The sequence below is a fragment of the Rathayibacter sp. AY1A3 genome (assembly GCF_002930975.1).
GTDB lineage: Bacteria > Actinomycetota > Actinomycetes > Actinomycetales > Microbacteriaceae > Rathayibacter.
The window spans coordinates 1-49,338 of the sequence record NZ_PSTO01000027.1 but is presented as its reverse complement, the minus strand read 5'-3'; the positions used below and the strand labels follow the sequence as shown (position 1 = coordinate 49,338).

Below are 49,338 nucleotides of genomic sequence, written 5' to 3'. Positions count from 1 at the left end.
ACCATGATCTTCACCGCAGTGCAGTGGCGCACCAACCGCTCGAGGGACCTCGTCGAATGATCCGCACGTCGCGCACCTCGCGCCTGCTCCGCCTCGCCCCCGCCCGCGAGACGGCGGCCGCCTACGCGTTCCTCGCGCCGAACCTGCTGATGCTCGGGCTGTTCGTGTTCGTCCCCCTGGGCGGCGCGTTCCTGATCGGCTTCCAGCGCACGAACGGCTTCGGCGACGGCGTCTTCGTCGGGCTCGACAACTACGCGCGGCTGCTCGGCGACGGCCTCTTCTGGCGCTCGACGCTGAACACGGCGCTGTTCACCCTGATCGTGACCCCGCTCTCGATGGCGCTGGGCCTCGGCGCGGCGGTGCTGATGAACTCGGTGCTGCCCGCGCGGCCGGTGTTCCGCAGCATCCTCATCCTGCCGATGGCGGTCTCCGGCGTGGCGACGGCGCTGATGGGCGTGCTGATCTTCGACGAGAACAGCGGCGTGCTCGACGGCATGCTCCAGACGATCGGCCTCCCCCGCATCGCCTGGCAGTCCGGCGGAGCGGCGGCCTTCGCCTCCGTGGTGCTCGTCACCCTGTGGTGGCGCACCGGCTTCAACATGCTGATCTACCTGGCGGGGCTGCAGGGGGTGAACCCGGCGCTCTACGAGGCGGCCCGGCTCGACGGAGCGAACGCGTGGCAGCAGTTCCGCCACGTGACGCTGCCGCTGGTCGGCCCGTCGTCGTTCTTCCTGCTCATCCTCAACGTCATCTACTCGTTCCAGGTGTTCGACATCGTCTTCGTGCTCACCGGCGGCGGACCGCAGAACGCGACCTCGGTGCTCGTGACCTACGCCTACGACACCGGTTTCGTCACCCGCGACCAGGGCTACGCCGCGGCCATCGGCATCGTGCTGCTGATCCTGACCATGATCTTCACCGCAGTGCAGTGGCGCACCAACCGCTCGAGGGACCTCGTCGAATGATCCGCACGTCGCGCACCTCGCGCCTGCTCCGCCTCGCCCTCGCCCTCGCCGTCTCGGTGGTCATCGTCTTCCCGCTGTACTGGATGGTCGTCGTCGCGTTCTCCTCGCGGTCCGAGCTGCTCGGCGGCACCCTCCGCCTCTGGCCGCGCGAGCTGACGCTGGTGAACTTCGAGCGCGTGTTCTCGTCGTTCCCCGTAGCGACCTGGTTCGGCAACTCCCTCGCGATCAGCCTGGTCACCGCGCTGATCACCGTGACGATCAACCTGCTCGGCGGGTACGCCTTCGCGCAGCTGCGGTTCCGCGGATCCGGAGTGCTCTTCCTCCTGGCCCTGTCGACGCTCACCCTGCCCGTGCAGGTGATCATGGTGGCGCTGTTCCGGCTCGTCACCGACCTCGGCCTCTACGGGAGCTACTGGGCGGTGATCCTGCCGACGGCGGCCTCGGCGTTCGGGCTGTTCCTGGCGCGGCAGTTCATCCTCGCGATCCCGCGGGACCTGATCGAGGCGGCCCGGATCGACGGCGCCGGGCACTTCCGCGTGTTCACGGCCATCGTCCTCCCCCTCTCGAAGCCGCTCATCGCCGTGCTCTTCTTCATGTCGCTGCTCGGCTCCTGGAACGACTTCGCCTGGCCGCTCATCGCCCTGAAGGAGAACGCGCTGTTCACGCTCCCGATCGGGCTGCTCTTCCTCCAGGGGCAGTTCGGCAGCGACTACGGAGCGACCATGGCGTTCGCCCTGGTGAACGTCGTGCCGATGGTGGTGCTGTTCCTGGTGTTCCAGCGCTACTTCGTGCAGGGCTTCGCGCGCAGCGGCCTCCGCTGACCTCGCGGCGGGGGGGTGCGGATCGGTGCGCTGAGCGGCCATTCGTCCCCCCGTCCGGGGCCGGGAGTGTCAATCCCCCCGTTCCGCCGACCCGGCCGGCGCCGCCCCGCGGTACCGTCGTCGCAGGCGCCCACCTCGTGCGCTCCGGAGCGCACCGTTCGAGCGGAAGGCGGGATCGCCATGAGTACCGTCGCCGCGAACGCCGCCCAGCAGAAGGTGGCCGGCCGCTACTACCTGATCGAGCGCATCGGCTCCGGCGGGATGGGCTCGGTCTACCGGGCCCGCGACGAGACCGTGCAGCGCGAGGTCGCCGTGAAGGTGTTCCGCGCGGAGGCCTCGAACCCCGAGGACGTGGCCCGCCAGGAGCGCGAGGTGCGGATGCTGAGCTCCTTCGCCCACCCCGGCATCGTCAATCTCTTCGACGCGGGGCTGCACAACTTCGGCGGCGAGGTCCGCCGCTACGTCGTGATGGAGCTCGTCGCCGACCCCACGATGGAGGCGCGGCTCGAGTCCGGCCCCCTCCCGGCGGCGGAGGTCGCGGCGATCGGCACGCAGCTCGCCGAGGCCCTGGCCTACCTGCACGAGCGCGGCGTCGTGCACCGCGACGTCAAGCCCGCGAACATCCTGGTCAGCGAGGTCGCCTCCAGCGGCTACGCCCGCACCGCCAAGCTCACCGACTTCGGCGTGGCCCACTTCATGGACGGCTCCCGCCTCACCAGCGACGGCGTCGTGATCGGCACCGCGAGCTTCGTCAGCCCGGAGCAGGTCGCGGGCGAGCCGATCAGCGGAGCGAGCGACGTCTTCTCCCTCGGCCTGGTCCTCCTCGAGGCGATCACCGGTCACCGCGAGTACTCGGGCACGGTCCTCGAGGCGGCGATCGCCCGCCTCCACCGCAGCCCCTCCGTGCCCGACACGCTGCCGGCGGAGTGGCGGGCGCTGCTGACCTCGATGACGCAGCGGGACCCGGAGAAGCGGCCGACCGCCGACGAGGTCGCGCACCGGCTCCGCGGCGGGATGACGACGGGCTCGGCTTCGGGCGCGCCGACCGCCTCGGACTCGCGCGCGGCACGGATCCGGCGCTCCGTGATCATCGGCTCGAGCGTGGTCGGCGTCGGCGCGATCGCGGCGCTGTCGTGGATGCTCGGAGCGCTCGCCGGTCGCTGACCGTTCGGGCGCGGGGCCCTAGGCCTCGCCGGGGAACGCGGGACGGAGCACGATCCTCGTCCAGGCGCCCACGTAGATCCGGTCGCCCTCCTCGACCTCGCGGCGCTGACCGGCGGCGATCGGCGACTGCGGGAGCGCAGCCCCGGCCGGGGCGAGGTACGTGCCGTTCGCCGACTGCAGATCCTCGACCCACCAGCGGTAGCCGTCGGTGCTCAGCTGGCAGTGGCGCCGCGAGACACCGGAGTCGGAGCCGCAGTCCACCTGCGGCGAGATGCCGCGGGAGACGGACGGGCGGCCGACGAGCAGGGTGCGCTCGCGGAGGACGACGGTCGCGGGCGGGCCGGGCGAGGGCATGGGGTCGTCGGCGCGCTGCTCGGCGTACCACTCCGGGTCGACCCAGAGCTCGGCGATCCACGGGCGGTCCGGGTCCGCGGAGGCGGCGGCGGGGTGGGCGGAGCCGGTGGCCGGCGCGGACGCGGACTCCTCCTCTGATGCTGAGGCCCCGGGTGCCGCGTCGGGGGCTGCGGCCTCGGGTGCAGGGGCCTCCGGGATCACCTCGGTCGGCGGAGCGGCGGGCGGCGCGGTCGCGACGGGGGCGTCGAAGCCGGCCTCCTGCTCCGGAACCAGCTCGGTGGGAGCCGCGGGATCGGCCTGCGGCGCGGGCGCCTCGCCCAGGTGCTGGGCCGGGTCCCCCGACGGCGTCGCGGAGCCGCCGACCTCGCCCGGAGCGCGGACGGCGCCGGAGGAGGTGAACGGATCGGCCTCGGGGAGGGAGCCGGTCGTGAAGTCGTAGCCGCAGTTCTCGCAGAACAGGGCGCCGGGCTCGTTCGGGAACGAGCAGTGCGGGCAGACCGAGGGGCCGGTCGGGATCGCGGTGGTCGGCGCGGCGGGGGCGGGCGACGGGGCCGCAGCGGCACCGATGGGCGCTCCGCAGACGTCGCAGTAGTCGCCGGACTGCGAGGTGTGCTCCTCGGGGCAGCGGAAGCTCACTTGCGCACCCGCGTGGTCTTGGTCGACGCGGTGTCCAGCGCCATCTCGTCGAGGCGGTCCACGCCGCGCTTGAGCCGCACGGTGCCCTCGTTCGGGTTGTCGATCTCGACGACCTTCCGCAGCTTCGCGGTCGCCTCGTCGTTCCCGGTGACGGAGGCGAGCTGCACCGCGCGCCCGAGCTTGACCGTGGCGGTCGCCTCGTCGCCCCGCGCCTTGGCTGCGAGCCCGTCCTGGATCGCCGAGGCGAGCTCGGTCTGGCCGGTGTAGTGGGCGACGGCGGGGTCGATGCGGGCGGTCAGGGCGGAGTCGTCCGTCCAGCGCGCCTTCACCAGGGCGGAGGCGACCACCTCGTCGCGCACGCTGAGCTGCACCCGCGCGGCGAGCTGCTCCGAGCCGACCGGCTTCGACGCGACCCGCACCGCCACGTGGTACTCCCGCGACTCGTCGCCCCAGGCGCCGGTCGGGTAGGCGCCGGTGAGCGGGTTCACGGCGTTCCGCCGGGAGCTGAGGTCCTCGAGGTTCGGCGCGACCTGGCGGACGAAGAGCAGCTGCGCGCCCTGCGGAGTCCAGACGCGGAGCTCGCCGTTGGCGACTCCCCGGCCCATCGACGCCCGCATCAGCGACTCGAAGTCGGCGGCCATGTCGGCCGGGTTCGCGATCAGGCCCACGGTGCCCAGCAGGGCGCTCGCGATGGTGCGCGCCTCCTCGACGATCCAGCGGGAGCCGACGCCGCGCACGTCGCACTGGAAGTCGCCCGACGCCGCGCGGATCGCCGCGTCCAGCTGCATCCGCGACTCGTGCTCGTTCTTGCCGTCGGTGAGGAGGATCGCGTGCCTCTGCGTCGCCTCCGGCACGGTCGCGAACAGCTGGCGGGCGAGGGTCAGCCAGGTGCCCATCGCGGTGCCGCCGTCGGCCTGGAGGTAGCCGATCGCCTCCTTCGCCGCGGCTCGCGCCCCCGGCTCCATCCGCACCATCGAGACGGTGGCGTTGGGGTACGGGAAGGCGCGGTCGGCGCGCTCGGACCCGGCCACGACGGCGAAGAAGGTGCCGTCCAGGATCTGGTCGACGGCCACGGCGGCGGCGCGCTTGGCGGCCGTCATGTTCTCGCCGGTCATCGATCCGGAGCAGTCCACGATGATGATCTCGGCCGCGGCCCCGTCGGACCCGGCGACCCCCGTGCGGGACGCGGTCACCGTGACGATGGCGTGCACGTCGGTGGCGCCGTCCGAGAGGAACTCGTTCTGGAAAACACTCGCGCTGAACTCCGCCATTCCGGCAGTTTACGGGGACGCCCGGCCCGAGCGGCCCTCCATCGCCGAGGATCGGCCGGGCATCGCGGCCCGACGCCTGCACGACAGCTGTCGGGGCGGGCGGAGGCGGGTCGAGCGCCGCCGGAGCGCCCCCGTCAAGCCCGCCGCGACCGGACGCCGCCGGTGCCAGGGTGGAGCCGTGCCTCCCTGGACCCTCGCCCTCGCCAGCGGCGCCATCGGCGGCGCCACCCTCCTGATCGGCGCCGCGCTCGCCTGGTTCGTGCGCGTGCCCCCGAAGCTCACCGCCGCGATCTCGGCGTTCGGAGCAGGGGTGCTGATCTCGGCGCTCGCCTACGAGCTCGTGCAGGAAGCGGCGGACGACGGAGGACTGCTCCCGACGATCCTCGGCACGCTCGCGGGAGCCGTCGTCTTCGTCGGCGCGGACGCGCTGCTCACCCGCGCCGGCGCGGGGAACCGCAAGAGCGCGAAGGGCTCGGGCGGAGGAGGAGGCGCGGCCATCGCGGCCGGCGCCCTGATCGACGGGGTCCCCGAATCGATCGTGCTCGGCCTCTCGGTCGCCCAGGGCGGAGCGGGAGCGGCGATCAGCGTGCCCATCGTCGCCGCGGTCGCGATCTCGAACCTCCCCGAGGGCCTGTCCTCGACGGTCGGCATGAAAGCCGACGGCCGCTCCGCCCGCTACGTCTTCACCGTCTGGGGCGGGATCGCCGCGATCTCGGCCGCCGCAGCGCTGGTCGGCTTCCTGGTCTTCGCCACCGCACCGGGCGCGGTCGTGGCCTTCGTGACGACCGTCGCCGCCGGCGCGATCCTCGCCATGATCTCGAACACGATGATCCCCGAGGCGTTCGACCGCGACGACGTGCTCACCGGGCTGTACGCGGTCCTCGGGTTCGTGACGGCGTTCGCCTTGCACAGTGCTGGTTAGGACGCCGCTCCCCGCGCGGCGTCCCGCAGTCGGCTCGAGCGCGGGGCCGGGTCCCGAGGAGCGGGTCGCGTACGGCGACGCGGATCCGCTGGAACGCGGATCCCCGGATACGCCTCGCGAGGACGCCGCTGGTTAGGACGCCGCTCCCCGCGCGGCGTCCCGCAGTCGGCTCCAGCGCGGGGCCAGGTCCCGAGGAGCGGGATGCGCACGGCGACGCGGATCCGCTGGAACGCGGATCCCCCGATACGCCTCGCGACGGCGCCGCTGCCTTCGCGGCGTCCCGCAGTCGGCTCCAGCGCGGGGCCGGGTCCCGAGGAGCGGGACGCGCACGGCGACGCGGATCCGCTGGAACGCGGATCCCCGGATACGCCTCGCGACGGCGCCGCTGCCTTCGCGGCGTCCCGCAGTCGGCTCCAGCGCGCGGCCGGGTCCCGAGGAGCGGGACGCGCACGGCGACGCGGATCCGCTGGAACGCGGATCCCCGGACACGCCTCGCGAGGACGCCGCCGCCTGCGGAACGGAGTGCGGTCAGCCGCTGAAGGCGGTGAGGGCGTCGTCGAGGATGCCGAGGCCGCGGGCGACCTCGGCGGGGGTGATGACGGCCGGCGGGACCACGTGGATCCGGTTGTCGGCGGTGAAGGGCAGGAGACCGCGGGACAGCAGGTCGGCCTTGAGGCGGGCGACGGAGGCCGCCGGCAGCGGGGTGCGCGCGGCCCGGTCGGTGACCAGCTCCAGGGCCCAGAACACTCCGGAGCCCCGGACCTCGCCGATCAGGTCGTGCTTCGCCTCGAGAGCCGCCAGGCCGGGGGCCAGGTGCTCCGAGCCGATGGTGCGCGCGTTGTCGACGATCCCCTCCTCCTCCATCGCCTCGAGCGTCGCGACGACGCTGGCCGCGGCGAGCGGGTGGCCCGAGTAGGTGAGACCGCCGGGGAAGACGCGCTCGTCGAAGTGGTGAGCGATCGGATCCGAGATGACGACGCCGCCGATCGGGACGTAGCCCGAGTTGACGCCCTTCGCGAAGGTGATCAGATCGGGGCGCACGTCGAAGGCGTCGAAGGCGAACCACTCCCCCGTGCGGCCGAAGCCCGCCATGACCTCGTCGAGGATCAGCTGGATGCCGTACCGGTCGGCGATCTCGCGGACACCCGCGAGGTAGCCGGGCGGCGGGGTGAGCACGCCGGCGGTGCCGGGGATGGTCTCGAGGAGGAACGCGGCGATCGACTCCGGCCCCTCCGCCTGCACGACGCGCTCGAGGTGGTGGAGCGCGCGCTCGCACTCCTGCTCGAGGCTCTCGGCCCAGAACTCGCTGCGGTACAGGTAGGGCCCGAAGGCGTGCACGTGCCCGCGGGAGTACTCGTTCGGGATGCGGCGCCAGTCGCCGGTCGAGACGATCGCCGCTCCCGTGTTGCCGTGGTACGAGCGGTACAGCGAGACGACCTTGTCGCGGCCGGTGAACAGCCGCGCCATGCGGATCGCGTTCTCGTTCGCATCCGCGCCGCCGTTGGTGAAGAAGACCTTCTCCATGCCCTCGGGCGCCCGCTCGGTGATCAGGCGGGCCGCCTCGGCGCGGGTCTCGTTCGCGTAGGCGGGGCCGACGGTGGTGAGGACGCCCGCCTGCTCCTGGATGGCGGCGACGACCTTCGGGTGCTGGTAGCCGATGGTGACGTTCACGAGCTGGCTCGAGAAGTCGAGGTAGCGGGTGCCGTCGACGTCCCAGACCTCGGCGCCGAGACCGCCCGCGATCGGCAGCGGGTTCAGCGCGCCCTGCGCCGACCAGGAGTGGAACACGCGGGACCGGTCGGCGGCGGTGACCGAGGCGTTGTCGCGGACGGTGGGGGCGGTCGAGGACGTCATGCTCCCCATCGTGCCGCGCGCGCCTCGGAAGCGGGCGTGCGGATCCGTCGATCCGCGGACCCTACGATGGACGGAACGTCGAAGGGAGCCGCGCATGCCCGCGACCGTCCGCGATCTGCTGGCCGAACCGGCCTTCCGCCTCCGCGTGCTCGCCGGCGTCCACGACGAGGCCGACCTCGACGCCCCTCTGGTGTGGGCGCACTCCTCGGACCTCGTCGATCCGACGCCCTGGCTCGAGTCGGGCCAGCTGCTGCTGACCGACGGCGTCCACTTCACCGGGTACGACAGCGCCGAGTTCTCGGAGGAGTACGTCGCCCGGCTGCGCGGCCGCGGCATCCGCGCGCTCGGCTTCGCCACCCGCATCGTGCACGACGAGGTGCCCGCCGCTCTCGTCACGGCGTGCGAGCGCCAGGGCCTGCCGCTGCTGGAGGTGGCGGACCTGACTCCGTTCATGGGGATCATCCGCTTCGTCGCCGACGTGATCTCGCGGGAGCAGCGTGAGCGGCTGGAGTGGTCGCTCGAGGCGCAGCGGCGGGTCGCCCGCGCGGCGCTGCGGCCGGACGGGCTCGCGGCGATCCTCACCGAGCTGGAGCGGCAGCTGGACTGCTGGGTCGCCCTCTACGACGCCGCCGGGCAGAGGGTGCACCTGCCCACCCGGCTCGACGTGCCGGCGGAGGAGGCGGTCGCCGCGGCCGCGAGGCACGCCCTGACCCGCGGCAGCCGAGCGGGACTCCGACTCGACGACGGCGGCGGAGTGACGCTGCAGACGATCGGGCGCCGCGACCACCTGCGCGGGGTGCTCGCCGTGGGCACCGGCACGCCCCTGGACCCGGCGGGCAGCGACCTCGTCGCGAGCGTCATAGCCCTGGCGAGCATCGCGCTGGAGCAGCGGCGCGCGCTGGACTCCTCCCGCCGGCAGCTGCGCTCCGGACTGCTCGAGCTGCTGGCCGCGGGAGCCTTCGACGTCGCCGAGAGCACCGCACGGCGCCTGGGGAGCCCGCTGCCCGCCGAGCCCGTGCGGGTGGTCGTGCTGAGCGCGCCCGTGCACGGCGACTCGCTCCTCGACGAGCTGGAGGTCGTGGCGGAGGAGGACGGCGCGCGCCTGTTCTTCGCCGAGAGGGACGGCTCGCTCGTCGCCGTGGCCGCCGCTGACGGACTCGAGCCGTTGACCGCCGTGCTGGAGCGGCACGGCGCGAGCGCCGGCGCCTCCGCCCCGATCGGCTGGTCCGACCTGGACCGGGGCCTCGAGGAGGCGCGGCGCGCCGCCGAGCGGACGGGAGACGGGACGGTGGTCCGCTTCGAGGACGTCGCAGCAGAGGGGATGATCGGGCTCCTCGCCGCCGCCGGAGCCGCACCGCTCGCCCGCCGGATGCTCGCACCGCTGCTGACCCCGGAGGGAGCCGTGCTGCTCGAGAGCGCCCGCGTCTGGCTCCGCCGCAACGGCGCCTGGGAGCCCGCCGCCCGCGACCTCGGCGTGCACCGCCACACCCTCCGCAACCGCATCACCGCCGTCGAGCGCGCCCTCGGCCTCGACCTCGACGACGTCTCCGCCCGCACCGAGCTCTGGACGGCGCTGCGGCTGCACTCATAGCCGATCTCCTCCTTCGTCGTCGATCGGCCGCGGTCGGCCGGGGAGGGTGGTCGCGCTGGGAAGAGCGGGTCGCGTACCGCGCACGACGATCCGCTCACACGCGGATCGACGGTTGCGCGGTGCTCAAGAGCCTCTCTCCTCCTGCGTCGTCGATCGGCCGCGGTCGGACGGGGAGGGTGGTCGCGCTGGGAAAAGCGGGTCGCGTACCGCGCACGACGATCCGCTCACACGCGGATCGCCGGTTGCGCTCGGCGGTGCTCAGGAGCCTCTCCGGTCGACCGAGCACTTCCCGCCGGCGCGGAGCGCAACCGGCGATCCGCGTTCCAGCGGATCGACGTGCGCGGAACGTTCGACGCCCTCGAGAACGGAACCACCCTCCCCAGCCGACCGCAGGCGATCGACGACGAAGGAGGAGAGAGGCTCACCAGCGCCGCGACTGCGGGCGATCGACGACGCCAGGAGGAGAGAGCCTCACGAGCACCGCGGAGCGCAACCGGTGATCCGCGTCCCAGCGGATCGACGTGCGCGGAACGCACGACGCTCTGCAATACCCGACCACCCTCCCGAGCCGACTGCGGGCGATCGACGACGAAGGAGGAGAGAGCCTATGAATGCTGCGGGAACCCGAGGTTGATGCCGCCGTGGGAGGGGTCGAGCCAGCGGCTGGTGATGGCCTTCTGCTGGGTGAAGAAGCGGACGCCTTCTGCTCCGTGGGCCTTGGTGTCGCCGAAGAGGGACGCCTTCCATCCGCCGAAGGAGAACGTGGCGACGGGGACGGGGATGGGGACGTTGATGCCGATCATGCCGACCTCGACCTCGTTCTGGAAGCGGCGTGCCGCTCCTCCGTCGTTGGTGAAGATCGCGGTGCCGTTGCCGAAGGCGCCGTTGTTGATGAGTGCGACGCCCTCCTCGTAGGAGGCGACGCGGACGATGGAGAGCACCGGTCCGAAGATCTCCTCCGTGTACGCGCGGGAGGTCGTGGGGACCTTGTCGAGCAGGGTCGGGCCGAGCCAGAACCCGTTCGCGTCGCCGTCCACCTCGATGCCGCGGCCGTCGATGACGACCTCCGCGCCGTCCTCCTCCGCGATCGCGATGTAGGAGGCGACCTTGTCGCGGTGCGCCTCGGTGATCAGCGGGCCCATGTCGCAGCCGCGGCGGCCGTCGCCGATGCGCAGCTTCCACGCCCTGTCCTGGATCCTGGTGATGAGCTCGTCGGCGACGGGCTCGACCGCGACGACGACCGAGATCGCCATGCACCGCTCGCCCGCCGAGCCGAAGCCGGCGTTGATGGCGGAATCGGCGACGAGGTCGAGGTCCGCGTCGGGGAGCACCAGCATGTGGTTCTTCGCCCCACCGAGGGCCTGGACGCGCTTGCCGTGGCGGGTGCCCGTCTCGTAGACGTACTGCGCGATCGGGGTGGAGCCGACGAACGAGATCGAGCGCACGTCGGGGTGCTCGAGCAGCCCGTCGACCGCCTGCTTGTCGCCGTTGAGCACCGTGTAGACGCCGTCGGGGAGGCCGGCCTCCTTCCAGAGGGCGCCGAGCCAGATCGCCGGGGACGGGTCCTTCTCGGAGGGCTTCACCACGACGGTGTTGCCGGCTGCGATGGCGATGGGGAAGAACCACATCGGCACCATCGCAGGGAAGTTGAAGGGGGAGATGATCCCGACCACGCCGAGCGGCTGCTTGGTCGAGTAGACGTCGACGCCGGTGGAGACCTGCTCCGAGTACTCGCCCTTGAGGTGGTGCGCGAGACCGGTCGCGAACTCCACGACCTCCTGGCCTCGGGTGATCTCGCCGAGCGCGTCCGAGACGACCTTGCCGTGCTCCGACGTGATCAGCTCGGCGAGCTCCTGCTTCTTCGCCTCGAGGAGCTCGCGGAAGCGGAAGACGATCTGCTGCCGCTTCGCGAGCGACGTGTCGCGCCAGGCGGGGAAGGCGGCCTTCGCGGAGGCGACGGCGGCGTTCACCTCGGCGGAGTCGGCGAGCGCGACCTCCTTGGTCGCGACTCCCAGCGCCGGGTCGTAGACGGGAGCGGTGCGGCCGGACGAGGAGTCGGAGGGAGCCCCGTCGATCCAGTGGCCGACGACGGACAGGGCGGTGGCGGGCTCGGCGATGCTCATGGCGACGACTGTAGGGGCGTGACCACGGCCGCGGGGGTGCCGATCCGTCCAGCGGTGGCGGGGTGGTCTGGACGGATCGGCGCGCTCAGTCGGTGGGACGGGAGGCGTCGGGCGAGGGCCTCGCCGATTCGGGGCTCGAGGCGGCGGGGTCGGCCGCGCTCGGGTCCGCAGCATCGGGTTCGGCCGCGCTCGGGCCCGCAGCGCCGAGGTCGGCGGCGCCGGCGCCGGCAGCGTCCGGCTCCGCGGCGTCCGGCTCCGCACCATCGGGATCGGCACCGGAGTCGGCGGCATCCTGCTCGGCTGTACCGGTCTCCTCACCGTTCACCTCGGCAGCGGACGCTTCAGCCGCAGTCTCCGCCGCACCCGCCGGGTCGAACCGCGCCAGCGCGGCCGTGATGTTGTCGTGCCCGCCGCGCTCGTTCGCCCAGGCGACCAGCGCCTCCGCGAGCGTGACCGGATCCGCGCCCACCCTCTCCTGCGCCTCGCGCAGCACGCGCGCGAGGTCCTCGGCGGCGGACGCGTAGTTCCAGAGCCCGTCGGAGCAGACCAGCACCCAGCCCGGCTCGGTCAGCTCCTCGGAGGCGACCCGCGGCTCCTCGTCGTGCGCGTCGGCGCCGAGCCAGCGGGTGATGGCGTGAGCGTCGGGCGCCGTCTCGGCCTGCTCCCGCGGCACTCCCGAGGCGATCTGCTCCTGCGCCCATGAATCGTCGACCGTGAGCTGCCGCGGCTCGCCCGCGTCCGGCATCCAGTAGCTGCGGCTGTCGCCCACGTTGCCCGTGACGAGCAGCGCGCCGTCCAGCACCGCCGCGGTGAAGGTGCACGAGGGCGGATTCGACCGCTTCTCGGGCACGGCCGCGTCGATCGCTCCGGAGGCGCGCGCGGTGGCCATCTGAAGCAGCGCGCGCCAGCGGTCCGCTCCCGCGCTCTCCCCGCCGACCTCGGCCTGCAGCGCGCTGAGTGCCGCACGGGCCGCGGCGAGCGACGCCTTGTCGGAGTCGGGGGTCGAGGAGACCCCGTCGCAGACCACGAGCAGCGCCGTCCTCAGAGAGCCGTCGGCGCCGGTGGTCGCCCCGAGCGCCATCGCGTCCTCGTTGGCCGGGTGCCGGAGCCCGCGGTCGCAGACGCCGCCGACCAGCGGGTGCGGCGCTTCGGCCCAGTGCTCGCGCTCGGTCGGAGCGGGGCGTCCGCACTGCTCGCAGTAGCCGTCCTCGGCGACCGCTCCCCCGCAGTAGACGCAGGCGGCGGATCCTCCGACGGCGACGGGCGGAGCGGAGGGGGTGGCCGCGACGATCAGCGGCGTCCCGCAGGCCTCGCAGAACGCGTCGCCCGTCGTGACCGGCTCGCCGCAGTTCGGGCAGGGAGTCGACAGCGCGCCGCTCATGTCAGCGTCCAGCGTCGGACCTCGTTGGCCCGGTCGACGAGGCGCAGGCGCTCGTCGCGCTCGCGAGTGGAGGCGGCGAGCGCGCGGTAGGAGGCCTCGAGGCCGTCGCGGATGGCGGCCTCGTTCGCCTCGACTCCGCCGAGGGTCGCTCCCTCGGCCGGGCCGTCGCGCCGCACCAGCTCGAGGGCGGAGGCGAGGACCTGGGTCGTGAGCTCGAGGCGGGTCCGCTGGTCGATCGACACGGAGTCGACGCTCGTGAGGGCGGCCGAGAGCGCGGGCAGCCCGCGGCCCGACTCCGCCAGCAGCTCCGCCCGGCGGCGGCGCGCGTCGGAGTAGGAGGAGCGCGTGGGCGCGACGATGTCGAGCGCGTCGAGCGCCCCGTCGAGGTCGGAGCGCAGCTGCCGCACCCGGGCGAGACCGAAGGCGGCGGGTGCCGTGTAGTTCGCGTCGGCGCGGGCGCAGATCACGTAGAGGGACTCGGCGACCTCGGGCTCACCGCTCGCCTCGCACGCCGCGGCGAGCGCGAGCTTCGGGGCGAGCTCGCCGGGGACCTGACCGTAGACGGTGTTGAAGGAGGCGCGGGCCCCGATGTCGTCGCCGCGCGCGAGCTGGGCGAGGCCGCTCATCCAGACCGCCCGCCACTCCCACGGGTCCTCCGTGAGTATCTCGCCCGTCGCGCGGGCCGCCTCCTCCCAGCGCTGCGCCTCGATCGCCGCCCGGGCGCGGGCGAGCCGCACCTCGACCGTCACGGTGGGCGCGAGCGCGAGAGCGCGCAGGCGCACGATCGGGTCGGCGACGTTCACGCCCGCGAGCCACGACCGGGCGGGATCGGACTCGTCGCGGCGGAGCGCCGGCAGCGCGTCCCACGGCGGGACGCGGTCGACCACGTCGGCAACGGGCGCCTCGAACAGGGCCGACTCCGTCGAGTGCAGCGCGGGGTGTCCGGGACCGCGGTCGGTCGCGACGACCTCGCGCAGCACTCCGAGCAGCTGGCCGCGCATCTCGTCCACCGTGGCGAAGCGGTCCTGCGGGTCGGGAGCGCATGCCTTCGCGATCAGGCGGTAGAAGGAGTCGTAGCGCTGGAACAGCGGCGTCTCCGACACCGGCGGCAGCGAGGCGACGAAGGTCGTCTGGTTGCCGCGGAAGTCGAGCACCAGCGAGGCCAGCGTGCGGCCGATCGTGTAGACGTCGGAGGCGACCGAGGGACCGAGGTCGGCGACCTCCGGAGCCTGGTAGCCGACGGTGCCGTAGATGGCGGAGTCCTCGTCGTCGATCCGGCGCACTCCGCCGAGGTCGATCAGCTTGACCTGGTCGCCCACCTGGATCATGTTGTCCGGCTTGAAGTCGCAGTAGAGCAGGCCGTGGTCGTGCAGGTAGGCGAAGGCGGGCATGACCTCGAGCACGAAGGCGAGCGCCTGGTCCACCGGCAGCGGATCCGCGGCGCCGCCGTTGGCGTCCAGCCGCTCCTTCAGGATCTGCTTGAGGCTCGGCCCGCCGACGTACTCCATCACGATGTAGCCGGCGCCGTCGTGCAGGACGAAGTTGTAGATCTCGACGATCAGCGGGTGCTCGACCTCGGCCAGGAATCGGCGCTCGGTGACGGCCGCCGCGTACGCATCGGGGTCGCCGGAGTTGAGCAGGCCCTTGAGCACCACCCAGCGCCCCGAGACGTTCCGGTCGCGCGCGAGGTAGATCCAGCCGAGGCCGCCGTAGGCCAGGCAGCCGACGACCTCGTACTGGCCGCCGACCACGTCGCCCTTCACCAGCTGCGGGGTGAACGAGAACGGCGTGCGGCAGTTGGGGCAGAACCCCTCGGTGCGGCCGGGCCGACCGTCGCGCCCGCGGCCGACGGCGGTGCCGCAGTGCGAGCAGAAGCGCTTGCGCTCGGGGAGGACCGCCTCGGTCATCAGAGCGGCCATCGGGTCGGCGGCCGGGCGGGACGGGACGGTGGTGAGCCCGGCGCCGAGCCTCGGGCCGCGCAGTCGGGTCGAGGTGGTGCCGACGCGGCGGGTGACCTTCGAGCCGGTCTGCGCCGTGCGGGCGGAGCCGAGGGCGGCGGTGGCGAGGCGGGCGGAGGATGTGCGCGTGCTGCGCGCGGTGGCCGACTCCTCCGCGGGGCCGGGTGCCGTGGCGCCGGGGGTGCCCTCGACGAAACCGGTGCCGAAGGCGGCGGAGGCGGTGGCCGGCGGGGAGGCCGGAGCGGCGCGGCGCGCGGTCGGCGCGGAGGCGGCGGCGCCCTCCTCGGGCGGCAGGCCGCAGACGTTACAGTAGCCGTCCTCGATCGTCCCGGTGCAGCCGGGAGTCGCGGTGCAGGGGGCGCCGTTCATGGGGTGGCCTTCCGGTGGTGCGCGGGGTCGGGGTGCGGGAGGTCGCGGGTGACGACGTCGTACTGCTCGACCAGGTGGCGGGCGAGCGGGACGGAGCAGGGCACCGCGTCGAGGGCGGCGCGCACCTCCTCCTCGGCCGCGACGCCGACGGCGGTGGCAGCGCGGCCGTTGCCCTCGGCCCGCTCCCGCAGCGCGCGGAGGCGGAAGCCGAGGGCGGCCCGTTCGCGCAGCGGCGAGGTGTAGGCGGCCTCGACCGCGTCGAACGCGCGGCCGACGGCGGTGAGGCGGGCGAGGTGCGCGTCGAGCGCCTCGCGGTCGGACGGAGGATCGCCCAGCCGGGAGACGTCGGGCACGGCCAGCCGCGGCGGGTCGGCGATCTCGCGGCGGCAGCGGGCCACGAGCTCGCGCAGCGGCGCCTCGCGTCGCTCGGCCGCCTCCGCCAGCTCGCGCGCCCGACGGCGGTCGCGCTCGAGTCCGCGCCGCTCGGACGCGGCGATGATCAGGTCGCGCTCGAGCCGGGCGGAGTCGCTCTCGAGCTGGCCGAGCGGCCCCGACACGTCGGCTCCCCGGCCCGCCCGCTCGGCGAGCGCGTCGAGGCGGGACCGCAGCACGGCGACCCGCTCCGCCCGCTCGCGGTCGACCGTGCCGCCGCCGTCACGGGTGAGGTCGCGGCAGCGCTCGATCTCGGCGCGCACCCCCACGATCCGCCCGGCGACGTCGGTGCCGCTGGGGTCGAGCTCGAGCCGGGAGCGCAGCTGGCCGACGACCGCGTCGCAGAGGCGCACCGCCTCCACCAGCGAGACCGCGCCGCTCCCGGAGGCGTCGAGACGGCCCCAGATCAGCTGCGACATCCGCTCGCGCGCCACGACGTCGACGCGGCCGGAGTCCCAGACCGCCTCGAGCTCGGCGAGGCGCCTGGTGACGGACTCGCGGAGCGACTGGGCGAGCACCACGTCGGCCGTGTAGTTCTCGGCCTGCGGCGACGCCAGCGCGGCGGCGTCCAGCCGCGAGAGCTCGCGCGTGGTCCGCTGGAGCCAGCGGGTGAGAGCGGCGAGGTACTCGAAGAGCTCGCGCTGCGGCGCGGCCTCCCCCAGCCGGCCCGGAGCGACGGGGGTCCCCTCCGCGAGACCGGTGCTCATCGGCCGTACACCGGGGCCGGCGGCGAGGCCTCGCCGAGGACCCCGAGCCAGCGCTCGTAGATGCTCTGCCAGCGGCCGTCGCTGCGGATGCTCTCGAGCGAGGCGTTGACGAAGCGCACGAAGTCGGGGTCGTCGGCGGGCAGGCCGAGGCCGTAGGGCTCCGAGCTCAGGGCGTCGCCGACGACCTTCGCGTACGGGTCCTGCGCCACGAAGCCCGCGAGGATCGTGTCGTCGCCCGCGATGGCGTCGACCTCGCCGGCCTGGAAGAGGGCGAGGCACTGCGAGTGCGTGGCGGCCTCGACGGCCTCGACCTCCGGGTAGTCGTTCTCCAGGCGGCTGAGCGTCGTGGTGCCGCTGGGCGCGCAGACCCTCTCGCCGCCGAGGTCGCCGATGCCCGTGATCGGGACGCCGTCGGGGTCGTCGGAGACGAGCACCTTGAGGCCGGCGTCGTAGTACTCGGACGAGAAGGCGATCGAGCTCCAGCGATCGCAGGTCATCGTGAGGGTGCGGGCCACCATGTCGACCTGCGGGGCGCCGTCGCCGCCGGTGAGCGCGGGGAGGCGCTGAGCGGAGGTGATCACGACGTAGTCGATGGAGTCGCTGCCGAGGATCGCCCGGGCGACCTCGCGGGCGATGTCGACGTCGAAGCCCTCGATCGCCCCCGTGATCGGGTTGCGGGCGCTCATCAGGAGGGTGTCGGCCGAGACGCCGACGCGCAGGGTCCCGCGCCCGCGGATCTCCGCGAGCCTGGTGCTGTCGGTCACGCCGGTCGGCGCGTAGGAGGTGACCGCCGAGGGCGAGCAGTCCGCCGCGGCCGGAGCGGCGGGAGCGGTCGCGCTCGCCGTCGGAGTCGGGGTCGCCGCGGCGAGGGGCGTGCCGAGGTCGTCCGCCCCCGTCGTGCAGCCGGTGAGGGCGAGTGCCGCGGCGGTGGCCAGGGCGAGGGCGGCGGCGCGCAGGCGGTTCATCGGTACTCCTCCAGTCGCTGGGCGATGCCGCGCCAGGCGAACACGGCTCCGGCGAGACCCGCCGCCAGCAGGATCCACGAGACGAGGGTCGCGAACTCCGCACCTCTGTCGAGCGTGGTGGCGGCGGCCAGTGCCTTCTCCTGCACCACGTCGCGGGCGTCGTCGGAGAAGGTGGTGAAGAGGTCGTTCGGCGTGCCGTTCCCGGTGATCGTGGCGACGCGGACGGCCTGGTCCCAGTTCCCGGCGTCGTCCGCGGCGCGGATCTCCTCGTGGAATGACTGCCACTGCCCGAACTCGTCGACGAGCCGTGTCCTCGCCAGCTCGTCCTGCAGGTCGCCCGAGAGCTTCTCCCGGGCGGAGTCGACGGCCTGGGTGTAGCGCTCCTCGAGGGCGGCGCCGGAGCCGCGCTTGATCAGCGTGAAGCTCTCGAGCGACTTGGCGTCGCTCGCGGCGATGAGCGCGTTCGACACGGTGAGCGCCTCGCGGTAGGACTCGACCCGCGCCGTCCCCGCGTCCGCCGCGACCGATCCGTAGGCGAGCGCCCCGCCGACGCCGACGACCAGCAGGAGGGCGGTCCCCGTGGCGAGCGGGCGGTTGAGGTAGCGGTGCGTGCGGCGGGCGAGCCAGAGCTGCGCCGCCAGGAGGAGGACCAGCATCACGAGCGAGCCGATCATGAGCAGGACGCTCCAGCGGACGGCGTCGTAGGCGGCCGCGACCCGGTCGGCGCCGGAGTCGACGAGCCCGTCGAGGTCCTCGAGGATGCCGCCGTCTCCCGAGAGGGCAGTCGACGCCTGGTCGAGGTACGCCGAGGCGACGGGGAAGCCCTGCCGGTTGTTGGCTCGCGCCTGCTCGATCAGCCCGCTGTAGGTCGTGATGCTGCTGGCGACCCGGGCGAGGGCCCGGGTGTCCGCCGAGTCGGCGGCCGAGAGTCCGGCGATCGCGGAGGCGGCGCCGGTGAGGCTCGAGACGTACGACGCCCGCAGCTCGGTCGGCTCCAGTCCGCCGACGAGGAAGGTGTTGGCCGCGATCGCGTTGGCGTCCACCAGCAGCGTGCGGACGTTCTGCACGCCGAGCAGCTGCGCCGACTGCTCCCGGGCCGTCGTCGCGGCGCGCGCCTGCATCGCTCCTGCCTGCTGCGCGAACACGCCGAACAGCACCGCCGCCAGCGCCGTCAGGGCGAGCAGGAGGCGCAGGGTGTTCGGAGTGGTCGCGGTCGCGCGGGCCAGCAGCGACGGCTTCCGCTGCGCCGGCCGGTTGGCGACCTGGACGAGGGGCGGCTCGGGGATCCTCTGCGCGGGCGGCGCGGCGGGTGCGGTGCTCAACGGCTCTCCTCCTCGGGGTCGTCGGTGACGGGGACGGCCGTGCCGCTCGGGGCGGCGTCCGCCTGCCCGATTTCCTCCTCAGAGCCCGCGACCGAGCCCTCGTCGTCCTCGCCGTCCCCGTCCGGTCTGCTTGAGGCTTCGGGACTCTCCACCACGTCCTCGGGGAGCAGGATGCGCAGCTCGTCGAGCGTCGGCTCCTCCACGTCGCGGAGCCGCCAGGCGTGCCGGGCGATCGCCGCGTCGAGGACGTTGCGGACCCAGCGCCCGTTGCCGAACGCCTCCGTGCGCTGCTGCGCCGAGGCGAGGCCCGCGAACGCGGCGAGCGCCTCCTCCGTCGGCTCGAAGTCCGCGGAGGCGGCGAGGCGGCCGAAGATCGCCGAGAGCTCGTCGTCGGAGTAGTCGGCGAAGTCGATCGTGGTCGAGAAGCGGCTGGCGAGTCCCGGGTTCGTGTCGAGGAAGCCCTGCATCGGCCCGGAGTAGCCGGCGACGATCACGACGAGGTCGCCGCGGTGGTCCTCCATGTCCTTCACGAGGGTGGTGACCGCCTCCGCGCCGTACTGGTCGAGCGCGAGCGCGTAGGCCTCGTCGATGAAGAGGACGCCGCCGCGAGCGGAGGCGATCACCTCCGCGGTCTTCGTCGCGGTCTGCCCGAGGTAGCCGGCCACCAGCTCCGATCGGTCGACCTCGACGAGCACGCCCTTCGAGAGGATGCCGAGCGAGCGGTAGATCCGCGAGACCAGCCGCGCCACCGTCGTCTTGCCCGTGCCGGGGTTCCCCGTGAAGACGAGGTGGCGGGTGAGCGTGGGCGTGCTGAGTCCGGCGGCCTGGCGCAGGGTGTCGATCCGGAGCAGCTGCGTCTGGCGCTTGATCTCGCTCTTCACCCGGTCGAGGCCGATCAGCGCGTCGAGCTCGGCGAGCAGGTCGTCGATGGACTCCGGCGGGTCGAGCGGCTCCGGCTCGGAGGCGGGCTCCGCGGCGGGAGCGGCGGCGGGCGCCGGCTCGTCCTGCGGACCGTCGTGCTCGGTCCGGCGGAGGCGCTCGAGGATCTCGTCGACCCCGGGCACGCCGGCGGGCAGACCGGTCGGCAGGTCGGCGCTCGCGGCACCGTCCGGCGTCCGGCCGGTCGTGTGCGGTACTCCTCCGCTCGTCGTCGGAGCGGCGCCCCGGGCGCCCGGGACGGCGGAGAGCTGGGCCGCGGCGGTCGCGGAGGCGGAGGCGATGCCGCCGATGCCCGGGTCGCCGAGAGCGCTGGCCGCCGAGACGACCTCGGTCAGAGCGCGAGCGTAGGCGGAGGCGTGGTGCGAGCCCGCGCCGACCAGGGCGGCCAGCTGATCGGTCGGCCCCGACCGCCAGCGCCGGCCGCTCGAGGCGGCGGTGAAGAACGCCTCCAGACCGCCCGTCGCGCCGGTCGCGGCGAGCCAGTCCTGTCCGGCGCCGCGGATCGACTCGGCGACGGCGGCGGCCAGCCGCGCACCCTCGTCGCGGACCGCCGCGGCGTCGAGGCCGGCGGCCGTCCCCGCGAGCACGAGGGCGTCCAGCGCCGGGGCGAGCGCGGTCACGAGGCGCTCGGCGGGGTCAGCGAGCCGGATCCGGACGGCGCTCCCGGCTGCGGAGGCGCGTCGAGACCGCTCGGGGAGAGCGAGGACTCCGTGAACTTCTCGGCCAGGAACTGCCCGTGCGCGATCAGCGCCGAGGCGTCCTGCCGCGAGACGGCGTCCGAGATGCGGTCGAGCGTGCCTCCGAGGAGGTCGAGCTGGTCGCAGAGGATCATCAGCGAGGTCTTCCCCCTGTGCACGGCGCGGCGGTCGGCGAAGTCCCTCGGCAGGCGGAGGTAGCCCTCCACCGCCTCGGGGAGGTAGCTGGTCGCGGTCGCGACGACGGTGTGGCCCTGACGGCTCATCCCGCCGAGGCGGTCGAGACGGGGCACCATCTCGCGGACCGTCTCGTCGATCCGCTGGATGCGCGCCGCGACGATGCCGGGCACCCGGCCCTCCGTCCGCGCGCCCACCCTGTCGAGCGCCGCGAGGATGTCCTCGCTCGTCGGGACGCTCGGCAGAGCGGGCGCGGTCTCCTCCGGCGCCGCGGGGGCACCCGTGAACAGTCGGGAGAACCAGCCCATCGGCTAGCGGCCGAGATCGAGCGAGGACGTCGCGTCGATGTCCGAGTTGCTGCGGCGGGCCCGCTCGACGTACTCGCCGGCCTTCGCCGTCTCGGTCTGCAGGACTCCGACGGTCTGGGCCATGCTGTCGAGCGCCTTGATCTTGAAGTCCGAGATCGAGTCCATCGTCTGGTAGATGTTCGCGAACGCGGCCTGCAGCTGCGGCAGCCCGACCGTGGCCGAGGCGGCCTGCGACTGGATCGAGGCCGACTGGTCGGCGAGCATGCGCGAGGTGGCCTCGATCATGTTGGACGTCGTGGTGTTCAGCGCCGTGATCTGATCGAGCACGAGGCGCTGGTTGGCGAGCGCCTGCGCCACGATGACCGCCGTGCGCAGCGCCGAGACGGTCGTGGTCGTCGCCCGGTCGACGCCCTTGATCAGCTCGACGTTGTTCTTGATGACGACGTCGATCGCGAGGTAGCCCTGGATCGACACGGCCAGCTGGGTCAGCAGGTCCTGGTGCTTCTGGCGCGCGTAGAAGAGGACGTCCTCGCGCAGCGCCTTCGCCCGCTCCGGGTCGGTGGCGTCGAGCTCGGCGATCTTCGCCGAGAGCTTCACGTCGAGCCGCTCGGCGACGTAGATGTACTCGTTGAGACGGGTCATCGTCTCCCAGAGGTTCTGCTTCTCGAGATTCAGGGCCGCGTTGTCCTTCCGCAGCTCGTCCTGCCCGTCGTACAGGGCCTGGATGATCGCGTTCAGGTGCGACTGGGCGCTCTCGTAGCGGCGGAAGTAGTCGGTGATCTTGTTGCCGAACGGGATGAAGCCCAGGATCTTCTTCTGCAGGTTGTCCTCGGACGGGTCCAGATCCTCCACCGTGCGGCGCAGCTCGAGCAGCGTCTTGCCGATGGTCGACCCCTCGGAGAGCCCGCCCTCCTGGAGGGCGCGCACCGGCGTGCTCAGCAGCCGGTTCGACGAGTCGGCGGCCGAGCGGATGTCGGCGTCGCCCATCGTGCGGATGTCGTTGGCCCGCGTCGCGAACTCGGGGCTGCGGGACTCCGTCGCCAGGAGCGTGTCGAGGTAGCCGTCGACCTTCGCCTCGAGGCCGGGCAGGGCGGCTTCCGGCACCTTCGGCGCGATCGACGGCGCCGAGGTGGTCGGCACCGCTGCCACCGGCTCCGGAGGCGTGAGCGAGAGGGCGTTCTGGACGGGCGGCTGCAGGGCCTCGGTCATCGGGATCCTCACCGTTCCTGGCGCTCGGCGCCGACTGGGATGAACGTCCGCCCAGCATATCCCGGGCCCTCCCGCGGGATCCCCGCGAGCCGCCTCGTCCGAGGACTCGACGCGATCGGGCGGCTGTGGAGGAGCGTCCGCCGCCGGTCAGACCGCCTTCGGGCGCCTCCGCAGCGTCGCCACCGCGACTCCGGCCAGGGCGAGCGCGCCTCCGAGCAGCGCGGCGAGCGGCGGGGTCTCGCCCAGGACGAGCCAGGACAGCAGCACGACCACCGCGGGCACCGCGTAGGTGGACGCCGCGGTGCGACCCGCGCTGGAGCGCGCGAGGACGTACCCCCACGTCGTGAAGGCGACGGCAGTCGGGAAGATCCCGAGGTAGACCACGGCCAGGATCGAGGAGAGCGGAGCGGCGGCGAGCGCCTCGACGAGCTCCGGGGCGAAGGGCAGGCACGCGACCGTGCCGGCGAGGCAGCCGAGCCAGGTCATCGTCGGCGCGTCGATCCGGCCCAGCAGGCGCTTCTGCAGGGTCGCCGCGCTGCCGTAGACGACGGCGGCGACCAGGCCGAGGGCGACGCCGATCATGTCGAACTGCCCGGTGGAGGTGGAGAACGCGATCACCGCGACGCCGGTCAGCGCCACGAGCATCCCGGCGAGGAGACGGCGGGGGAACCCCTCCCCCAGCAGCAGCCCGGCGAGCACGGCGGTGATCATCGGCGCGATGTTCACCAGCAGCGCCGCCGTCCCCGCGTCGACGTGCCGCTCCGCAGCGTTCAACGCCAGGTTGTAGACCGCGAACCAGGCGACCCCCCAGCCCAGCACGAGCAGGAGGAGGCGCCCGCGCGGGACCGCCGTGCGCGGATCCGGAGCCGCCTCCGAGCGGCGCCTCCGGGCGGTGAGGACGACGCGCACCACCGTGAGCGCGAGCGACCCCACCACGATGCGGCCGAGGGTCAGCGCGCCCGGGCCGAAGTCCTCCGTCGTGGCGCGGATGCCGACGAAGGCCGACGCCCAGAGCAGGACGGTGACCGCGATCGCGCCCCACAGCAGGAGGGCGTCCCTCGTGGAGGGCGGGGCGGAGGAGGAGACGTCGGTCATGAGGCCATCGTGGCGCCGCCGGGGATTCAGCACCAGTTCCGTTCACTGTCGGATCGTTCAGCCGGACTGTACGGTCGTCTCATGCTCGACGTGCACCGGCTCCGCATCCTCCGCTCCGTCGTCGCCTCCGGCTCGATCGCGGGAGCCGCCTCCGGCCTCGGCTACACGTCCTCCGCCGTCAGCCAGCACCTCTCCGCTCTGCAGCGCGAGACGGGACTGACCCTGCTGGAGCGGGTGGGCCGCGGCGTCCGCCCGACCCCAGCCGGACGCGCCCTCGCCGCCCAGGCGGACCGCGTCCTCGAGCGCCTCGCCGAAGCGGAGGCCGTGGTGGAGGAGCTGCGCGAGGGCCGCTCCGGCCGCCTCTCGGTGACGTACTTCGCCTCCGTCGGCAGCGCCTGGATGCCGGAGGTCGCCCGCCGGCTGACCGCCGCGTTTCCCGGCCTCGCCCTCGATCTGCGCCTGGGAGAGGAGCTCGACGACGACCTCGGAGCGCGCCCCGACGTGCAGCTCCTCGTCGCCTCCTCCGAGCCGACCGCCCCCGGATTCACGGCGCACCACCTCCTCGACGACCCCTACCTCGTCGTCCTGCCCGACGGTCATCCGCTCGCCTCACGGAGCGAGATAGACCTCGCCGAGCTCGCGAACGAGCGCTGGGTCGACAACGACCTGCCCACCGGCTGGTGCCGCCGGAACGTCGTGGAGGCCTGCGCCGCCGCCGGGTTCGCGCCGCCCTTCCACGTCCAGGCCAACGACCACATCACCGCCGCCGCGTTCGTCGCCGCGGGCATGGGCGTGACGGTCCTGCCGGAGCTCGCGGCCCACCGCCTGCCGGACGGCGTCCGCGCCGTGCCCGTCGTCCGTCCCCGGCCTGTCCGCTCCCTCGAGGCCGTCGTGCGGAACTCCGCCGCCTCCTCCGCACCGGTGGCCCTGGTGCTGGAGACACTGAAGGCCCTCGCCGCGCGCCGCTGAGCGCGCCTGCACGGGCGAGCTCGCAGCACACCGGAGCACGATGGGCGCGTGAGCTCCGTCGAACCCGTCACCCGTTCCGCGCCCGCGCTCGGCGGACCGCGCATCCTGAAGCAGCGCTGGACCGAGGCGACGTTCCTGCACTGGCGGGTCGACCCCGCCCTGGTGGCGCCCCACCTCCCGGCCGGGACGAGGCCCGACGAGCACGACGGCTCCTCCTGGGTGGGCCTGATCCCGTTCCGGCTCTCGCGGACGGCCTTCCTCGGCGGCCCGCGGGTGCCCTGGCTCGGCACCTTCCCCGAGGTGAACGTCCGGCTCTACTCCGTCGACGAGCAGGGACGACGCGGAGTCGTGTTCGTCTCGCTCGACGCCTCCCACCTCCTTCCCGTGCTCACCGCGCAGGCGGTGTTCGGGCTCCCCTACCGCTGGGCCCGGATGAGCATCGAGCACCGCCACGGCGCGGTGATCTACGACACGATCCGGCACTCGGACTCGGCCGCCCGCTCCCGGATCGTCGTCCGCCCGGGCGACCCGGTCGGCGAGGACCCGCTCGCCTCGTTCCTCACTGCACGCTGGGCCTACCACGAGCGCCACCTGGGCTCCACCTGGTACGGCCGCAACCTGCACCGGCCGTGGCCGCTGCGCCGCGCGGAGCTGCTGGCGCTCGACGACGGGCTGCTCGACGCCGCGGGCTTCCCCGGGCTGGCGACGCGCGCGCCGGACTCGGTGCTGTACTCGGCCGGAGTGGAGACCGTGTTCACGGTGCCGCGGAAGGTGTGAGGGGGCGGGAACGCTCCTCCACAGGCGGCTCTTCGCGATGCTGTCCGATGGAACGGCGGTCCCGAGGTCCACGACGAGACTTCGTCCGCTGAGATCAGGGCATGAAGGAATCGGCGACAGTAGACGACTCACTCACGGAGGCGCTCGCGCTCGCCGGCTCACGGCACGCCGAGCGCTCTGCCGTCGAAGCATCCCGGTACCGGGCGATCGAGGAGGCACGCCGCCTCGCGATGGCGGCACCGGCGGCGCTCGTCGGCGAGCACGTCCAGGTGCAGGTGGATCGGGCGGAGGCGGCGCACCGGGCGCTGATCGCGGAGCTCGCGACGGAACTCCGGGTCTCGGAGGCGCACGCCTCTGCACTGGTCGACGAGGCGCGCCTGCTGGTGAACGACCTCCCGGCGACGTTGCGCGCACTCGCGGACGGAGCGCTCTCCCCCGAGCACGCGCGACTCGTGGTGCGAGGAGCAATCGACGTCCCGGCTGAGGCCCGTGGGCGCTTCGACGAGGAGGCCGCGACGATCGCGGTCGCCTGCACGCCGCCCCAGCTGCGACGCGCCCTCCGGTCGCTCCGGGAACGGCTGCACCCGCAGACGCTCAGCGAACGTCATCGGGACTGCGCCCGTCGTCGCGCGCTCTGGGTGGAGGGCCTCGACGACGGGATGGCGATCCTGCACCTCTACACCGCAGCTCCCGATGTGCTCGGCGCGATGGACAGGATCGACCGGGCCGCCCGCTCCCTCGCGGATCTGCCGGACGAGGAGCGGACGCTGGGCCAGCTCCGCGCGGACATCGCCGCTGCGCTGCTGGTCGACGGGGAGACATCGGCCGAGGGAGACGGCACGTCGATGCCTGCGGGAGTGCGCGCCGAAGTCGCGGTGACCGTGCCTGCACTGACCCTCCTCGGGCGCTCCGACCAGCCCGCCGTCCTCGACGGATACGGACCCGTCGATCCGGAGACCGCGCGGCGTCTCGCAGCAGGTGCTCCCTCGTTCACGCGGCTGCTCACCCATCCGGAGAGCGGAGCGGTCCTCTCCGTCGGACGCGACTCCTACCGAGTGCCGGCGGACCTGCGTCGCCACCTCCAGCACCGCGACGGCACCTGCCGGTTCCCGGGATGCACCCGCAGCACCCGCCACGCGGACGTCGACCACACGAACGACTGGCAGCACGGAGGCACCACGTCGGTCGACAACCTCGCACACCTCTGCCGACACCACCACCGGCTCCGCCACACCACGGGGTGGACCCACCGGCAGGAGCCGGACGGCACGCTGCACTGGACGAGCCCGACGGGACGGCAGCATGTCACCCGGCCCGGGGAGCCGGGGAACGGGACGGAGGGCGGACACGATCCGACCGGGACCGGCGGGGCGTGACAAGGGGCAGGTCGGGTGGCGTGGACGGGCAGGTCAAGGGGCGGGCCCGCTTCGGCGCGCCCGCGTAGCGTGGACGGCACGGGCCGATAGGCGCGGAAGCGACAAGAGGGGCAGCGACATGGCAGGAACGAAGGCCAGGAAAGACGCGACGACGGGGACCTCGGCGGTGCTCTTCGACATCGACGGGACCCTCGCCGACACGAATTTCCTCCACGTCGAGGCGTGGTCGCGCGCCTTCTGGCAGGCCGACCTCGTCGTGCCCGCCTGGCGCATCCAACGAGCGATCGGCGCAGACTCGTCGGAGCTGCTCGACATGCTCCTCGAGGACGACGTGAAGGAGGAGCAGCGCGCACTGGTGAAGTCGCTGCACACCAAGAACTACGCCGAGACGACAGCACGCATCGTTCCACTCCCGGGAGCTCGCGAGCTCATCGCGACGCTCGTCGGTCGAGGCGTCCACGTCGTCCTCGCCACCTCGGCACCGCAGAACGAGCTGGACGTGCTTCTCGACGTCCTCGACTTCGGCGGCTCCGTCCACGCTGTCACCAGCGGCGCCGACGTCTCCACCGCCAAGCCAGCACCCGACCTGATCTCGATCGCGCTCGACCGCGCGGGCGTCTCCGTCGACCGCGCCGTCATGGTCGGCGACGCGACCTGGGACGTCCTGGCCGCCGAGCGCGCGGGCCTGGCAACAGTCGGAGTCCTCTCCGGCGGAACCTCGGAGCACGAACTCGGCGAGGCTGGGGCCGTCGCCGTCTACGAGGACGCGGCGGCCGTCCTGACCGGTCTCGGTGAAGGGCCCCTCGCGAGCCTCCTGAACTGACCGGCCGTCGTCACAGGAGGGTCACGAGCCTCAGTCGCGGGGTCGCCGTCGCAGCACGAGGAGCGTCACTCCGATGGCGGCGGCGACCGCGGCGAGAGCGCCGCCGATCCACAGGACGTCCCCGAGGAGTGCCGGGTCCGATCCGGACGTCGCCTGCGCTTCGTCGGCGGACTCGGCCTGTCCTCCTGAGACCGCGACGGTGCCGTTGCAGTCCGGGACCGAGTCCGACCCCTCGGCGAGCGCGGTCCCGTCGGACGGCGCCCAGTCGAACGCGTACTGGCCCGACACGGGGTGCCCGTCGGTGGACACGACCTGCCAGGTCACCTCGTACTCCCCCGCCGCGCCGAGCTCGAGCGGCATCGACGCTTCCGGCCCGACGACGCTGACGCAGCCGTCGCCGTAGTAGAGCCCGTCCGGCCCGACGACGCGCAGAGCCGCCGCCGTTCCGTCCGTCCCGAGGACGAGCAGGTCGTCGTTCGTCGTCAGCACCAGCGTTCCCGGCTGCTCCGTCACGGTCGAGTCCGCAGCTGGAGTCGTCGAGACGAGGTAGTTGTGCGCGCTGGCGGGCGCCGCCACCGCGATCGAGCCGAGCAGCCCGATCGCGGTCGCGGCGACGAGGGCCTTCCGACGGGTCACGCCGACGCCCGGGGTCCGCGGCGGCGGGAGGCGAGCCCGACGGCCACGCCGACCGCGCCGACGACGAGCCCGCCGACTCCGAGGATGCGGGCGAGCACGTCGTCGCCGCTCGTGGCCGTCGTCGCCGAGGCGGTGGTCGCGACCGCGTCGTCACCGTCGCCGTCGTCGTCGTGTCCGCCCCCGTGGCCGGACCCCGCTTCCGCCGCGGTCACCGCGACGGTGGGAGCGGGCAGCTCGGGCTCGTCCTGGCCGTCGACGGTCGGCTGGTCCCAGGCGGTGCTGCCGGTCTCGCACGTCTGCAGCACGGGGAACTCCAGGGTGGAGCCGGCTGCGTCCTCGGGGAGCTGAAGCTGGAGGGCGACAGTGTCGCGGTAGCCGTCGGCGAGGGGCGTCTTCGCCGTGTAGACCACGTCCGAGACCCGCTTGGTCGCGGTGTTCCCGTGGGAGTCGGTGACCGGGTCGGCGATCGCGACCTCGTTCTTCACGACGTCCCAGTTCGGGTTGATCGTCGGGCTGACCGAGTTGATGCCGTCGGGCATCGTGATCGTGAGTCCCGTCGTCGGCGAGCCCTCGCAGCCGTGGGCCAGCGAGAACGTCACCACCGTGTACGAGCCGGCGGCGGTGCTGCTCGCCGCCGCGGTCACGTGGGCGCTGGCCGCCGTGGGCGCGGCGACAGCGAGCGCGATCGATCCGGCGGCGACGAGTGCGCCGCTGCCGACGAGGCGGAGCCGCGAGAAGGAAGAAGAAGAAGAAGAACGGGTCATGACGGTCGTGTCCTCGGGGGAGATCCGGCGCGGGGCCGGGAGTTCTGGACGCAGCGCGGGTCCGCGGTGCGTGCGGAGGCGCCGACCGGAGCCACTCCCGCACGGGAGGAGCGTCAGGCGGCGCGGAGGACCCGCAGCGGCGGCCCGCGGTGCCGGAGGATCGAGAGGACCGCGTCGAGGGATCGAGGCGCCCGCGGCTCGGGGGTGCCCGTCATCGAGACGCCGGGGGCCGACGGGAGCGCGACCGCGGACGCGCGGGCGACGATCCGTACGACGACGCGCTGGAGGCCTTCTCCCAGCGTCCAGAAGAGGCGCTCGCCGTACCGGAACGCCGCGATCGTGAAGGCAGCCGCAGCGAGGTGGGCGACGAGCATCACCGGAGCGTGAGCCGCGTGTCCGCCTCCGCCGGCGATCAGCTCGATGGTCGATCCGTCGTGGAAGTGCGCGCCGGTGCCCGTCGTCCCGACCACGCTCACCTCCCCACCACTGCCCGTGATGAGGAAGAGGCCGTGGTACGCGATTTGGCTGAGGAGCACGGAGAGCGTCAGCCGGGGAAGGGACAGACGGCGCCCCGAGAGGAGGACGCAGACGACGACGGCGAACGCCGCGGCGAGGGCGAGCACGGCAGGAGCGGGGGTCTCGGCGCCCGCGAGCGTGTGGGAAGCGGCGGCCGTGGCGGTCGCGGCGAGAGCGGCGGCGACGCCGCGAGCCACTCGTGCGCCTCGGGTCTGCACTCGCCCGTCCTCTCGTCGTCACGTCGACGCATGCGCGCGACGTCTCCAGGGTAATCGACGCGGCGGAGCAGCCACCCGCCGTCCCGGTTCCCTGCCGTTACGAAGCCGTTACCTAGATCACCGAAAGAAATCCAAACCCCCGCAGGGAGGGCTCCGAACACATGTCAACGGCCGCGACACGGTCCACACAGAACAGGTCCTCCGCATCACGTGGGGGCCGTCTCACGAAGGAGTAATCCCATGCGATCCACCAAGCGTTCCGCCCTCGCCGCATTCGCCCTGCTGGGCACCGCCGCCCTCGGCCTCACCGCCTGCTCGAGCGGAAGCGGCTCGACCACCGCCGCCAGCGACGCGGCGACCGAGATGTCGACCCCGATGGCCACCTCGTCGGCTTCCGCCTCCTCGACCCCCATGGCGACCATGGACCCGGCCGCGAACCTCGTCGGTCCCGGCTGTGCCGCCTACGCCGAGCAGGTCCCGGACGGCGCCGGCTCGGTCGAGGGCATGTCGCTCGACCCCGTCGCGACCGCCGCGTCGAACAACCCGCTGCTCACCACCCTGACCGCTGCGGTCTCCGGTGGCCTCAACCCCGACGTCAACCTCGTCGACACGCTGAACAGCGGCGAGTTCACCGTCTTCGCCCCGGTCGACGACGCGTTCGCCAAGCTCGACGCCGCGACCGTCGACTCCCTCAAGACCCCCGAGGGCGCCGCCACGCTGTCCTCGATCCTGACCTACCACGTCGTCCCCGGCCAGATCGCCCCTGACGCGATCGCTGGCGACCACGCCACCGTCCAGGGCGGCAACCTCACCGTCACCGGTTCCGGCGACGACCTGAAGGTCAACGACGCGTCCGTCATCTGCGGTGGCGTCCAGACCGCCAACGCGACCGTCTACCTCATCGACACCGTGCTGACCCCCCCGGCCAGCTAATTCCCCTCACCGGCTCCGGCCGGTGAACACGCCGAAGGGCGGGCACCTCGCGGTGTCCGCCCTTCGGCGTTCGTGCGTGCGGAAGCCCTCCGCGAAGCCGGGCACTGCAGAGCCGTCCAGCACAGAGCCGCGCAACGCAGCGCCGCCCCACGGGAAGCCGCACAGCGCGGAGCCCTGCGCAGTGCGGAGTCGGAGGGTCACCACGACCCGGCACTCGCCGTCACGCCGCACCACAGCACCCACCACGAACGACACGAGGCGCGGACCCCGATGCAGGGGTCCGCGCCTCGTCGTCGTGCGGTCGGCGGCTACTCGGCCGGGGCGCTGATCTCGCGCAGGACGCGGTCGCCGGGGCGGGCCTCGATCATCTCGGCCTCGATCTCGGCACGGTCGAGCAGCTCCTCCATGCGGCGGCGGCGGTTGCGCGTGATGAGCGTCACGACCGTGCCCGTCTTGCCCGCGCGGCCGGTTCGGCCGGAGCGGTGGAGGTACGTCTTGTACTCGTCGGGAGCGTCGGCCTGGATCACCAGGTCGATGTCGTCGACGTGGATGCCGCGCGCGGCCACATCGGTCGCGACCAGCACGTCGACGCGTCCACTGGTGAGCAGCGCGAGGTTGCGGGTGCGGCGCGACTGGTTGAGGTCGCCGTGGAGGCTCGTCGCGGGGATGTCCGCGTGGTCGAGTTGCTCCGCGAGCTGCTCCGCGAACGCGCGGGTCCGGGCGAAGATCAGCGTCTTGCCCTGGCGGGCGGCGAGCTGCTCGATGATCTCGGCCTTGTCGCGGTGCTCGATCAGGAGCACGCGGTGGTCGATGGTCGAGGACGCCTGGTCCTCGCCGGCGACCTCGTGGACGCTCGGCTCGACCAGGAACTCGTCGACGAGCGTCGCGACGCCCTTGTCGAGCGTGGCCGAGAACAGCAGCCGCTGGCCGCCGTCGGCGGTCTGGCGGAGGATGCGCTGCACCGGCTCGAGGAAGCCGAGGTCGCACATGTGGTCGGCCTCGTCGAGCACCGTGATGGTGATGTTCGAGAGGTCGAGGCGCCCCTGCTCGACGAGGTCCTCGAGGCGGCCCGGCGTCGCGATGACGATGTCGACTCCGCGCTGGAGGGCTCCGACCTGCTTGTACTGGGGGACGCCGCCGTAGATGGTCGTCGTGAACAGGCCGACGGAGCGGGCGATCGGCTGGATCGTCCGGTCGATCTGCATGGCGAGCTCTCGGGTCGGCGCGAGGATGAGCGCGCGCGGAGCGCGGCCCGGCTTGCGGCCCTTCGCTCCGTTGTTCTCCATCAGGCGCTCGACGACGGGGGCGCCGAAGGCGATGGTCTTGCCGGAGCCGGTCTTGCCGCGTCCGAGGACGTCCTTGCCGGCGAGCACCTCGGGGATGGTCGCGGCCTGGATCGGGAACGGCGCGGCCGCTCCGAGCTCGGTCAGCATCCGGACGATGTTCCCGCCCAGGCCGAGGTCGCCGAAGGTGACGCCCTCGACGTCGACGGCGAGCGTGGCCGTCGCCTCGAGGCGCTCGAGCACGACGTCGTCGGCCTGGTGCGGCGCACGGGCGTCGCGGCTGGGGTAGAAGTCCGAGCCGGAGTCGCGGCGCGAGGGCCGGGAGTCGCGGTCGAACGAGCGGGTCGGGCGGTCGCCGCGGTCGTGGCCGCGCGAGGGACGCGCGTCCCGGTCGAAGGAGCGGGCCGGACGGTCGCTGCGGTCGAACGAGCGGGCGGGACGCTCGGTGCGGTCGTAGCCGCGCGAGGGGCGCTCGTCGCGGTCGCCGGTGCGGGCCGGACGGTCATCGCGTCCGTAGGAGCGGGCCGGACGATCGTCGCGGTCGTTCGAGCGGGCCGGACGCGCGTCACGGTCGAAGGAACGGGCCGGACGGTCGCTCCGGTCGAAGGAACGCGCCGGACGCTCATCGCGCCCGTAGGAACGGGCCGGACGATCGTCGCGATCGTTCGAGCGGGCCGGACGCGCGTCACGGTCGAAGGAACGGGCCGGGCGGTCGCTCCGGTCGAAGGAACGCGCCGGACGCTCATCGCGCCCGTAGGAACGCGCCGGACGATCGTCACGGTCGTTCGAGCGGGCCGGACGCGCATCGCGGTCGAAGGAACGGGCCGGACGGTCGCTCCGGTCAAAGGAACGCGCGGGACGCTCATCGCGCCCGTAGGAACGCGCCGGACGATCGTCACGGTCGTTCGAGCGGGCCGGACGCGCATCGCGGTCGAAGCCGCGCGAGGGCCGCTCGTCGCGGTCGTTCCCGCGGGCGGGCCGATCAGCGCGCTCGGTGGCCCGCTCGGCGCGCTCGTCGGCGTTCCAGCGCGCCTTCTTGGGGGCGTTCTCGTCGACGGCGCGGAAGCCGCGGTGGCCCTCGCTGCGCGAGCCCGGCTTGGCGCCGGGGAAGCGCGAGCGGCCGCCGAGCTGGGACTTGCCGCTCGAGGCGCCGAAGCGGTTGGGCTCGAAGTTCTTGGCCGGACGTCCGCCGGCGGGCTTCTTGTTCTTGGGCATGGCAGTTCTTCCTGGGTTCAGGTCGTGCGCGAGGAGGCGACGCCGGAGGAGCCCCGTCGTGAGGGGCGTCCGTGCGCTGGACTGCTGCGGGGCAGCAGGGGGAGAACCCGGGCGAGTCATTGACCGGGGCCGATTCACACATGTGATTCGTCTCACGACGACTGTCGGAGACTCGGCCCACTTGACTAACAAACCCATCCGCACGCGAACGCACGGTGTCAAGAGCCGACCGAGCGAGTCTACACGCGGCCCCGGAGCCTGGCTAGGGCGGGGAGACGTGCGGCCAGGAGCCGCTCAGGTCGGGAGCCGCCCAGGTCGGGAGCCGCTCAGGTCGCGAGCCGCGAAGCCCGGGAGCCGCGCACCTCCGCAACCGGTCCCCCGCGGAGTCGCCCCGCATACAGCCCCCCGGCCCCGAGCCGCAGCACCACCGACGCGCGAGCCCGCGCGCAACGACCGCCCGTCCGCTACTGCGACGCCCGCCGGGCCCGGTACGCGGCCACGTTCGCGCGATTCCCGCAGTTGCCCGTGTCGCAGTAGCGCTTCGAGCGGTTGCGGGAGAAGTCCACGAGCACCGCCTCGCAGTCCTCCGCCGCGCAGACGCGGATCCGCTCGCGCTCGTCGCCGCGGATCACGTCGACGAACGCCATGGCGGCCTCGACCAGGATGCGCGTGGCGAGCGGGCTCTCGTCGCGCGTCGCGTGGAGGTGCCAGCCGTAGGGTCCGTGCCGGACCAGCTGCGGGAGCGCGCGGCCGGAGTCGAGCATCCCGTTGACGACGGGGACGAGGTCCTCCTCGGCCCGCGTGAGCCAGAGGGTGCGGAGGGAGGAGCGGGACGCCCGCACGGCCTCCAGCTCCTCGGCCGATCCGTCGCGGCTGCCCGTGTACCGGTTCTCGAGGAGGAAGTCGTCCAGCTGCTCGATCGTCGCCATCTCGTCCTCGCCGGACGGCGACAGCTCGGGGAGCGTGTTGACGAGGGTGGCGGTGGAGGTGAGCGACGCCTCGACGTCATAGGCGAACACCATGTTGACTCCTGACAGTGCGGCTCAGTAGTGTGCGATCAGCTCGCTGTCACGAGTGTAATCCTTTTGACTCCTGAAGGAGCCGGCCATGACCGCCGAGAGCACTGCTGCCGTCACCCTCCCCGCCGCGAGCGCGCCCGCGCCTGCACGGCGCCTCGGCTCCGGCCTCGTCGCGGCGCTGGCCGCGTCGGCGGCGTTCGGTCTGGGCGGGCCGTTCGTGAAGCCGCTCCTCGAGGCGGGCTGGACGCCGGCGTCCGCGGTCCTCTGGCGCGCAGGCGGCGCCGCCCTGATCCTCGCGATCCCGGCGGTCCTGTCCCTCCGCGGCCGCTGGCCCGTGCTCCGCCGCAACCTCGGCACGATCGCCCTCTACGGAGTCTTCGCCGTGATCGCCGCGCAGCTCTGCTTCTACAGCGCGATCGAGCACATGTCGGTCGGCGTCGCCCTGCTGATCGAGTACCTCGCGCCGGTGTTCCTCGTCCTCCTCGCCTGGGCGCGCACCCGCCGGCACCCCGGCCGCTTCACCCTCGCCGGCTCCGCGCTCGCGCTCGGCGGCCTGGTGCTCGTGCTCGACCTGTCCGGCGAGTCGACCCCCGAGCTGGTCGGCATCGCCTGGGCGCTGACCGCCTCGCTCGGCCTGTGCGTCTACTACGTCATCGCCGGTCGAGTGGATCCGGAGCTGCCGCCGATCGCGCTGACGGCGGGGGCGATGACGGTCGGCGCCGCGATCCTGCTGGCACTCGGGGCGCTCGGCGTCACACCGCTGCGCGCGACGTTCGGAGAGGTGGTGTTCGTCGGAGCGGAGGTCAGCTGGCTCCTCCCCGCGGGCGTGATCCTCGGCATGTCGACGGTGCTGGCGTATCTGCTCGGGATCGAGGGCGGACGCCGTCTCGGCACGCGGATCGCCTCCTTCGTCGGGCTGACGGAGGTGCTGTTCTCGATCGCGGCCGCGTGGCTGATCCTCGGCGAGCTGCCTGCGCCGATCCAGTTCGGCGGCGGCGCGCTGATCCTCGCGGGGGTCGTCCTGGTCCGGCTGCAGCGCGAGCCCGGCACCCCCTGATCGCGGGGGTGCCGCATCCGGGGCGCCGGGCACCCCGTACGCTGATCGCACTCATGCGCGAGCCCACCCGATCCCCGCGACGCGTCGCCGCGGTCCTGGCCGCCCTCGCACTCCTCCTCTCGGGCTGCGCGAGCACCACTCCCGTCTCGGAGCCGGTGGCGCAGGCGCTCGGAGCGGCACCCGCACCCGACTGGTCCGGCGTGAGCGTGACGGCCGACGTCGTCTACGACGCGAGCACCGGGCAGAGCGCCGACGTCTGCTCCTCCCCTGCCCCGTCGGCGGAGCCGCGGCCCGCCGTCCTCGTCGTGCACGGCGGCAGCTGGGCCCGTGGAGGCAAGGCCGACGCGAACTGGCGTCCGATCTGCCAGTGGCTCGGATCGGAGGGGTTCGTCGCCGTCTCGGTCGACTACCGCCTCGCGCCCGCCGCCGTGTTCCCCGCGCAGCTCGACGATGTGACGGCCGCCCTCGACTGGCTGCTCGAGCCGGAGCAGACCGCGCGCTTCGGCATCGATCCGGAGCGGGTGGCGGCCTTCGGCGGCTCGGCCGGCGGCAACCTCGCCTCTCTGCTCGGCACGCTGCCGTCGACCTCGTCGCGCCTGGCCGCCGTGGTCGACCTGAGCGGTCCCTCCGATCTCAGCGCCGCCGGCCTCGCCGACGACGACCCGGTGGTCGGAGTCGCGGCCGCCGTGCGCAGCTACCTCGACTGCGCGGACCTGGCCTCCTGCCCCTCCGCGACCGCCGCCTCGCCCCTCGCGCAGGTGGACGGCTCCGAGCCGCCGTTCCTCATCGCGCACGCGGCGCACGAGCGGGTCGCGCTCAGCCAGTCGACCCGCTTCGCGGAGGCGCTGCGCGGAGCGGGCTCGAGCGTCGACCTCCTCGTCCTCCCCGGCTCGCTGCACTCGATCGCGCTCCTCGACGACGCTCTGCGTGCTCGGGTCGTCGAGTTCCTCCGCGCCCACCTGGGCTCGTGAGCGGAGTCGTCGTCCGCCTCGAGGACGCAGCCGGAGCGGAGGGCCTCCTCGCCGCGGTCCCGCCCCCGCACGCCCGCGTCCTGATCGCCCGGATCGATGGGGCGGCGGCCGGCGTGCTGGTGCTCGCTCCCGGCCCGGACGACTTCGCCGAGGTGCTGGAGCTGGTGGTCGCCTCCGTCCACCGGCGCACGGGAGTCGCCCGACGGCTCGTCGCGGCGGCGGAGTCGTGGGCGCGGGTGCAGCGGATCCGCACGCTGCGCCTGGCCGCCGCTCCGGAGCTCGCCCCGGCGGCCGGGGCGCTCGGCTTCACGGCGATCGACGCCTTCGGAGCCCACGTCGGCGACGACGCGGTGCTCTGCTTCGCGCGTCCGGTCTGAGCAGCGCCCGCTCCGAGGCGTGTGCCGCTCCCGGGAGGCGGCCCCGCCTCGTCCGGCGCGCACCCCCGCCGTCAGTCGATCGAGCAGCCCGGCTCGTCCGACAGCGCCCGCTCGATCCGGGCGCGGTGCTCGTCCGACATCGGCGGCAGCGCGTCGGGCGCGAACCAGCCGACCTCGGTCGACTCGTCGTCCGCGACGTAGGCCTCCCCCGAGATCCAGTGGCAGCGCACCACGTGGTCGAGGTACTGCGAGCGGTCCCCGTTGGGGTACTGCATCGGCGGGAGGGTGTGCACCTGCACGAGGCGCTCGACCTCGATCTCGACGCCCGCCTCCTCCTGCGCCTCGCGGCGGGCGGTCCCGGCGACGGTCTCGCCCGGGTCGATGATCCCGGTGACGGCCGTCCAGGCTCCGGTGTCGGCGCGCCGGACGAGCAGGACCTCGAGCGCCGGCTCCTCGCGGAGGATCACCGCGGTCACGCCGGTGAGCCAGAGCAGCTCGGTCCCGATCCGCTCGCGCAGCCGCAGCACGAAGTCGGGAGTCGCCATCAGTGCGCTTCGGGTCGGAAGTCGAACGCGACGATGCCGGCCGTGTCGACGAACGGCCCGACGAACTCCTTGAACGCGTCGTGCGCCGGATCCCAGTGCGCGGGGTCCTCGACGGCCGGCCGGCCCAGGTAGTAGTGCAGGTCGCCCTCGGAGGAGAAGGTCAGCAGGAACGCGCGGTCGAAGCCCTCGCCCGCGCCCTCGATGCTCAGCTGCGGCCCCGTCTCGATCGACTCGATGTAGGGCCGTCCGTCGCGGACGCACTCGTCGGCCAGGGCGAGGAAGCGGCGGGTGACCTCGTCCGCCTCGGCGACCAGCGCCGTCGGGCGGAAGCGGATCAGGACGAGGTGCCGGAGCGTGCCCGGGCGGAAGTCGCGGGCGACGAAGCGCTCCGGACCGATCTCGTCGAGGACCGCGGTGGCGCGCTCCGGGCCGCTGCGCCAGCGCGAGCCGACCGTCTCGGCCGCATCCCTGATGTCCGTCATGCCGACGCCTTCCCGGCGCGGGCGGCACGCCGCCGCTCACGATACCCCTCGACCAGGTTGTAGACGACGGGCAGGACCACGAGGGTCAGCACCGTCGAGGACACCAGGCCGCCGATCACGACGATCGCCAGCGGCTGCGAGATGAAGCCGCCGTGGCCCGTGATCCCCAGCGCCATCGGCAGCAGGGCGAAGATCGTCGCGAGGGCGGTCATCAGGATGGGCCGGAGCCGCCGCTCGGTGCCGTGCAGCAGCGCCTCCCGCACCGGCATCCCGCGATCGCGGTACTGGTTCACCAGGTCCACGAGCACGATCGCGTTCGTGACGACGATGCCGATCAGCATCAGCACGCCGATCAGGGACGGCACGCCCAGCGGCACGCCGGTGATCACCTGCAGGAGGATCGCGCCGGTCGCCGCGAACGGCACCGACACGAGCAGGAGCAGCGGCTGCAGGAGCGAGCGGAACGTCGCCACCATCACGACGTAGACGATCAGGATCGCGACCAGCAGCGCGATGCCCAGCTGCGAGAACGCGTCGGCCTGGTCGGCGGTCACTCCGCCGAGGGAGGCGTCGACACCGGCCGGAAGCGCCGTCGCGTCGATCGCGTTCTGCACGGCGACGTTGGCCGAGGCGAGGTCGTCGCCCTCCGGGGTGACGGTGATGGTCGCGGTGCGCTGCCCGCGCTCGGTGGTGATGCTCGCCGGACCGTCCGTCTGCTCGACCGCCGCGAGGGTGGAGAGCGCGACGGTGCCGGTGAGGGTCGGCACCTCGAGGTTCCGCAGCTCGTCCACGGTGGCCGGCGGCTGCCCGTCGGCCAGGTAGATCGAGAGGGTGCGGTCGTCGATCACGACGCTGCCGACCTGGCTGGGCTGGAGCGCCTGGCTGACGATCGTGCCCACGGCGACCTCGCTGAGACCCGCCCGGGCCGCGGCGTCGCGGTCGACCCGCACCGCGATGTAGGGCAGCGAGGAGGAGAGGTTGCTCTCGGCCTGGCTGATCCCGTCGGTCCCGCGCAGGGCCTCGAGGAGCTGGTCGCTCGCGCTCTGGAGGTCGCTCTGCGAGGCGGTCGAGAGGTCGACCTCGATGTCCGAGGAGGCGCCGAAGCCGGAGGAGGCGGCGACGCTGATGTCCTCGGCCGAGGCGACGCCCGCCAGCGCGTCGCGGACGTCCGCCTGCACGGCCTCCTGGTCGGCCGACTCGTCGGTGGTGACGGAGTAGCGGATCGAGGTGCCGCCGCCGCCGCCCCCGCCGAACGCGCTCTGCAGGCCGCCGGAGGAGCCGACGGTGAGCTGGACGGTCTCGACGCCGCCGACGCCGAGGATCGCCGTGCTCGCCTGCTGCGCCGTCGCGTCCTGCGCGTCGAGGCTCTGGCCGACGGGGACCGTCTGGGTGACGGTGAAGGTGTCCTGCCCGCTGGAGCCGAGGAAGTTCGTCTTCATCAGCGGGTACAGCGCACCGGTCCCGACGAGCACGAGCAGCGCCAGGAGGACGGTGACGACCGAGTGCTTCAGCGTCCAGTGGATGATCGGGCCGTAGACCGACTGCAGCCCGCGCGCCCGGCGGGGAGCGGCGTGGGCGCCGTGGTGCGGGGCCTCCTCGACCGGCGCCGCGGTGTCGGCCGGGACGCCCGAGGCGGGTGCCCCTCCGGCCGCCGCGCGCTCCTCTGCGAGCGCCGCCTGCGCGGCCTGGCGCACCGCCGGCCGCTTCGAGGGGCGGAGGAACCAGTAGGCGAGCACCGGCACGATCGTCAGCGCCACCACGAGGGAGGCGAGCAGGGCGATCGACACGGTCAGCGCGAAGGGCCGGAACAGCTCGCCCGTGGTGCCGCCGACGAACGAGATCGGCAGGAACACCGCGACCGTGGTGATCGTGGAGGCGGTGATCGCGCCGGCGACCTCGCGGACGGCGACCGCGATGGTCCGGGCCCGGTCCTCACCCGCGTCGAGGTGCCGCTTGATGTTCTCGATCACGACGATGGAGTCGTCGACCACACGGCCGATCGCGATGGTGAGCGCGCCGAGGGTCAGGATGTTGAGGGTGTAGCCGGCCGTCTGCAGGCCGATGAAGGTGATCAGCACCGAGGTCGGGATCGAGATGGCCGTGACCAGGGTCGAGCGCACCGACAGCAGGAACAGCAGGATCACCAGCACGGCGAAGACGAGGCCGAGCGCCCCCTCCTGCGCGAGCGACGCGATCGACTCCTGGATGTAGGGCGCCTGGTCGAAGACCGGGGTGAAGGCGGCGTTGTCGCCGATCGACTCCTCGAGGTCCGGGAGCAGCGCGGCCACGCCGGTCGACACGTCGACGGTGTTCGCCGCGGGGAGCTTGGTGATCGAGAGGGTCAGGGCGGGCTGGCCGTTGACGCGCGAGATCGAGGTGACGGGGGCGTCGGTGACGGCGACGGTCGCGACGGAGCCGAGGGTGGTGACCGTCGGCTCCGCGGTCACGGCCGCGCCTCCCGCCGCCGCTCCGACGTCGGAGCCGCCGACCGAAGCGCCGGAGCCCGCGGAGGCACCCGCGCCCGCTGACGCACCGGCGCCGCCCGCACCCGCGGAGGCACCTGCGGACGGCAGCAGCGGCAGCGCCGCGATCGCGTCGGTCGAGTCGAGCTTGACGCCCGACTGCACCGAGAAGGTCGACCCGTCCTGGGTGATCTGTCCGCCCGCGACGAGCACGCCGTTCTGCTGCAGGGCCGAGCGGATGTCGCCGGTCGAGAGGCCGGCCGCGGCGAGCGCCGCGTCGTCCGGAGTGATCGTGACGCGCTGGGCGGTCTCGCCGACGAGCGCCGCCTCGCGCACGCCCTCGACCTTCTCCAGGTCCGGGATGACCGTGGTGCGCAGGCGCTCGGCCAGCGCGTCCGCGTCGCCGTCGCTCGACACGGCGAGCTGCAGCACCGGCAGGTCGTCGAGGGAGCCGGTGACCACCTGCGGGTCGACGCCGTCCGGGAGCGTGCTCTTGATCCGGTTGATCGCCTGCAGGATCTTCTGCTCGGCGGTGGCGAGGTCGGTGCCGTAGGTGAAGGACGCCGAGATGAGGGAGGAGTCCGTTGAGGACGTCGCGCTGGTCGTCTCGAGCCCCGGCACCCCCTGGATGGCGGTCTCGATCGGCGTCGAGACGTCGTCGTTGACCACCTCCGGAGCGGCGCCCGGGTAGGACGTGACGACGGCGAGCTGCGGGAAGGAGATCGACGGCGCGAGCTCCTGCTTGAGCCCGGTCAGGGCGACTCCGCCGAAGACGGCGATGACGACGGTGACGAGCGCGATGAGCGCCCGGTTCTTCATGCTGAGGACCGCGAGGAGATGCACCCTCCGAGTCTTCCATCAGCCGACTGAGTGTTGGGAGGGACGCGGCGTTCCGGGGCGCGCGACGGGGCGACCGGCGCCACCGGCCGGCCCCGGACGCCCTCAGCCCAGGCGGACCTCAGCCGTCGACGACCCGACGGGGAGGCTCACTGCAGCGCCCGCCCCGGCGCTCGAGAGCGCGAAGTCCCCGGCGAAGGCCCGGACGCCGACGCGCCCCTCGGCGTCCGTCCGGAGCACCGTCGACTCGAGCCACCAGTCCCCGCGGATCCGCGAGCGCAGCGCCTCGTAGGCCGGCTTCGGGCTCCCGTCGCGGCGGAGGAACCCGCCCGGCGCTCCGAGCCAGGCTCCGGCGTCGTCGAAGCCCCAGTAGGTGATCGCCTCGACCGCCGGATGCGCGACCAGCGTCTCGTAGTGCCGCACCATCTCGTCCGCCTGCCGCGCCTCCCCCTCCGGGGTGGTCGGCCAGTCCTCGACCACGTGGTCGTTGAGGTCCTCGATCTCGGCGGGCATCAGCTCGCCCGAGACGAGGGTGGTCTCGGTCCAGTGCAGCGGCAGGCCGAAGCGCGCGAACCTGTCGCAGATCGCCGTGATCTGCTCCTCCCCGCGGAACCCCTGGTGCATGTGCGACTGCAGGCCGATCGCATCGGGCCGGATCCCGGCCTCGAGCACGTCCTCGATCAGCCGCTCGTACTCGGGCCCGAGGTCGAAGTCGTTCAGCACGAGCACCGGTCCGGTGCCGAGGCTGCGCGCCTCCGAGAAGGCCAGCTCGACCATGCCGACGCGTCCCTTCTCGCGGGCGAGGCGGGTGACGGCGTTCGTCACGCCGTCCGGCTCGTTCGCGAAGCGCGGCATGATGACGACCTCGTTGATCGCGTCCCAGGTGTCGATCAGCCCGGCGAAGGCGCCCACCTCCCGGCGGATGCGCGCGCGGAGGAGCTGCTCGGCCTCGTCCAGCGGCAGCGCGTCGAGCCACTCCGGCTTCACGTAGTGCCAGACCAGCGGGTGCCCCTTCAGCCGGACGCCGTCCGCGGCGAGCGCGCGCGCCTCGGCGAGCACCTCCTCCGTCGCGGTGCGGCCGCGCTCCGGCTCGAAGCGGCCCCAGTAGACGGGGAGCGTCGCCGTGTCGAACAGGTCGAGCCAGAGCCGGCGCTCCTCGGCGCGCGCGGGGTCGGTGCTCGGAGGGGTGCAGCCGAAGGCGAAGGCGTGGCGGCGCTGCTCGACCGTCACGTCGGCGTGGGCGAGCGGAGCGCCGTCGGCACCGAGGACGGTGACGAGGGCGTCGGCGAGACGGGGGCTGAAGTCGGTCATGCGGGGCCTCTCAGGCGGGGTGGCGCTCGTCGAGCGCCGTGTACTCGGATCGGGTGAGCGGGAGGACCGCTCCGTGCTTGGTGTCCTCGGGCAGGTCGAACTCCTCCGCGAGCTCCCAGTGGCCCGAGGCCGGGTCGGTGCTCGTGTAGGCGCGGTAGCCGTAGGGGCGGAGGGCGTACTGGTCGACCCAGAGCGACCAGCGCTCCTCGCGGTGGTGCCGGAAGACCAGCGGCCCCTCGATGCTCGGGCCGAGCTCCTGCCCGATCCCCCGGGCGACGGTGGCGAAGTCGTCCGCGAGGAGGGAGGAGCCGACCTGCTGGAACACCTGCATCGTGTCGGGGGCCTCGTCGTGCTGCTTGGCGAAGCGGTGGACGGCCGTGCCCTCGATCAGCAGCGTCATGTCGATCACTCCGCCGGGCAGCCGCAGGTAGGTCTCGGGCTCGGTGAACGTGCGGAAGTCGCGCGTGCGGGACATCAGGATGCGGCTGTCGCCCGTCTCGCCGGTGGCGGGGTCGCCGTCCTCGGCCAGGCCGGAGGACCAGTGCACGAGGAAGTCGCCCGAGACCGGGTCGTAGACCGACTCCGGCGCCCAGGCCATGCCCGCGCCCTCGGGAGCGACGGCGACCGCGCGCGGCTCGGACCACTCGAGGAGGTCCGGGGAGTCCCAGACCACGAGGTCGCGGCTCCCCCGGTGCCGGTAGAGGTCCCAGTCCGGGCCCTCGGGCCGCCAGACGCGGAGATCGGTGGCGACGAGGTGGAAGCCCCGCGGCCCGCGGACGATGTGGGGGTCGCGGACGCCGCCCGTGCCGCCGGTCCACTCCAGCACCGGCCCGAGCGCCCGCCAGCGCAGCGGATCGTCGCCCCGGCTGAGCGAGAGGAAGATCTTCTCGCTGTGGCCGGTCCGGTCCTCCACGAAGTGGACCAGCAGGTAGCCGTACCCGTCGCTCATGAGAGAACGATCTCACACGCCCGGCGGGCACTCCACCTCAGACCACGTCGGCGAGGTACCCCGGGTCGGCCGCCGGGTGCCGGGCGACCTGCGCCCACGCCGTCGCGAGCGCCTCCACGGCCCGGTCGGTCGCCTCGGGCGAGTAGCCGATCGGGATGCGGAGGAAGCGCTCGAAGGCGCCGTCGATCCCGAAGCGCGGGCCCGCGGTGATCAGCAGGCCCGCCGTCCGGGCGGCGAGCGCGAGCTGCGAGCTCGCCGGCCGGCCCAGGCCCACCCAGGTGGAGAGGCCGCCCGAGACCCGCGGCACGCTCCACTCCGGGATCGCGCGCGCCAGGGCCGCCTCGAGGTGGTCGCGGCCGGCGCGCAGCTGCGAGCGCCGCAGCTCCAGCACGCCGTCCATCCGGCCGAGCATGTCCGCGACCAGGAGCTGCTCCAGGATCGGCGTGCCGAGGTCGCTCGCCGAGCGCGCCAGCGCCAGCTTGCGGATCACCGCCCGCTCGGCGCGGATCCAGCCGATCCGGATGCCGCCCCACAGTGTCTTGCCGACGGAGCCGATCGAGAGCACCGTCCCCTCGGGCCCGTAGGCGGCGAACGGCAGCGGCGACATCCGCCGGTCGATGTCGAGCTCGGCCGTCGTCTCGTCGGCGATGATCAGGGTCCCCTGCCGGGCCGCGGCGGCGATCGCCCGCTCCCGCAGCTCGGGGGCCATGGAGCGGCCGGTCGGGTTGTGGAAGTCGGGCATCAGGTAGGCCAGGCTCGGGCTCGTGCCGCGCAGCGCGGCGATCAGGCCCTCTCCGTCCCAGCCGTCCGCCCCGTCGACGTTCACCGGCACGAGCCGCGCGCCGGCCAGCCGGAGGGCCTCGTAGGCGTGCGGGTAGGTCGGGGCCTCGATCAGCGCCCGGTCACCCCTCGCGAGCAGGGTGCGGGCGACGAGCGCGATCGCGTGCTGCGCGCCGATGGTCACCATGATCTGGCCGGGCTCGGTGCGCAGACCCCGCGCGGTGTAGCGCTCGGCGATCGCGCGGCGCAGCACCGGCAGGCCGACGGTGTCGTAGGAGCCGGAGTCGAAGTGCTCGGGGGCCGCCTGCGCCGCGCGGGTGTACGCCTCGGCCAGCTCGGGGACGGCGGGCAGGGCCGCCTTGGTGAAGTCGAGGAAGTCCGGCGCGAGCGAGGGCACCGCGTGCACGGCCGCTCCCGGCAGGCGGGTGACGCTGCCGGAGCCGCGCACGCTGACGAGGTAGCCGCTGTCGCGCAGCTCGCGGTACGCGGCGGCCACGGTCGTGCGGCTGACGCCGAGGCGGGCCGAGAGCTCGCGCTCGGCGGGCAGGCGGCTGCCCGCGGGGATGCGGCCGTCGATCCCGAGGAGGCGGATCCGATCGGCCAGCGCGAGGTAGGCGGGCCGGGTGCCGCGCTGCTCGCGCCAGTCGCCGAGGAGGGTCTGCAGGGCGCGCGCGCCGAAGTGGACATCAGCCATGCGTCCAAGGTAGCCGGATTGGACCGCGCGAAGAAGGCCAATGTCGCGCTGTGATGAGTCCATGACCCTCACCGCTCCCGTTGCCGCCGCCGCTCCCCCAGCGGGCCAGTGGCGCCTCCGACCCGTGCCGCGCCTGCTGGTGGGCCTGATCCTCTACGGATTCGCCGACGCGATGATGATCCGCGCGGCGATCGGCGTGGACCCGTGGACCGTCTTCGCCCAGGGGGTCGCGCACCAGACCGGGCTCGGGATCGGACTGCTCACGAACGTGATCGGCCTGCTCGTCCTGCTGCTGTGGATCCCCCTCCGACAGCGGCCCGGTCTCGGCACCGTGCTGAACGTGCTCGTGGTCGGCACGATGATCGACGTCGGGCTGCGCGTGCTGGCGACGCCGGACGAGTGGTGGGCCCGCGGCCTGCTCTTCGCCGGAGGCCTCGTGCTTCTGGCGGTCGCGAGCGGGATCTACATCGGCGCCCACCTCGGTCCGGGGCCCCGCGACGGACTGATGCTGGGCCTGCACACCCGCACGGGCCTGCCGATCTGGGTGGCGCGCTCGGGCGTCGAGCTCACGGTGCTGCTCATCGGCTGGGCCCTCGGCGGCGACGCCGGCCTCGGCACCCTCCTCTTCGCGGTGCTGATCGGGCCGCTCTGCTCGGTGACCCTGCCTCTGCTCGGGGTGCGGAGGCACTGACCCGCGGACGACGGAGGCCCCGCCTCCCGGACCGGTTCCGGGAGGCGGGGCCTTCGCGATCGGATCGGCTAGCGCTTGGCCGCGATCTCCGCACGCATCCGCGACGCCTCGTCGGAGTCCTGGATCGAGGCGATCCCCTCGGTGATCGAGGTGCCCGACGCGGGGGCCTCGTGCTCGTCCGCTCCGAGCGTGGTCTCGTCGAAGGGCGAGCGCCCGCCGAGGACCTCGCGGACCTGCACCATGTCGATCTGCTTGGTCCAGGTGCCCACGAGAAGGGTGGCGACCGCGTTGCCGGTGAAGTTGGTGACCGCGCGGGCCTCGGACATGAAGCGGTCGATGCCGACGATCACGCCGACGCCGTTGACCAGGTCGGGACGGAAGGACTGGAGGCCGCCGGCCAGCGTGGCCAGGCCCGCTCCGGTGACGCCCGCGGCGCCCTTCGAGGCGATCATCATGAAGAGGAGGAGGCCGATCTGCTCCGGGATCGACATCGGCGCTCCGGTGGCCGAGGCGATGAACAGCGACGCCATCGTGAGGTAGATCGCCGTGCCGTCGAGGTTGAAGGAGTAGCCGGTGGGCACGGTGATGCCGACGACGGGCTTGGAGACGCCGAGGTGCTCCATCTTCGCGATCAGGCGGGGCAGCGCCGCCTCCGAGGAGGAGGTGCCGACGATGAGCAGGTACTCGCGGGCCAGGTACTTCATCAGCGAGAAGATGCTGACGCCGGTCACCAGGCGCAGCAGCAGGCCGAGGACGACGACCACGAAGATCGCGCAGGTGATGTAGAAGCCGATCATCAGGGTGGCGAGAGCGACGACCGCTCCCCAGCCGGTCTTGCCGACGACCGCGGCGATGGCGCCGAACGCGCCGATCGGGGCGACCCAGAGCACCATCGAGAGGATGCGGAAGACCAGGACCTGGAGCTGCTTGATCGCTCCGAGGATCGGCTGGCCCTTGGCGCCCATCTTCTGCAGCGCGAAGCCGACGAGCAGCGCGACGAAGAGGGTCTGCAGGATGCTGCCGTCCACGAGCGAGGAGAACAGCGAGACGGGGATGATCCCGAGGACGAAGTCGCTGGTGCTCTCGGCCTTGAGGTCGCTGGTGTCGTAGGTGGCGCTCGAGATGTCGAGGCCCTCGCCCGGGTGCAGGATGTTGCCGACGACGAGGCCGATCGCCAGGGCGAAGGTCGACATCACGATGAAGTAGCCCAGCGCGAGTCCGCCGACCTTGCCGACCGTGGCGGCCTTCGCGATGGAGCCGATGCCGATGACGATGGTGCAGAAGATGATCGGCGCGATCATCATCTTGATCAGTCCGACGAAGGCCTTGCCGACGGGCTCGAGCGTCGCCGCGAAGGCGGGAGCGACGAGTCCGACCACGACGCCGGCGACCACGGCGATGATGACGGCGATGTAGAGCCAGTGGTTCCGGTCGATGCGCCGCCGGGTCTTCGGAGGGGTGACCGCGGGGATCAGCCGGTCGGACGGCGTCTGAGGCGTCTTCGCCATGGGGGTGTCCTTCTCTTCGTCGAGGTGAGGGGGTAGGACGATGGTGGCCCCGCCTCCGGAGCCCGGCACGGTTGCGTTCATACTGTTCACGGCGGGGCGCCCCGAGCGCTCGCTCACGAGGGAGTGGCATGGTCAGGACGCCGAGCGCACGCGGACCGCGCGGCAGCATCGCCGCGCGCCTGTTCGCCGTGCAGCTGCTGAGCATCCTGCTGATCGCCGCGGCGGCCGTCGCGGTGCTGGCCCTCGACGCGCGGAGCCGGGCGGGCGACGAGGCCGCCCAGCGGAGCCTCGTCGTGGCGCGGACGGTGGCCGACAATCCGTTCGTCCTCGAGTCGACGGCCGGCGCGGATCCCTCCGCGAGCCTGCAGCCGTACGCCGAGGAGGTCATGCGGGACACCGGCGTCGACTTCCTCACGATCATGGCCCCCGACCGCACCCGGTACACCCACCGCGACCGCGACCGGATCGGCCTGCCGTTCCAGGGCACGATCGAGCCCGCGCTGGAGGGGCGGACCTTCACCGAGACGTACACCGGCACGCTCGGGCCCTCCGTCCGCGCCGTCGCGCCGATCGAGGACGCCGACGGCGCGGTCGTCGCGCTCGTGTCGGCGGGCGTCACGCTCTCGGCTGTGGACGCCTCCTTCGCCGCCCGCGTGCAGGTCGTCGCGTGGGGCGCGCTCGGTGCGGTCGCGCTCGCAGACCCACGAGTTCTCGAACCGCCTGCACACCATCGCGTCGCTGATCGAGCTCGGCCGGCCCGACGAGGCGCTCGCGTTCGCCGCCGGCGAGCTGAACCTCAGCCAGCGCCTGGCCGACCGGGTCCTCGGCTCCGTGCAGGAGCCGGTGATCGCCGCCCTGCTGCTGGGCAAGGCCGCACAGGCCCGCGAGCGCGGCGTCGAGCTGCACTTCGAGACGCACCTCGAGCCCGGCACGCAGGGGCTGGAGCCCGGGGACCTCGTGACGGTGCTGGGCAACCTGATCGACAACGCCCTCGACGCGGCCGCCTCCTCCGCTCCGGACCGCGAGCCGTGGGTGGAGGTCTACCTCGGCCTCGCGGAGGGCGAGCTGGTGGTGCAGGTGTCGGACAGCGGCCCCGGAGTCGCGAGCGCCGCCGACGTCTTCGCGCGCGGCTACTCGACGAAGGAGTCGGACGGCTTCGGCCGCGGCATCGGCCTGGCGCTGGTGCAGCAGGTGGTGGAGCGGCTCGGCGGCTCGATCGAGGTCTCGCGCCACGTCGGCGCGGTGTTCACGGTGCAGCTGCCGCTGCCCGCGCGGGTGGCGTCGTGATCCGGGTGCTCGTCGTCGAGGACGAGCCGCTGACCGCGAGCGCCCACGCCGACTACGTCCGACGGGTCGACGGCTTCGAGGTGGCCGCGATCGCTGGCAGCGGGGCGGAGGCGATCCGGGCGCTGCGCGCGGACCCGGGCATCGCGCTGATCCTGCTCGACATGAACCTGCCGGACATGGGCGGCCTCGACCTCTGCCGGGCCGTCCGGGCGGCGGGCCTGGACGTCGACGTCATCGCGATCACCGCCGTCCGCGACGCCGCGAACGTGCGCGCCTCCGTCGCCGCCGGCATCGTGCAGTACCTGATCAAGCCGTTCGTCTTCAGCGCGTTCGCCGCCAAGCTCGCCAGCTACCGGTCGTACCGCGAGCGGATGCACGGCGCCGACGTCGCCAGCCAGCACGAGGTGGACGGGGCCTTCGCGGCGCTCCGCACCTCCAACGCCCCGGGTCTGGCCAAGGGGCTCTCGGCCCAGACCCTCGAGGCCGTCACCGCACTCCTGGGCCCCGTCGGCCTCTCGGCGGCCGAGCTCGCCACCCGCCTCGACATCTCGCGGGTGACGGCCCGCCGCTACCTCGAGCACCTCGCCGACTCCGGAGTGGCGGACCGCGCGCCCCGCTACGGCTCCCCCGGCCGCCCGGAGCTGGAGTACCGCCGCCGCTGAGCGCGCGTCAGGCGGCCTGCAGCGCGTCGGCGATCTCCTCCTCGATCAGGTCGTGGTTGATCGCCGCGCCCACGCGCAGCCCGTCGGCGGACGAGGCGACGACCTGAGCCATCGGCTCGACCAGCGAGCCCGCGGCGAAGACCCCGGCGACGCCGGTCCGGCCCATCGGATCGACGGCGAGGTGCCGCGCGACTCCCGACGGGTGGTCGGCGAGCTCGAGGCCGAGCCCCTCGGGGAGCCGCCCCTCGACCCGCGGGCCGACGACGAGCGCGTCGAGCTCGTGCCGCCGACCGTCGATCACCACGCCGACCAGGCGGTCGTCCTCGACGAGGACCCTCTCGACGCGGCCGGGCACGAGAGCGATCCCGCGGGCGGCCAGCGCCGCCGCCTCGTCGCCGGCGGGCGCGGGTGCGCCGTGGAGCAGGATCGACGTCCGGTCGCTGAGCTGTCGGAACATCTGCGCCTGGTGCCCGGCGAACGAGCTGCCGAGCACGCCGATCCGCCGGCCGCGCACCTCGAAGCCGTGGCAGTAGGGGCAGTGCAGGACGTCCCGTCCCCAGCGGGCGCCGAGCCCGGGGATCTCCGGCAGCAGGTCGCGGACGCCGGTCGCGAGCAGGAGGCGGCGCGCGCGGAGGACCGTGCCGTCGGCGAGGGTCGCGGTCACGCCCTCGGCACCCGCGGAGGCGCGGACCGCCTCGCCCTCGACCACCCGGGCTCCGTAGCCCTCGGCCTCGGCGCGCGCCAGGCGCACCAGCTCCGTGGGCGGCACGCCGTCGCGGGTCAGCACGTTGTGAGCACCGGGCGAGGGTGCGTTGCGCGGAGGTCCGCCGTCGACGACGAGGACGTCGCGGAGACTGCGGCCGAGGGCGGTGGCGGCGGCGAGGCCGGCGTCGCCGCCGAGGGCCCAGCCGATGAGCAGCACCGTGAGCTCGACGCCC

General features: G+C 73.4%; 42 protein-coding genes and 1 pseudogene. 17 read left to right on the top strand and 26 right to left on the bottom strand.

The window, feature by feature from the left end:
• Positions 1-56 precede the first annotated feature (56 nt).
• From C5C10_RS12690 to C5C10_RS12680, 3 genes are all read left to right on the top strand, one after another.
• Positions 57-965: a carbohydrate ABC transporter permease gene (locus C5C10_RS12690; RefSeq protein WP_104329394.1), complete on the top strand. Its 909-nt coding sequence runs from the start codon at positions 57-59 to the stop codon at positions 963-965.
• Entirely contained in the window at positions 962-1,786 is an 825-nt protein-coding gene (locus C5C10_RS12685; protein WP_104233145.1) for a carbohydrate ABC transporter permease, read from the top strand. The genes C5C10_RS12690 and C5C10_RS12685 overlap by 4 nt, the downstream gene beginning before the upstream one ends.
• Positions 1,787-1,966: 180 nt before the next feature.
• A complete protein-coding gene (locus C5C10_RS12680; RefSeq protein WP_104223845.1) occupies positions 1,967-2,950 on the top strand; it encodes a serine/threonine-protein kinase in 984 nt (327 codons plus the stop codon).
• 18 nt (positions 2,951-2,968) lie between these two features.
• Here C5C10_RS12680 and C5C10_RS12675 read toward each other — a convergent pair whose 3' ends face one another.
• Together C5C10_RS12675 and C5C10_RS12670 are read right to left on the bottom strand one after the other, a co-directional pair.
• Positions 2,969-3,940 (bottom strand): FHA domain-containing protein, encoded by a 972-nt coding sequence (locus tag C5C10_RS12675; protein WP_104329393.1) that lies wholly within the window; start codon positions 3,938-3,940, stop codon positions 2,969-2,971.
• Complete coding sequence (locus C5C10_RS12670) at positions 3,937-5,211, bottom strand: VWA domain-containing protein (RefSeq protein WP_104329392.1); 1,275 nt, start codon at positions 5,209-5,211, stop codon at positions 3,937-3,939. The genes C5C10_RS12675 and C5C10_RS12670 overlap by 4 nt, the downstream gene beginning before the upstream one ends.
• Positions 5,212-5,389: 178 nt before the next feature.
• On the opposite strand from C5C10_RS12670, the gene C5C10_RS12665 reads away from it, so the two are divergent.
• A complete protein-coding gene (locus C5C10_RS12665; RefSeq protein WP_104223842.1) occupies positions 5,390-6,133 on the top strand; it encodes a ZIP family metal transporter in 744 nt (247 codons plus the stop codon).
• A 528-nt stretch (positions 6,134-6,661) separates the two neighbouring features.
• Here the strand turns inward: C5C10_RS12665 and C5C10_RS12660 are convergent.
• Entirely contained in the window at positions 6,662-7,987 is a 1,326-nt protein-coding gene (locus tag C5C10_RS12660; RefSeq protein WP_104329391.1) for an aspartate aminotransferase family protein, read from the bottom strand.
• Between the two features lie 94 nt (positions 7,988-8,081).
• Here C5C10_RS12660 and C5C10_RS12655 point away from each other — a divergent pair, with 94 nt between their 5' ends.
• Complete coding sequence (locus C5C10_RS12655; RefSeq protein ID WP_181073457.1) at positions 8,082-9,578, top strand: PucR family transcriptional regulator; 1,497 nt, start codon at positions 8,082-8,084, stop codon at positions 9,576-9,578.
• Between the two features lie 605 nt (positions 9,579-10,183).
• Here C5C10_RS12655 and C5C10_RS12650 read toward each other — a convergent pair.
• The 10 genes from C5C10_RS12650 to C5C10_RS12605 all read right to left on the bottom strand — a co-directional run bounded on the left by C5C10_RS12650 (position 10,184) and on the right by C5C10_RS12605 (position 23,258).
• Positions 10,184-11,701 carry a CoA-acylating methylmalonate-semialdehyde dehydrogenase gene (locus tag C5C10_RS12650; protein ID WP_104329389.1) on the bottom strand — a complete coding sequence of 506 codons (1,518 nt, stop codon included), beginning with the start codon at positions 11,699-11,701 and terminating at the stop codon, positions 10,184-10,186.
• An 85-nt stretch (positions 11,702-11,786) separates the two neighbouring features.
• Entirely contained in the window at positions 11,787-13,082 is a 1,296-nt protein-coding gene (locus C5C10_RS12645; RefSeq protein WP_104329388.1) for a PP2C family serine/threonine-protein phosphatase, read from the bottom strand.
• On the bottom strand, positions 13,079-15,409 hold the full coding sequence (locus tag C5C10_RS12640) for a serine/threonine-protein kinase (protein WP_104329387.1): 2,331 nt from the start codon (positions 15,407-15,409) through the stop codon (positions 13,079-13,081). Before C5C10_RS12640 ends, C5C10_RS12645 begins: the two co-directional genes overlap by 4 nt.
• Positions 15,406-16,548 carry a hypothetical protein gene (locus C5C10_RS12635; protein WP_104255300.1) on the bottom strand — a complete coding sequence of 381 codons (1,143 nt, stop codon included), beginning with the start codon at positions 16,546-16,548 and terminating at the stop codon, positions 15,406-15,408. Before C5C10_RS12635 ends, C5C10_RS12640 begins: the two co-directional genes overlap by 4 nt.
• Positions 16,545-17,513: a glutamate ABC transporter substrate-binding protein gene (locus C5C10_RS12630; RefSeq protein WP_104329386.1), complete on the bottom strand. Its 969-nt coding sequence runs from the start codon at positions 17,511-17,513 to the stop codon at positions 16,545-16,547. The genes C5C10_RS12635 and C5C10_RS12630 overlap by 4 nt, the downstream gene beginning before the upstream one ends.
• The gene (locus C5C10_RS12625; RefSeq protein WP_104329385.1) at positions 17,510-18,835 is read right to left on the bottom strand and encodes a hypothetical protein; all 1,326 of its coding nucleotides are present in this window, start codon (positions 18,833-18,835) and stop codon (positions 17,510-17,512) included. Before C5C10_RS12625 ends, C5C10_RS12630 begins: the two co-directional genes overlap by 4 nt.
• Positions 18,832-20,394 carry an AAA family ATPase gene (locus tag C5C10_RS12620; RefSeq protein ID WP_104329384.1) on the bottom strand — a complete coding sequence of 521 codons (1,563 nt, stop codon included), beginning with the start codon at positions 20,392-20,394 and terminating at the stop codon, positions 18,832-18,834. Before C5C10_RS12620 ends, C5C10_RS12625 begins: the two co-directional genes overlap by 4 nt.
• The gene (locus C5C10_RS12615; RefSeq protein ID WP_104249860.1) at positions 20,391-20,954 is read right to left on the bottom strand and encodes a hypothetical protein; all 564 of its coding nucleotides are present in this window, start codon (positions 20,952-20,954) and stop codon (positions 20,391-20,393) included. The genes C5C10_RS12620 and C5C10_RS12615 overlap by 4 nt, the downstream gene beginning before the upstream one ends.
• 3 nt (positions 20,955-20,957) lie before the next feature.
• Entirely contained in the window at positions 20,958-22,163 is a 1,206-nt protein-coding gene (locus tag C5C10_RS12610; RefSeq protein ID WP_104223833.1) for a toxic anion resistance protein, read from the bottom strand.
• 147 nt (positions 22,164-22,310) lie between these two features.
• Positions 22,311-23,258: a DMT family transporter gene (locus tag C5C10_RS12605; protein WP_104329383.1), complete on the bottom strand. Its 948-nt coding sequence runs from the start codon at positions 23,256-23,258 to the stop codon at positions 22,311-22,313.
• A gap of 81 nt (positions 23,259-23,339) precedes the next feature.
• Here C5C10_RS12605 and C5C10_RS12600 point away from each other — a divergent pair, with 81 nt between their 5' ends.
• The 4 genes from C5C10_RS12600 to C5C10_RS12585 all read left to right on the top strand — a co-directional run bounded on the left by C5C10_RS12600 (position 23,340) and on the right by C5C10_RS12585 (position 27,203).
• Positions 23,340-24,227, top strand: a complete 888-nt coding sequence (locus C5C10_RS12600) for a LysR family transcriptional regulator (RefSeq protein WP_104269369.1) — start codon at positions 23,340-23,342, stop codon at positions 24,225-24,227.
• A 48-nt stretch (positions 24,228-24,275) separates the two neighbouring features.
• A complete protein-coding gene (locus tag C5C10_RS12595; protein ID WP_104237664.1) occupies positions 24,276-25,004 on the top strand; it encodes a YqjF family protein in 729 nt (242 codons plus the stop codon).
• Between the two features lie 101 nt (positions 25,005-25,105).
• Positions 25,106-26,380 carry an HNH endonuclease signature motif containing protein gene (locus tag C5C10_RS12590; protein WP_104329382.1) on the top strand — a complete coding sequence of 425 codons (1,275 nt, stop codon included), beginning with the start codon at positions 25,106-25,108 and terminating at the stop codon, positions 26,378-26,380.
• Between the two features lie 118 nt (positions 26,381-26,498).
• The gene (locus C5C10_RS12585) at positions 26,499-27,203 is read left to right on the top strand and encodes an HAD family hydrolase (protein ID WP_104329381.1); all 705 of its coding nucleotides are present in this window, start codon (positions 26,499-26,501) and stop codon (positions 27,201-27,203) included.
• Between the two features lie 30 nt (positions 27,204-27,233).
• On the opposite strand, the gene C5C10_RS12580 is transcribed toward C5C10_RS12585, so the two are convergent.
• The 3 genes from C5C10_RS12580 to C5C10_RS12570 all read right to left on the bottom strand — a co-directional run bounded on the left by C5C10_RS12580 (position 27,234) and on the right by C5C10_RS12570 (position 29,316).
• The gene (locus C5C10_RS12580) at positions 27,234-27,839 is read right to left on the bottom strand and encodes a copper resistance CopC family protein (RefSeq protein ID WP_104329380.1); all 606 of its coding nucleotides are present in this window, start codon (positions 27,837-27,839) and stop codon (positions 27,234-27,236) included.
• A complete protein-coding gene (locus C5C10_RS12575) occupies positions 27,836-28,603 on the bottom strand; it encodes a YcnI family protein (RefSeq protein WP_104267143.1) in 768 nt (255 codons plus the stop codon). Before C5C10_RS12575 ends, C5C10_RS12580 begins: the two co-directional genes overlap by 4 nt.
• 113 nt (positions 28,604-28,716) lie before the next feature.
• Positions 28,717-29,316 (bottom strand): hypothetical protein, encoded by a 600-nt coding sequence (locus C5C10_RS12570; protein ID WP_104329379.1) that lies wholly within the window; start codon positions 29,314-29,316, stop codon positions 28,717-28,719.
• Positions 29,317-29,577: 261 nt separating this feature from the next.
• Between C5C10_RS12570 and C5C10_RS12565 the strand changes: the two genes are divergently transcribed.
• A complete protein-coding gene (locus C5C10_RS12565) occupies positions 29,578-30,270 on the top strand; it encodes a fasciclin domain-containing protein (RefSeq protein WP_104223824.1) in 693 nt (230 codons plus the stop codon).
• Between the two features lie 308 nt (positions 30,271-30,578).
• Here the strand turns inward: C5C10_RS12565 and C5C10_RS12555 are convergent, their stop codons facing one another.
• Both C5C10_RS12555 and C5C10_RS12550 read right to left on the bottom strand, forming a co-directional pair.
• On the bottom strand, positions 30,579-32,768 hold the full coding sequence (locus tag C5C10_RS12555; protein WP_104329377.1) for a DEAD/DEAH box helicase: 2,190 nt from the start codon (positions 32,766-32,768) through the stop codon (positions 30,579-30,581).
• Positions 32,769-33,232: 464 nt separating this feature from the next.
• Positions 33,233-33,790, bottom strand: a complete 558-nt coding sequence (locus tag C5C10_RS12550) for a CGNR zinc finger domain-containing protein (protein WP_104329376.1) — start codon at positions 33,788-33,790, stop codon at positions 33,233-33,235.
• 85 nt (positions 33,791-33,875) lie between these two features.
• Here C5C10_RS12550 and C5C10_RS12545 point away from each other — a divergent pair, with 85 nt between their 5' ends.
• The 3 genes from C5C10_RS12545 to C5C10_RS12535 are packed head-to-tail and all read left to right on the top strand — an operon-like array spanning position 33,876 to position 36,192.
• On the top strand, positions 33,876-34,844 hold the full coding sequence (locus C5C10_RS12545; RefSeq protein ID WP_104257663.1) for a DMT family transporter: 969 nt from the start codon (positions 33,876-33,878) through the stop codon (positions 34,842-34,844).
• A 53-nt stretch (positions 34,845-34,897) separates the two neighbouring features.
• The gene (locus tag C5C10_RS12540; protein ID WP_104329375.1) at positions 34,898-35,815 is read left to right on the top strand and encodes an alpha/beta hydrolase; all 918 of its coding nucleotides are present in this window, start codon (positions 34,898-34,900) and stop codon (positions 35,813-35,815) included.
• A complete protein-coding gene (locus C5C10_RS12535) occupies positions 35,812-36,192 on the top strand; it encodes a GNAT family N-acetyltransferase (RefSeq protein ID WP_104329374.1) in 381 nt (126 codons plus the stop codon). The genes C5C10_RS12540 and C5C10_RS12535 overlap by 4 nt, the downstream gene beginning before the upstream one ends.
• Positions 36,193-36,263: 71 nt before the next feature.
• Here C5C10_RS12535 and C5C10_RS12530 read toward each other — a convergent pair whose 3' ends face one another.
• The 6 genes from C5C10_RS12530 to C5C10_RS12505 all read right to left on the bottom strand — a co-directional run bounded on the left by C5C10_RS12530 (position 36,264) and on the right by C5C10_RS12505 (position 44,252).
• Positions 36,264-36,737, bottom strand: coding sequence for an NUDIX domain-containing protein (locus tag C5C10_RS12530; protein ID WP_104329373.1), 474 nt, complete (start codon positions 36,735-36,737; stop codon positions 36,264-36,266).
• Positions 36,737-37,219 carry a Dabb family protein gene (locus C5C10_RS12525; protein ID WP_104223816.1) on the bottom strand — a complete coding sequence of 161 codons (483 nt, stop codon included), beginning with the start codon at positions 37,217-37,219 and terminating at the stop codon, positions 36,737-36,739. The genes C5C10_RS12530 and C5C10_RS12525 overlap by 1 nt, the downstream gene beginning before the upstream one ends.
• Positions 37,216-40,524, bottom strand: coding sequence for an efflux RND transporter permease subunit (locus C5C10_RS12520; protein ID WP_104329372.1), 3,309 nt, complete (start codon positions 40,522-40,524; stop codon positions 37,216-37,218). Before C5C10_RS12520 ends, C5C10_RS12525 begins: the two co-directional genes overlap by 4 nt.
• A 99-nt stretch (positions 40,525-40,623) precedes the next feature.
• Positions 40,624-41,829 (bottom strand): endo-1,4-beta-xylanase, encoded by a 1,206-nt coding sequence (locus tag C5C10_RS12515; protein WP_104329371.1) that lies wholly within the window; start codon positions 41,827-41,829, stop codon positions 40,624-40,626.
• A gap of 10 nt (positions 41,830-41,839) precedes the next feature.
• A complete protein-coding gene (locus tag C5C10_RS12510) occupies positions 41,840-42,778 on the bottom strand; it encodes a glycoside hydrolase family 43 protein (protein WP_104329370.1) in 939 nt (312 codons plus the stop codon).
• A 37-nt stretch (positions 42,779-42,815) separates the two neighbouring features.
• Positions 42,816-44,252 carry a PLP-dependent aminotransferase family protein gene (locus C5C10_RS12505; RefSeq protein ID WP_104237649.1) on the bottom strand — a complete coding sequence of 479 codons (1,437 nt, stop codon included), beginning with the start codon at positions 44,250-44,252 and terminating at the stop codon, positions 42,816-42,818.
• A gap of 61 nt (positions 44,253-44,313) precedes the next feature.
• Between C5C10_RS12505 and C5C10_RS12500 the strand changes: the two genes are divergently transcribed.
• Positions 44,314-44,943 carry a YitT family protein gene (locus C5C10_RS12500; protein ID WP_374952930.1) on the top strand — a complete coding sequence of 210 codons (630 nt, stop codon included), beginning with the start codon at positions 44,314-44,316 and terminating at the stop codon, positions 44,941-44,943.
• A gap of 68 nt (positions 44,944-45,011) precedes the next feature.
• Here C5C10_RS12500 and C5C10_RS12495 read toward each other — a convergent pair whose 3' ends face one another.
• Positions 45,012-46,451 (bottom strand): cation:dicarboxylate symporter family transporter, encoded by a 1,440-nt coding sequence (locus C5C10_RS12495; protein ID WP_104223811.1) that lies wholly within the window; start codon positions 46,449-46,451, stop codon positions 45,012-45,014.
• 128 nt (positions 46,452-46,579) lie between these two features.
• Here C5C10_RS12495 and C5C10_RS18370 point away from each other — a divergent pair.
• From C5C10_RS18370 to C5C10_RS12485, 3 genes and pseudogenes are all read left to right on the top strand, one after another.
• Positions 46,580-47,041, top strand: a pseudogene (locus C5C10_RS18370) (histidine kinase); the annotation flags it as partial.
• 91 nt (positions 47,042-47,132) lie between these two features.
• Positions 47,133-47,738, top strand: a complete 606-nt coding sequence (locus C5C10_RS18365) for an ATP-binding protein (protein WP_308471663.1) — start codon at positions 47,133-47,135, stop codon at positions 47,736-47,738.
• Positions 47,735-48,400 (top strand): response regulator, encoded by a 666-nt coding sequence (locus C5C10_RS12485; RefSeq protein ID WP_104329369.1) that lies wholly within the window; start codon positions 47,735-47,737, stop codon positions 48,398-48,400. Before C5C10_RS18365 ends, C5C10_RS12485 begins: the two co-directional genes overlap by 4 nt.
• A gap of 7 nt (positions 48,401-48,407) precedes the next feature.
• On the opposite strand, the gene C5C10_RS12480 is transcribed toward C5C10_RS12485, so the two are convergent.
• Positions 48,408-49,338: NAD(P)/FAD-dependent oxidoreductase (locus C5C10_RS12480; RefSeq protein WP_104329368.1), on the bottom strand; the 931-nt coding region annotated here is incomplete at its 5' end.

Coding starts and splice junctions, on each gene's coding strand:
- C5C10_RS12690 (WP_104329394.1), top strand. CDS start 57: ATGATCCGCACGTCGCGCACCTCGCGCCTGCTCCGCCTCGCCCCCGCC.
- C5C10_RS12685 (WP_104233145.1), top strand. CDS start 962: ATGATCCGCACGTCGCGCACCTCGCGCCTGCTCCGCCTCGCCCTCGCC.
- C5C10_RS12680 (WP_104223845.1), top strand. CDS start 1,967: ATGAGTACCGTCGCCGCGAACGCCGCCCAGCAGAAGGTGGCCGGCCGC.
- C5C10_RS12670 (WP_104329392.1), bottom strand. CDS start 5,211: ATGGCGGAGTTCAGCGCGAGTGTTTTCCAGAACGAGTTCCTCTCGGAC.
- C5C10_RS12660 (WP_104329391.1), bottom strand. CDS start 7,987: ATGACGTCCTCGACCGCCCCCACCGTCCGCGACAACGCCTCGGTCACC.
- C5C10_RS12655 (WP_181073457.1), top strand. CDS start 8,082: ATGCCCGCGACCGTCCGCGATCTGCTGGCCGAACCGGCCTTCCGCCTC.
- C5C10_RS12650 (WP_104329389.1), bottom strand. CDS start 11,701: ATGAGCATCGCCGAGCCCGCCACCGCCCTGTCCGTCGTCGGCCACTGG.
- C5C10_RS12645 (WP_104329388.1), bottom strand. CDS start 13,082: ATGAGCGGCGCGCTGTCGACTCCCTGCCCGAACTGCGGCGAGCCGGTC.
- C5C10_RS12640 (WP_104329387.1), bottom strand. CDS start 15,409: ATGAACGGCGCCCCCTGCACCGCGACTCCCGGCTGCACCGGGACGATC.
- C5C10_RS12635 (WP_104255300.1), bottom strand. CDS start 16,548: ATGAGCACCGGTCTCGCGGAGGGGACCCCCGTCGCTCCGGGCCGGCTG.
- C5C10_RS12630 (WP_104329386.1), bottom strand. CDS start 17,513: ATGAACCGCCTGCGCGCCGCCGCCCTCGCCCTGGCCACCGCCGCGGCA.
- C5C10_RS12615 (WP_104249860.1), bottom strand. CDS start 20,954: ATGGGCTGGTTCTCCCGACTGTTCACGGGTGCCCCCGCGGCGCCGGAG.
- C5C10_RS12610 (WP_104223833.1), bottom strand. CDS start 22,163: ATGACCGAGGCCCTGCAGCCGCCCGTCCAGAACGCCCTCTCGCTCACG.
- C5C10_RS12605 (WP_104329383.1), bottom strand. CDS start 23,258: ATGACCGACGTCTCCTCCTCCGCCCCGCCCTCCACGAGGGACGCCCTC.
- C5C10_RS12600 (WP_104269369.1), top strand. CDS start 23,340: ATGCTCGACGTGCACCGGCTCCGCATCCTCCGCTCCGTCGTCGCCTCC.
- C5C10_RS12590 (WP_104329382.1), top strand. CDS start 25,106: ATGAAGGAATCGGCGACAGTAGACGACTCACTCACGGAGGCGCTCGCG.
- C5C10_RS12585 (WP_104329381.1), top strand. CDS start 26,499: ATGGCAGGAACGAAGGCCAGGAAAGACGCGACGACGGGGACCTCGGCG.
- C5C10_RS12575 (WP_104267143.1), bottom strand. CDS start 28,603: ATGACCCGTTCTTCTTCTTCTTCTTCCTTCTCGCGGCTCCGCCTCGTC.
- C5C10_RS12565 (WP_104223824.1), top strand. CDS start 29,578: ATGCGATCCACCAAGCGTTCCGCCCTCGCCGCATTCGCCCTGCTGGGC.
- C5C10_RS12555 (WP_104329377.1), bottom strand. CDS start 32,768: ATGCCCAAGAACAAGAAGCCCGCCGGCGGACGTCCGGCCAAGAACTTC.
- C5C10_RS12550 (WP_104329376.1), bottom strand. CDS start 33,790: ATGGTGTTCGCCTATGACGTCGAGGCGTCGCTCACCTCCACCGCCACC.
- C5C10_RS12545 (WP_104257663.1), top strand. CDS start 33,876: ATGACCGCCGAGAGCACTGCTGCCGTCACCCTCCCCGCCGCGAGCGCG.
- C5C10_RS12540 (WP_104329375.1), top strand. CDS start 34,898: ATGCGCGAGCCCACCCGATCCCCGCGACGCGTCGCCGCGGTCCTGGCC.
- C5C10_RS12530 (WP_104329373.1), bottom strand. CDS start 36,737: ATGGCGACTCCCGACTTCGTGCTGCGGCTGCGCGAGCGGATCGGGACC.
- C5C10_RS12525 (WP_104223816.1), bottom strand. CDS start 37,219: ATGACGGACATCAGGGATGCGGCCGAGACGGTCGGCTCGCGCTGGCGC.
- C5C10_RS12515 (WP_104329371.1), bottom strand. CDS start 41,829: ATGACCGACTTCAGCCCCCGTCTCGCCGACGCCCTCGTCACCGTCCTC.
- C5C10_RS12510 (WP_104329370.1), bottom strand. CDS start 42,778: ATGAGCGACGGGTACGGCTACCTGCTGGTCCACTTCGTGGAGGACCGG.
- C5C10_RS12505 (WP_104237649.1), bottom strand. CDS start 44,252: ATGGCTGATGTCCACTTCGGCGCGCGCGCCCTGCAGACCCTCCTCGGC.
- C5C10_RS12500 (WP_374952930.1), top strand. CDS start 44,314: ATGACCCTCACCGCTCCCGTTGCCGCCGCCGCTCCCCCAGCGGGCCAG.
- C5C10_RS12495 (WP_104223811.1), bottom strand. CDS start 46,451: ATGGCGAAGACGCCTCAGACGCCGTCCGACCGGCTGATCCCCGCGGTC.